The sequence below is a fragment of the Enterobacter sp. EC_64 genome, from assembly GCF_019584165.1.
Classification (GTDB): domain Bacteria; phylum Pseudomonadota; class Gammaproteobacteria; order Enterobacterales; family Enterobacteriaceae; genus Enterobacter; species Enterobacter roggenkampii.
Map to the genome: position 1 here is coordinate 114438 of NZ_VDAS01000005.1, position 57252 is coordinate 171689.

A 57252-nucleotide genomic window follows, 5' to 3' on the forward strand; every position below is an offset into this window, starting at 1 on the left:
ATACGGGCGGAACAGGGCCGGGCGGGTGACGGTGGTGCTGTAGCAGCCGGAGTGGGTAAAACGGGCGTAGGCGCGGGTTTTTGGCGTCGTGCTGGCGCTGCCGTCCCAGGTCACAGAGAGCGATGGATAAACAAAAAGGCCCTCGTTTCTGGCCTTTTGGTCGGGAAGTTTCCCTGTATCGATATATTCGCTGATGGCGCTGCGCAGCGCATTGACGGACTGTTCATACAGCGCGTCGAGTTTTTCCAGCGCCTGAGCCGGGGTCAGGCTGGAGCCCTTATTATTCATCTCTGTCTCCTTGTTCCACAGGTGTGCGACTCTACCCGATAGTATGTCACACGCCTGTGAAACAAAAGGGCGATCAGGTGTGGCGGGGCTCTTTCATCACCAGCGCCGTCGCAGCAGAGAGCAGGCAACCGGCCAGCAGATAAATCGCCACGCTGTGCCAGTTTCCGCCGGAGAAGGTCACCAGCGCGGCGGCAATAAATGGCGTAAACCCGCCGCCGACCACGCTTGCGACCTGGTAGCCCACGCCCGCGCCGCTGTAGCGGTAGCTGGCGCCGAACAGTTCGGTAAACATCGGCTGCTGGACGCAGACCACCATGTCGTGAGCGACGTTGGCGAGCATGATGGCGAAGAAGACAATCCAGAAGATCGACTGCGCCTCCAGCGCCATAAAGAATGGCCAGGCGCTGAGGGTGCCCACCAGCGCCCCGGTGATATAGACGCGACGGCGGCCAAAGCGGTCCGCCAGCCAGGCGAAGCAGGGGATGGTCAGGCAGCTGATCCCGCCAACCACCAGGCCGATATTCAGGAACAGTTCACGCGGCAGGCCGAGGTTCTGCGTCGAGTAGTTCAGGGCAAACGCCGTGACGATATACATCGTCAGCAGTTCACACAGGCGCAGGGCAATAATTTTCAGAAAAGCGCCAGGATGCCGGACGAGTGCCTCCATGACCGGCAGCCTTTTTTTGACGGCCGGTTTTTCCTGCTGCTTTTCGAACTCTGCCGACTCCTCCATGCCGTTACGGATCCACAGCGCGGCGATGACCAGCACGATGCTGAAGATGAACGGAATGCGCCAGCCCCAGCTCAGGAACTGCTCGTCGGTGGTGAGCTGGCTGATCAAGGAGACCAGCCCGGTAGAAAGGAGCAGACCCACGCCGTATCCGACCTGCACGCCGCTGCTGTAAAACGCTTTCTTATTTTTGGGCGCGCTCTCAACGGATAGCAGCGCCGCGCCGCCCCATTCACCGCCCACGGCGAAGCCCTGAATCGCCCGTAATGTCACCAGCAATGCCGGTGCCCACCAGCCAATCGCGGAAAACGACGGGAGAATGCCAATCAGCGCCGTGGCGATCCCCATCATCCAGACGGTAAGCATCAGCATGCGCTTGCGGCCGAGGCGGTCACCAAAGTGGCCGAAGATCACCCCGCCCAGCGGGCGAAACAGAAAACCGACGCCGAAGGTGGCAAACGCGGCGAGGGTGCCCATCGCGGGGCTGACCTGCGGAAAAAATTCGCGGTTAAACACCAGCGCGGCGGTAATGCCGTAGAGCAGAAAATCATACCAGTCGACGACGGCACCCGCGAAGCTGCCGAGTGCGGCGCGGCGGGCACGATTGAGCGAAGGTGTCTCCTCGTTGGGATGTGTGGAGGTGAGAGTGGAGTCCATAGTTGTCCTGTCTGCACTGATTTTTAATTATTGGTATAAGAAAAGGTCACTCACATAGCGGCCGTCATATAAACGGAACCTATGAGACTACCGCGACAGGGGGCCTGTGCAAACTGATTTTATTTCCTGATGGGTAATGCAAAACGGCTACGCTATGCTTACTAAAGAGCGAAGCGACTGAGGAAGGGAATATGTGTCGTAAAAAGGCGTTGGGCTGTCTTGCTGCGTTACTCATCAGCCAGAGCGTGCAGGCGGTGAGCTATCCTTTACCGCCGACGGGCAGTCGCCTGGTGGGGAGCTCGCAGGTCATTACCGTGCCGGATCATAATACGTTACCGCTTGAGGCGTTTGCCGCGCAGTACGGGCAGGGGTTGAGCAATATGCTGGAAGCGAACCCGGGCGTGGATCCTTTTTTGCCCAAATCCGGCACCCGGCTGGTCATTCCCCAGCAGCTGATTTTGCCCGACACCGTTCGCGAGGGGATTGTCGTTAACGTGGCGGAAATGCGTCTCTACTATTACCCGCCGGGCAGCAATACTGTTGAAGTGCTGCCCATCGGCATCGGTCAGGCCGGGCGCGAAACCCCGCGTAACTGGGTAACGGCGGTTGAACGTAAGCAGGTGGGACCTACCTGGTCTCCGACGCCCAATACGCGCCGTGCCTATGCGGCAGAGGGAAAAACGCTGCCTGCCTTCGTGCCCGCCGGGCCGGATAACCCGATGGGGCTGTATGCGATCTATATCGGCAGGCTGTATGCCATACACGGCACAAACTCCAATTTCGGCATCGGGCTGCGGGTGAGCCAGGGCTGTATTCGTCTGCGCAATAACGACATCAAATACCTTTTCGATAATGTTCCCGTCGGCACCCGCGTACAGCTTATCGATCGGCCCGTTAAAGTCACCACGGAACCGGACGGCAGCCGCTGGGTGGAGGTTCACGAGCCGTTATCACGTAACCGCGCGGAATTTGAATCGACCCGGAAAGTGCCGCTGCCGATATCGGCCGCGCTGCGGACAGAGTTGATCAACGAAGGTGCAGGTGCTGAGCTGGAACGGCGGTCGGGGATGCCGGTGAAGCTCGGCAATTGAGGACATTTTCGCCGGGTGGCGGCGTTGCCTTACCCGGCCTACGATTCGAGGTTTTTGTCGGTCGGGTAAGGCGCAGCCGCCACCCGAAATTTTACCCGACGCAGAAAAGCAAAAAGCCTGCTTTAAAAGCAGGCTTTTCAAATTTGGCTCCTCTGACTGGACTCGAACCAGTGACATACGGATTAACAGTCCGCCGTTCTACCGACTGAACTACAGAGGAATTGTGTGAACGGGGCGCATATTATCGACCTGCGTTCACCTTGTCAAAGGGTGGATCGCCGCCTTTTGATCGTTTGCTGACAAAATCGGCAAAGTGCTGTTTTTGACAGCGGAATGCACCGCTTTGGTGCGGATATACCTCTAATGGGGCAGATCATAAACTGCTGTTTCGGTAATGAAACCCCCCTCCATGATTAGGTTTCCTTATTTTCAGGCGCTTAGCGCCCAATTCAGACCGCCTGGTAAAAGTGGCATTCATATTGCAAAACCTGTTCAACAACGACAGCCGGTTCCGGCACAGCATTTCGAACAGGGGGCAAAATGAACTTAAGACGACTGAAATACTTCGTAAAAATCGTCGATATCGGCAGCCTGACTCAAGCGGCAGAAGTGCTGCATATCGCGCAGCCTGCGCTGAGCCAGCAGGTGGCTACTCTGGAAGGCGAGATGGATCAGCAGCTGTTGATCCGTACCAAACGCGGCGTCACGCCAACGGAAGCCGGAAAAATTCTCTATACCCATGCCCGTACGATTCTGCGCCAGTGCGAGCAGGCGCAGCTGGCGGTGAATAACGTGGGCCAGACCCTGAGCGGACACGTTTCTATTGGCCTGGCGCCGGGAACAGCCGCGTCCTCTATTACCATGCCGCTGCTGCAGGCCGTTCGCGCTGAGCTGCCTGAAGTGCTGGTGTACCTGCACGAAAACAGCGGGTCCGTACTGAATGACAAACTGCTCAACGGCCAGCTGGACATGGCGGTGCTTTACGATCGCTCCCCGGTGGCCGGGATCACCAGCCAGCCGCTGCTGAAAGAAGATCTCTACCTCGTGGGCACCCGCGACTGTCCGGGCCAGAGCGTAGACCTTACCGCCGTGGCAGAGATGAACCTCTATCTGCCGCGCGACTACAGCGCCGTGCGCGTGCGCGTGGACGAAGCGTTCTCCCTGCGCCGCCTGACGGCCAAAATCATCGGCGAAATTGACTCGATCTCCACGCTGACCGCAGCCATTGCCAGCGGCATGGGCGTCACCGTGCTGCCGGAATCCGCCGCGCGTTCGCTGTGCAGCGCGGCAAACGGCTGGATGGCGCGGATCACCACGCCTTCCATGAGCCTGCCGCTGTCGCTGAACATGTCCGCACGCGGTTCGCTGTCGCCACAGGCGCAGGCGGTAAAAGAGATTCTGATGTCGCTGGTCAGCAAGCCATCGCTTGAGAACCGTGAGCTCCAGCTCGTGAGCTGATATTCCATAAAAGCATAAGATGCTGGTTTTTATTATTTGTTCTGCAGCTCGGCTGACTCTAACAATAGAGCTATGTCAGATGTGCCGGAGTGAATCGTGAATTTCCAGCAGCTTAAAATTATCCGTGAGGCGGCCAGGCGGGACTACAACCTGACCGAGGTCGCCAATATGCTTTATACCTCCCAGTCCGGCGTCAGCCGCCATATCCGCGAGCTGGAAGAGGAACTGGGCATAGAGATCTTTATCCGTCGCGGCAAGCGGCTGCTCGGCATGACGGAGCCGGGTAAGGCATTGCTCACCATCGCTGAGCGGATCCTCAACGAGGCCAGCAACGTGCGTCGCCTGGCGGATCTCTTCACCAATGACGCCTCGGGCGTGCTCACCATCGCCACCACCCACACCCAGGCGCGCTACAGCCTGCCGCCGGTGATTAAGGCGTTCCGCGAACTTTTTTCGGAGGTGCGTCTGGAGCTTATCCAGGGCACGCCGCAGGAAATTGAAGTGCTGCTGCAAAACGGTGGGGCGGATATCGGTATCGCCAGCGAACGCCTGAGCAACGACCCGCTGCTGGTGGCGTTCCCCTGGTTCCGCTGGTATCACAGCTTACTGCTCCCGGTCGATCATCCTCTGAATCAGGTCTCTCCCCTGACGCTGGAAGACATTGCGAAATGGCCGCTCATTACTTATCGCCAGGGGATCACGGGACGCTCGCGTATAGATGAAGCCTTCAATCGTAAAGGGTTAACGCCCGACATCGTGCTGAGCGCGCAGGACTCTGACGTCATCAAAACCTACGTCGAGCTGGGTCTGGGTATTGGCCTGGTGGCGGAACAGTCCAGCGGAGAACGCGAGGACGGGAACCTGGTGCGTCTTGACACGCGTCATCTGTTTGACGCCAACACCGTATGGCTTGGCCTGAAGCGCGGGCAGCTGCAGCGTAACTATGTGTGGCGCTTTATCGAGCTCTGCAACGCCGGGCTGTCGGTGGATGAGATTAAACGGCAGGTGATGGAGCCAGAAGAAGTGGCGATTGATTATCAGATTTAGGTGCGGGTTTGCCCGGTGGTGCTGCGCTTACCGGGCTCGCCACTTAGCTGAATGGGTATTTTCTAAAGACCGCCTGTGATTCGAATGATTTGGCAAGCGACTGGATCGAGCTTAACTCCGCTGCACTAACGACGTGCTGGATCATCGGCTGCATAAACGTCCAGACAACCGTGCTGGTAATGGCACCTGATTGGGCACTGTGGTGACCGGACGCGCCTGCAGTAATCTATTTCTTCAGTATCTTACCGTAAGGGTCAGTATTACTGACATATGGTCAGGTTGCCGCTGTATATCCAGCGCAGATAAGGAAGTACTTTCATGTCGGATTTCCCACCCATTGTCAGTTTGCGAAGCTTTGAAGCCGTCGCCCGTCTTGGCTGCGTGATGCTGGCGATGGTGCCGTCATTTGGATGACACTGGTTATTACCGCAACTGGCTCGTTTACGGGCGAAATATCCGCTTATCACCCTGCGGATCCAGGCCAGCGCCTGCAGCAGGAAGGGATAGATATCGCGATATGGATGGGGCAGGGAAACTGGGAAGGGAGCGAAAGTCATTATCTTTTTTCCGATGAGCTCATTGTAGTGGCCGCACCGGGCTATAACGACGGCGTGCTGCCCGCTACGCCGTCTGACATTGCAAAAAGTGATCTTATTTTTTCCATGGAATCGTGGAAAACGTGGTGCATGAATGCGGGTCTTGAGAAAGAGATCGTGCCTGGCGGCGAGCGGTGAGTGCTGTGGAAAGTAACCAACCCTAATGAGCGAATCAGGGGCTGGGAGGGAGTGACTTATTATTGGAATTAGGGACATGCTGCTGCATCAATTCAACGATCCAATCAATAAAAACGCGCAGTCTGGCGTTGACGTGGCGGTTAGGCGGAAATGCCAGGTACAGGGGCATTGGCTTAATACGCCAATGTTCGAATAGCCGAATCAAGGAACCACAAGCCTGATGCGCTTCTGCCATATAGACCGGCAGCGCAATCACGCCTAACCCGGCTAACCCAGCTTCGAGGTAAGCATTGCCATCATCCACGGCAAGGACATAGCTGCCCGTGATGTCAATATGTTCACTCTCACTGCGCAGTACCAGAGGATCAATCTTACCGGTGCGCGAGGACAAGAACCCTACAATGCGATGGTCGGTGTTTTCCAGCTCTCGCGGGTGCGCAGGGGCGCCGAGGCGTTCCACATAGCTCGGTGCGACGTAAACGCCGATGTGCAAATCGCCGACATGGCGTGCGATCAGGGACTGGTCGTTGATTTCGCCACCGCGCAGGACGCAATCCACGTTGTCGCCGATCAGATCCACCACCCGGTCGCTCACGCCCATATCGAACTGGATATCCGGGTAGCGTGCATGTAAAGCCGGTAGCGCCGGCACCAGGATGAGGCGGGCCAGCGGACTGGGCACGTCTACCCGTAGCCGTCCCCTGGGCGTCATCGTCGCGCTGGACAGGCTGTTTTCAGCATCTTCCATGTCTGCCAGCAGGCGGATGACGCGTTCGTAGTAGACCGCGCCATCGGGGGTCACACCGAGCCTTCGGGTGGTGCGATGGAGCAATTTGACGCGCAGGCGCGCTTCCAGCTGCTGAATGAGCTGCGTCACCGTGGTTTTGCTCATATGAAGCGTTTGGGCAGCCTTTGTGAAGCTACCTGCCTCAACCACGCGAGCAAAGGCGCGCATCGCGTCGAAACGATCCATCCCTTATCCTCTCTTTTCACCGATTGTTTGGATATTACAAACAATGATGGACAAAGTCGCTTGTTTATCCGCCCGAACCTGCACCTGTAAAGTGTCTGTATGTTCACGGGCTGATTTTGCCCTATTGCAAAGGTACAAACATGACAGCACGCGAAGCAGTTTTCCCCTCCGGTCGGCAGGCGCTCTATGAGCGCAATCGCTATTCACCGGCCATCAAATCCAACGGTTTCTTGTTCGTTTCGGGGCAGGTGGGTAGTCGCGAGGATGGTTCGCCTGAACCCGATCTGAAAGCGCAGGTCAGGCTGGCCTTCGATAATCTTAATGCTGTCCTCGCGGCTGCGGGCTGCACGTTCGCTGACGTGGTTGACGTGACCCTCTTTGTCGTCGATCCCGAGTCAAACCTCGACGCTATCTGGAGTATCCTGCCAGAATATTGGGGGGATGCGCCTTATCCTACCTTGACCGGGATCGGCGTGACGTGGCTGTACGGATTTAAGTTTGAGATTAAGGTGATTGCCAGGCTGGATGCGATTCAGAGTTAACTTCAGAGATGCAGTCCCGTAGGTCGGGTAAGGCGAAGCCGCCACCCGACAATTTTACCCGACGCAGAAAAGCAAAAAGCCTGCTTCAAAAGCAGGCTTTTCAAATTTGGCTCCTCTGACTGGACTCGAACCAGTGACATACGGATTAACAGTCCGCCGTTCTACCGACTGAACTACAGAGGAATCGTTTGAACGAGGCGCATAGTAGCGACCTCAGTTCGCCTTGTCAAAGGGTGAAATCGCGCTTTTTGTTCGTTTGCCGACAATTTCAGCAAATCGCTGATTTTATAGTAAATTTGCTTCGAAATTACACAGCAAAATGCGCCGCCCGCAGGCGGCGCTGAGGATTAGAACAGTACGGAGTAGTTCAGACCAAACGTCCGTCCGCGGCCTTTATAGGTGTACAGGCCCGGTGCACCGTAGGTTGGGCTATACAGCCCCGGCGCGCGCTGGCCCCAGGCGGTGGTGTAGTCTTTGTCCAGGAGGTTCTCCACGCTGAAGCTGACTTTACCCACCGGCAGGGCGTAGCTGCCCAGGAAGTCGACCGTGTTATAGCCATCGATCTTCTTGCCGTCGGCGTCAGAGACGTCAAAGGTCTGCGTGCTCTGCACGCGCAGGGTCCAGTCGCCCGGCGCCCAGTTGACCCACGCGCTGGCTTTCGACGGGCTGGCGCTGTCTACCGTCAGCTTCTCCCATTTCCCGTTTTCGCGGGTTTCCGACTTAATGGCGTTAAAGTTCGCGCCCGTGCTCCAGTCGCTGTCGGTGAAGAAATAGTCCACCTGACCTTCCACCCCGAAGATACGACGCTTGTCGTCTTCCAGGTTGATGGTCATGTCCGTCTTGTTGATGGTGATGGTTTTATCCGAGAGCGAGTAATACGCCGCAACCTGGGTGCGCAGGTTATCCCCGGTGTAGCGCCAGCCCAGCTCATAAGCGTTGACCTTGATACCGTCCAGCTTCGAGTCGTTGACGTTGACGCTGTTCAGCAGGCGATAGTGACCGTTGCTGAGCTGATAGGTCCCGGAGCCGTAGTACTTCGCCAGGTCCGGGATTTCGAAGCCCTGGGAGAAGTTAAACCACACCTGCTGCTGTTCGGTCAGGCGACCGAGGATCCCGGCGTTAAACAGGAAGTTGTTGTAATCGGTTTTCCCACCCGGCACCGCGTCGGCGGAGGTGGCTTTCCCGGTAGCGATGGCCTGCTGCTGGGTGTAACCGACAAAGTCGTCCACCTTGTTCTCGGTGTACTGGTAGCGCACGCCGCCGCTCAGGGTGATGGCGTCAATATCATAGCTGGCCTGCAGGAACGGGGCGAGGTTGGTGATGCTATAACCCGGGTAGCGGCCCACGTTGTAGGCGTTATCCAGCTCCATGCCCCCGCTCGCCGCAGCTTTTTTCAGGTTGAAGAACTGCTGGTTGGCGTCGAAGGTTTCGTGGTCGGCATCCATACCCCAGGTCAGCGTCAAATCGTCCACCGGCTTGCTGTTCAGCGTCAGCTTGCCGCCGTAGAAATCGGTTTTCTGCTGCGACGCGCCGATGCTGGTGACCACACCTTTGGTCAGGGTCGGGAACGGATAGTAGGTCAGGCTCTCGTCGCGATAGTAAATCTGCGCGACCAGATCCTGGCCCCAGAAGTCGGTATTGGAGTACTGCAGGTTGATCAGATGGCGCTCGGTACCCGGCACGCGGTCAGAATCGAGGTTACCTTTGTTGTACGCGGTCGCATCCCCCGTGACCGCCGAGAAGTTCTTCCCGAGATAGAGACCATGCTTGCCGTCGGACTCGCTCTTGTAGTACTGGGTCGTCAGCTGCAGCTGCTGGTGATCGTCGATGTTGAGGGTGCCTGTGCCCATCACGTCGATACGGTCAGAATACTGTAAGCCGGTCTGGGTGTTATCAATGATCACCTCGTCGCCGTTGCCGTCATACCAGCCGCCGTAGCGCTGATACGACACCGACAGACGACCGGACGCGTTATCGTTGCCGCCGCTGACCGCTGCCGACACGTTCTCATCGTGGTCGTTGTGGCTGTTGAACCCGCTTTTAGCCCCGGTCTGGAATTCGACTTCGGTCTCAGGCTGGCCTTTTTTGGTGACGATGTTCACCAGACCGCCGGTGCTGCCGCCGCCGTAGAGTGACGTGGCGCCGGAGATAACCTCGATACGGTCAATGTTGAACGGATCGATAGAGTCCAGCTGGCGGCTGTCGCTGCGGGACGAGTTCAGGCGCACGCCGTCCACCATCACCATCATGGAGCGGCCGCGCAGGTTCATGCCGTAGTTGGTACGTCCCTGGCTGCTGACGTCCATGCCCGGAATCAGCTGCGCCAGCACTTCTTTAATCTCTTTCCCGCCCTGAACCTGCTGCTCAATTTCAGCCCGCTCAATGACCCAGGTGGTCTGCGCCATCTCCGCCACGCTGCGGTGCGCGCGGCTGGCGGAGACCACGATATTTTCTTCCTTTTGTTCTTCCGCCCACGCAGAGGTAGAAAGCATTGCAAGCAGGCAAGGATTTAAAACCCAAAGATGAGAACGTTTCATTGTTATGTTGACCCTGATTGTGTGTGTCAGTACTCGGTGGTTTTTGCTAATGATTTAAAAACCTGGCTGTTCTCCGGGCTGGTGGTGCTTCGCCAGTGGATAACGCCAGGGGTGGTAGCCAGCTCAAACGGCTCGTCGTCGTGCGCGCGATTCAGAATTCGTGCCGCGCGCCAGGCCATCAGGCTGAGCTGGGGTTCGGCAATGCCGAGACGGTGCATCCCGGCATTCACGGCAAACAGGCGGTTACTCTGCGGGCCGTCCCATTCGAGGGTGAAATCGTTGTTGATGCAGAAGGCTTCGTCCGTATCCAGATGCAGGCGGTGAGACAGCGGCGCGAGGAACGCAGGCTGCACGGCGCGATAGCCGGTGGCGAAGATCACAACGTCACTCTCCAGCTGCTCTCGGCCGCCGTCGAGGTGATGCTGTATGCTCAGACGCTGTCCGTTTTCCAGGCGCGTCAGGGCCGTCACCGAGCGGGACGGCATCAGGTGCGCCCAGGGTTTTTCACGCAGCACTTCAAAGCGGTGGTACATGGCGCGGTAAATCGCCAGCAGGGACTCGGTGGTGATGCCGTCGGAGGTCATCTTCTGCTCGTGCAGCATTTGACGACGCGCCTCTTCACCGAGCGTGGAGAAGCTGTCCACGTACTCCGGCGTGAAATACTCGTTAGCAAAGGCGGCTTCATCCAGCGCGTTGTAGTTGTTGCGGCGCGAGACCCAGTTCAGACTCAGCGGCTGGCCCCATTCGCCACGGAAAATATTCAGGAACAGGTCGGCACCGCTCTGGCCGCCGCCGACGACGGTAACGCGCTTGCCCGCGAGATCCGGCGTGCGCAGCATCATCTCGCTGGCGTGGAAGCAGCTATCGTCCTGCGTCGTGACGCAGTCCGGCAGGTTGATCTGCTTACCGATCCCCACGCAGACGTGGCGCGCCAGGAAGCGATCGCGCTGGGTCACTACCTCAAACAGGCCGCTTTTCTCATCAAAGCTCACCTGCTGTACCTGCTGGCTGAAGGCGAGGTTGGTGAGGTTGTCCGCCGCCCAGCACAGGTAGTCGGCAAACTCCTCCCGTGAAACGGTGCGCTGCTCGGTGGTCAGGAAGCGGTAGAATTTTTTACGCTGCACCAGGTAGTTCAGGAAGCTGTGGCGGTTGGTCGGCTCCACGGCGCTGACCAGATCCTTCAGGAAGCTGGTTTGCATGTGGCAGTCCGGCACCATCATCCCCGGGTGCCAGGAAAAGTGCGGTTTGCGCTCAAGAAACAGCGAGCTAAAGCCGTCCAGCCCTTCTGCGAGGGCGGCGATGCTAAGGTTAAACGGGCCGATACCAATGCCGATGAAATCATAGGTTTTCATTGCGCGGACTCCCGGGAGGCCAGAAAAAGAGGGTTATCAAGGTCGGTGACGTAGTTCGGCAGCATGCGGCTGCCGCCGTCGTGTTCGGAGAAGGTCAGTTTGACCGGGTTGAGGATCACCCGAATAATTTGCGGCTTAAACAGATCGAACTTCGCAAAGCGCTCCGCAAGCTCCGGATGCGCGGCCATGTAGCGGTGCAGCACCCCGGCGAGGATCTGATAGAAACGCGTTTCGCTGACGCCGCTTTGCAGCGTGAGGCGTGAAATAAAGCGCAGCACCGTCACGAAGTTGCCGGTTTGCAGGTCATGGATGATGTAATCCGCGCTCAGGCGCGCCGTGACGGCCTTCACCTGTTGCGGCAGGCTTTCCGCCTGCGGGAAATCTTCATCCACCAGGCGCATATCGCCCTGGAAATCCTTCAGCAGGATGCGCTGCGGGACGTAGTCCTTCATCACCAGCGTCACGTTCTGGCCGTGGGCAATCAGCGCCACGCCGTAGCGGCAGAGCAGGTGATAGAACGGGATCACCGTTGCTTCAAACAGCTTTTCCAGCCACGCGTCGGCGCTTAGCCCGGAACGGTTGATCCACGCGTCGATGAGCGGGCGCCCGGCGTTGTCGGTTTCCATTAGCGCCGCCAGCAGCACCGCCTGTTCGCCCTCCTGCAGATAGCAGGACGGGTTCTCGCGCCAGATCACCCCCAGCATCTCCTGATAGCGGTACGGCGCTTTCGGCAGCGCCGCATAGCCCGGATGCGACAGATATCCGGCGGCGGGTTCGCCAAGCACCTGTGCGCCAGAGCGTGCAAGCGTAGCGTCGGTGTCAAACTGCTGCTGCAGCCAGCGCGAGGCCTGCGGCCCGGCGGCAATGTATTTGCCCGGAATACCGCGATAGCAGGAGGTGTTGTAGATCGTCAGCGGAAGCTTGATGTCAAACGGCGCGCGACGGCTGGCGTTGGTGAGCGTGCGCAGGGACTGCTGCGCCAGGTACTCATCGCCAAACTCGCCCAGCTCAACCATCTCACCGCGTGCCAGCTGCGGCAGGAAATGAATGGCGATCTTCTGCTGCCACTGCCACGGGTGCAGCGGCACCGGCAGCCAGCTCTCGTCGAGGCCCAGCGCCTGCCAGCGGGCGTCAAAGCGGGCGCGCTCGGCGTTGTCCATGGCGCTCGCCAGCAGGGCGCTGATATCGCAATCGGCGTCGCTGCTCCAGACCAGATGCTCTCGCTGAACGGCAACCCAGTGCAGACGAAAACGTCCGCGGTACTCCGGTGCGTACTGGCGCAGCGCGTCCAGCCCCCAGCCGCGGCGACCTTTGTTGAAAATAAACTTCGGGTGACCGCGCATCAGGCACTGTAATTCGTCCGGATCGAGGTGGATCAGCGCGTCCGCATCCAGCGCGTCACGCGCCTGCAGCAGCTGCATGTCGCCGCGCAGCGTGGCGTAGAGGTCCTCCATGTGCTCTGCCGTTTGCGCGTCGCTCATCTCCAGCACCGTCGCCAGCTGCAGCAGCGCGCTTTCCGCTTCGACGGCATCGCCGCTGGCGGTGGTCAGGCTGTCCGGGTCGATATGCAGCCAGCCCCAGATCCCGCGCGTGGCGCAAAACTGCCAGGACGCGTTGCCCATGGCGATGCGCCAGCCGTCCGACGAAACCGGCTCGGCGCGCAGGGTGCGCTCGTATTCCAGCTCGGCGAGGATCTTCGCCACCATCTCGCGGTTCACTTTTTCCCAGAGCGCGTTCACAGGCCCACCTCGCTGAAGAAGCGGTGACGCTGGCTCATAATGAGGCGCGAGCGTTTATGCGGGAAGTCGAACTCTTTCACCGTGTCAAAACCGGCAGAGGAAAGGTGACGGAACAGGCGCTGGTTGTCGAAGCGCGGCTCGGCCACGATGCGCGTGGTGCGCGGTTCATCGAGATACAGGTAGTGGCTCAGACCGCGCAGCCAGCTGCGGATGTACTGCGCGCCGCGCCAGTTCTCTTCCCCCACCAGCATGTGTAGCCCGCGGTCAAACGGCTGCCAGCGGTAGTGGCGGCCAATGCGGTCTTCCGGTGCCCAGTAGAGTTCAAAATAGCCAAACGGTTGATCGTCGAAGCAGCCGATAACCGGGTAGCAGTAGGTCGAGTCGAGCTGACGGCGCAGGTAGTTTTCCTGCTCGGCCTGCGGGCCCGCCATCTCCCAGAAGGCGTTCACGCGCGGGTTGTTCATCCAGCGGGTAAAACGCTCGCCGTCCAGCGCCACGTCGGCCACGCGGAAGCTGAGGGTACGCTTAATTTGCGGATCGTAACGGCGATACACCTCACCCTGCGGGCGGCGAGGGCGCAGCGGGAAGTACAGTTGACGGCTCTCGTCAAACTGCATTCCGCCGCTCGCCTGCGGGCGTTCGCCCTTCAGCCACAGCGGCAATTGCCAGAAGGCGTCGCGCGCCAGATAATCACCGTGGGCCAGGCCAAACAGCGCCTGCGCCTGGGGTTCATCCTGCCAGTCCGCCCACGGCAACGTAATGCCGGTCAGCGCGGGGGCGGCCACAAACAGCTGATCCAGGGCTTCCACCAGCCAGCCGTCCGGGATCCCCTTCAGACGCTCCAGCACCGCGCTGCCGTCGAGACCCAACGCCAGCGGCAGGGCGCGATCCGTTGCGGTGCAGTGAAAGCCGTAGCCGGAATGGACGATATTCGCGATAGCCATCACGCCTTCTCCTTGTAGAACGGGTTGCTAAAGTCGAAATAGATCACCGCCGGATCGGCGATGGTGTTTTCATTGCGATCGTGCAGGTAGCAGAAGAAGTTGCCTTTGCAGTTCCAGGTCGGGCTGTCGAGCACGTAGTCGAGGCAGCGGGTCTGCTTCGCCGTGCGGCGCAGTTCTGCCAGCGCGTCGCGCACCCGGGACATCAGGCTCTCTTCGCTGTCGAAACCGGCGGCGGCGAGGGCGGCGGTGACGGCAAGGGTAGAGTTCAGCAGCAGGTAGTAAGGGAAGTAGCGCAGCAGCTGGCTCTCGCCGAAGCGGTTTTCCACCTCAGTTTCGCCAGCTTCTTTCAGCCACGCGTCGGCGCCTTCGGTCCACGCGCTACCCTGGCAGTCGCGATAGATCAGCCCGACCGGGAAATCCTGCTGCATCTCAACGAGGATATTTTGCTGGTGCGCCAGCAGGACCAGACCGTAGTCCGCCTCGGCGCTGAACAGCGGAAGTAACACGCGGTCGCAGTAGGCGTCCAGCCAGCAGCGGGCGGCCTGGGCGAGCGGGAGATCCAGACGCTGGCTCAGACGGCGCACCGCCGCGGCGAGCAGGCTGTCACCGCCGTCCGGCGCGGCCTGCGTCAGGCTCACCAGCACGTTGGTCTGGGTATCTGGCGTATCGAACAGCAGATTGACGCGCAGGGCCATAAGGCTCTCTTCCTGAATAGTGCCGCTTTCGTCACGCAGCCCCGCCCAGCCGTCTTCCTGCATCACGCGCATGGTCGGGTAGCGTGCCTGTAGTTCCTGCCAGCGTTCCGTTTTTGCCAGACGCGCCAGGCGCATGCCGCGCTTCACCTCTTTCACCGACAGCGTGCGCACGGAGTTGGTCAGGCGCACGCTGAGGGAGAACTTAATCATGTCGCTGTTGGTCTCGCTGTACAGCGAGCGGGAGGAGCTGGTGGGCAGCCACTGTGCGCCCGCTTCACCCAGGTCCTGCAACGAACCGTTTTCCGCCAGACGCTGGCACCAGTCCTGCTCCAGCAGATAGTCGGCCTGCCACGGGTGCATCGGCAGCAGCCAGCGGGTGTCGGTGAAGTGGCCGAGCAGCTCGGGCGCGCTCTGGGCCGCAAAGCGCAGCAGACGCTCACGCAGGGAGACGTTCAGGCTGTCGCCGGCAACGAGCGTGCTCTCAACGGCAAACCAGCGCAGCGGGAAGCGGGAGGCGAAATCGGGCAAATAGCGGCGCGCCTCGGCTTCGTTGAACGGCTCGTGGGACTTCGGTGCCGGGTGAAACGCATGGCCGACCAGCAGCGCCTGTTCCGCTTCGGCAAACGTCAGCGGCTTATCGCGCAGGGTTGCCCAACTGTGGCGTAAATCAATCGCCTGCCAGGTGTGGGCATGGCTTTCGAGAACGCGCTGCTTAAAACGCGCCAGCGTATCGGCATCCAGCGAGCCTTTTACGGACGGTTTTTCAAGAATTAAATCAACCAGTTGAGGGAAAGTGACGGCGTCACCCCTGTCGCTGTTGCTCTGAATCAGCGTTGCCGGGAAACGGTACTGATGATGCTGGGTGGGTGAGAAATAGCGTACCGGCACCCGAAGCGCCTGGGTTTGGGAAAGCGGGATATGGATCTCAGATAGCGCATCCGCATCGGTAGCGGGGAGATAGCGCCAGTCCTTCGTTTCACGCACCAGGGCGTTTAAAAAGCACTGGGCTGCAACGTCTGTACCGGCGGCGCGGAGCAGAGCACGCATAGATGTACCTCATTCCATGATTGATAATAATTCTCGTTATGATATTCATTCTGTTTACACTCGCAACCATTTTTGCAATATTTGTTTTCATAAACTTCATAATTTCCACACATTTATTGACACTATGTTCACATTCTCATGCGCGCTGACTCTGAAACCTTGACGGAAAACGTCACTTCAAAAGCTAACTGGCCCCTGGCGCTATCTGCGGGGTTACTCGGCATCGGGCAAAACGGTTTGCTGGTGATGCTCCCGCAGCTGGTCACCCTGACCGGGCTGTCACTCTCGGTCTGGGCCGGGCTGTTGATGTTTGGATCCATGCTCTTTTTACCGGCCTCGCCCTGGTGGGGGCGTCAGAGCGAGCGGAAGGGGTGTAAGTCCGTCATGCTGGCCTCGCTAAGCGGCTATCTGGCGAGTTTCGTCGTGATGGCGCTGGTGGTCTGGGCGATGGCGGCCGGAAGGCTGGATGCAGTCTGGGGGCTGGCGGGGCTTATTTTCTCGCGCCTGCTCTACGGACTGACGGTCTCGGGGCTGGTGCCTGCGGCCCAGACGTGGGCGATTCAGCGTGCGGGGCTGGAGAAAAGAATGGCGGCGCTGGCGACGATAAGCTCCGGCCTCAGCTGCGGGCGTTTGCTCGGCCCGCCGCTGGCGGCGCTGATGCTCAGCGTTAATCCGGTGGCACCGCTCTGGCTGATGGCGGTTGCGCCGCTTATCGCCCTGCTGCTGGTGCTTCGCGAAGTCGCTGACCCGCCGCTGCCGCCGGTAGCCCACCAGGCAACCCGCCTGCAGGCCTCCATGCTGCCGTTCCTGCTGCTGGCGCTGCTGCTGGCGGCGCTGGTGAGCCTGATGCAGATTGGCCTGTCACCGCATCTTAGCCCGTTGCTGGACGGTAACGCCCGGGAGATCAGCCATCATGTCGCGCTCCTGCTGAGCCTGGCCGCGCTGGCCACGCTCGCGGCACAGTTTCTGGTGGTCCGCCCGCAGCATTTCAGCCCGGTGACATTGCTTTGCATCGCGGCGGTGCTGATGGTGGCCGGGCTTGGGCTGATGGCTGTCGCCGGTTTAGCGCTGTTCTACGTGGGGATTGTTACCACGTCACTCGGGGCGGCGATGGCCACGCCGGGCTACCAGCTGCTGCTGAACGATCGGCTAACCACGGGGAAAGGGGCGGGCGTCATCGCCACCAGCCACACGTTAGGCTACGGCGTCAGCGCGCTGATGGTGCCGGTCGTGACGCGCTTTTACGGGGAGCAGTCTTTAACGGTGGCCGCGTGGGGAATGGCATTGCTGTTTTTAGCCCTGAGCATAGGGGTATGGTCAACCGAGCGTACCCCTGCTGAAAAAGCTTAATGGACCTGGCGGGACGAATGCCCGCCGGACGCTTCATTCTGCCGCAGGCGCTGTAGCGGATCCTGCTGATAAAACTGGCAGAAACGTTGCCAGAGGGCCGGGAAACGGGGCGCGAAGAGCTCGGGCGCGCTGAAGAAGTACTCGGAGAGCACCGCAAAGCACTCAGCCGGGTCGGTTGCCGCATAGGCGTCAATGCTGGCCGCGCTTTCGCCCACCAGGTCTATTTCATCCTGGATGTTATCCATCGCCGCGTGCAGGTCGTGCTCCCAGCCCGCCACTTCGCGAAGCGGGATCCGCGGGACGCCGCTGGCGCGATCGCCGTTGCGGGTATCCAGCTTGTGCGCCACTTCATGGATAATCAGATTAAAACCGGAGGCGTCGAACGAGTCCTGAATATCGAGCCAGTTGAGGATAATCGGCCCTTGCTGCCAGCTTTGTCCGGACTGCACCACGCGCTGGTTATGCACCAGCCCAATATCGTCCTGCCATTCGTCATCCACCACGAACGGCGCAGGATAGATAAGCACTTCGTGGAAACCGTCCAGCCACTCAATGCCGAGTTCAAGCACCGGCAGACAGAAAAGCAGCGCGATGCGGGCGTTTTTCAGGGGATCGAGTTCAAACCCCTGCAGCGGCACCAGGCGCTTTTGCTGTAAAAAACGATCCGCCAGCTGAACCAGTTTCGATTGTTCATCCGGGTTTAGATTAGCCAGAACAGGGATCGTCAGGGCGTCATCCCATGGCAGCGCCACATCCCGGCCAGCCTCATTCGTTTTCCAGGGCCACTTTATCATCGCTTTGCTCGCAAACTCGTCACTTGAACAAAAATGGGAAAGTCAGATTCGGTTAAGATGCCAGAATATCGCCTGCTGCGACAAATCCAGCCTGAATAAACTATCATTTCGTACGTAGCGGTGGGTAGCGGTTTGCGGGCATCACCTTCATTTTGTGAAGTCTGTCGTAGCCTTTATCCGCAGGTGGCGTGAATAAATCAGTACGGTATTGAAAAGATGAGCGATTTCAAAGGTAACAAGCAGGACCTGCCCAGTCGACTGTGCGTGCACTGCCAGCGGCCCATGACGTGGCGCAAGAAATGGGCGAAATGCTGGAATGAGGTTAAATACTGTTCTGAGCGCTGTCGCAGGAGCCACCATTGACCGAGCTACGTCTGATCCTGGGCGATCAGCTTAATCCGCATCACAGCTGGTTTGATACCTGCAGTCCGAACATCATTTACGTGATGCTGGAACTCCGGGCAGAAACCGCCTATGTGCTTCATCACGCCCAGAAAGTTATCGCTATCTTCGCCGCCATGCGCGCGTTTGCCTCTGCATTAAAGGAGAAGGGGCATCGGGTGAGGTATGTCCGGCTCTCTGATGACTCAAACCGCGGCGCGCTGGAAGACAATCTCAACGCGCTTGTCGCGCATTACGGCGCGGGCAGGGTGATATGGCAGGAGCCCGACGAATGGCGTCTTGATGCGCAGCTGCAGGCGTGGGCGAAGACGGTCTCCGTTGAAACGGCCTGCGTCAGCAGCGAGCATTTCTTCACCACTCGGGAACAGGTCAGCGCGTTTTTTGCGTCGCGCAAAAGCTGGCGAATGGAATACTTTTACCGGGAAATGCGCCGTCGGCACGGCGTCCTGTTGACGTCAGCAGGCGAGCCGGAAGGGGGGAAATGGAATTTCGATGCTGAAAACCGCAAGCGCTGGTCCGGCGAGCCTCCCGCGCCGGGGGACGCGCGTCCTTGCCACGATCGTTCCGCCTTATGGGCGGAGATCCAGCGCTGCGGCGTAACGACCTTCGGCGAACCGCAGGCCGACAATTTTCGCTGGCCGCTCAACCGTTCTGAAGCCAAAGCCAGGCTGGATGAATTTATCACGCACGTACTCCCGCAGTTTGGAAACTGGCAGGACGCGATGCACACAGAGGAACCTTTTCTTTTCCATTCGTTAATTTCGTTTGCGCTGAATACAAAGATGCTTAATCCGCGGGAAGTGGTTGCCGCCGCCCAGCAGGCGTGGCGTTTGGGCCACGCGCCGCTGCCTGCCGTCGAAGGGTTTATCCGGCAAATTCTCGGCTGGCGGGAGTATGTGCGCGGGATCTACTGGTCGCAGATGCCCGGCTATCGGGAACTGAATGCCTTAGACCAGCACGCCCCGCTGCCGGACTGGTTCTGGACGGGCAAGACGCAGATGCGCTGCCTGGCGTATGCCGTTGGGCAGTCGCTCACCGAGGCTTACGCCCACCATATCCAGCGCCTGATGGTCATCGGCAACTTTAGCCTGCTCAGCGGCCTGTCGCCGCAGGCGGTCCATGAATGGTATCTGGGCGTCTATATTGACGCCTTTGAGTGGGTGGAGCTGCCCAACACCCTCGGCATGAGCCAGTTTGGCGATGGCGGGTTACTGGCCAGTAAACCCTACGTCTCGAGCGCGTCATACATTCATAAGATGAGTAATTACTGTCAGGGGTGCCGGTATCAGCACAACCAGCGTACCGGCGAACAGGCGTGCCCCTTCAATGCCCTTTACTGGGACTTCTTTGCGCGCAATAAGGCGCGTCTCGGTAACAATCCCCGCCTGGGCATTGTCTTTAAACAGCTTGCGGACATGACGGAAGAGGATCGGCAGGCCATTGCCGACCGCGCCGGGTACGTCCGCCTGCATCTCAACGACCTCTGATCGGTATTTCAACGCCTGGCCGGTTGCGGCAGGTCAATAAGACGCTATTATTTTTGACTTTGTTGCGTATTCCCTGACAGGACATCCAGACGCCATGCCCGTGAATTTTGACCTTAACGATCTTTATGCTTTCAGAGCGTTAGTGGAATACGGTAACTTCCGTGTCGCTGCTGAATCTATCTGCTTATCCCAGTCGGCGCTGAGCCGCAGGATAGAAAAGCTGGAAGCCGCGCTGGGAAACAGGCTGTTCGATCGCACCACCCGCCGCGTGGCGCTGACGCTCTACGGGCAAAACTTTGCCGAGCGCTCCGCGCAGCTGCTCGACAGCGTGGAGTCAATGCTGGCGGATGTCGATAAGGCCAGTGAGGAGCGGACGGGGCTGATCGCGGTTGCCGCGGTCCCTTCCGCAGCCTGTTACTTTATGCCCGACGTGATCCGGCGTTTTCAGTCTCGCTATCCGCGCGTTCGCATCAAGCTCATCGACAGCAGCGCGGGGAATGTGATTGACGCCGTGGCCCGCAGCCAGGCGGATTTCGGCATCTGCTTCGCAGGAAACCTGCCGTCTGAAATCGAGTTTTTCCCGCTGGTGGAGGATGTCTACGTCGCGGCGTGCCGAAAGGATCACCCCGTGGCGCAGAAGAGTCACCTGACGTGGCAGGCGTTTTATCAGCAGGATTATATCTCCCTCGATAAAACGTCAGGTAACCGTAACCTGCTCGATCGGATGCTGGGGGATATTATTCCCGGGCGCCCCAGCGTCTGCGAAACGCGTCACGTCACCACGATGCTCGGTATGGTTGAGGCGGGGATTGGCATCGCTGCCGTTCCCGCCATGTCAATGCCGACCTCTGAGCACACGCTGTTGACGCATCTGCCGCTGGTGGCGCCGGAAGTGAAACGCACCGTTGGGCTTATCCGGCGCCGGGGGCGCATCCAGTCTTACATTGCGGCTGAACTGGAAAAGCAGATCACCGAGCAGTATCGCCGGACGTAACGGGGATCATCCCCGTCTTCTCGATGACGGCGCGTGAGGGCGGTGAGGCGAGATAGGTCAACAGCGCTTTCCCCTCGTCAGGGTGTTCAGCGTGACGAGTGACCGCACCCGCGAAGCGCGTGATGTATTGCACATTGTCAGGGATTTTCCCGACAAAGGTGACGCCCTGAACCGGCAACAGCTCGCTAACCTGCTGGAAACCCACGGCGTATTTTCCTTTTGCCACTTCTGAGGCGACCGGAATGCGCTCGACCATTGTCGCTTTATCGGCGACCTCCTTTTCAATGCCCAGCTTTTTGAACAGCCCCTGGCTGACGTACCTGCCGCTGGCGCTGTCAGAGTAGGCGATGGAGCTGGCCTGCAGCAGCGTTTCACGCAGTTTCGCGTCGCTGCTGATATCCGGTATATCCGCTCCTTTTTTTACCACCATGCCAACGGGAGAGTCCGCAAGTTCCGTTCGCGAACCCGGCCGGGTCTGGCTGGCCTTTTCGAGCTTCTCCAGCGCATCGCCCACCATAATCACCACGTCGGCCTTCTCGCCGCGCGCGAGTCGGTTTGGGATCGCCTGCGGCGTATTGCCCATTGAGGGGCCGGGGATGACCACAATTTTATCCCCGGTCTGGCGTTCATACTCCGGCGCCAGCTTTTCAAGGGCGGCTTTAAAACCGCCTGAGATCATCACCTTCACGTCCTGGGCAAAGGCATTGACGCTCAGGAACGTCAGCACCAGCGCGCTGGTGGTATAGCGATAAGTGCGTTTCATATTGCCCCCTCTGACTTGACGGTGTTTTGCAGCGATACCGCGCGGCGGCGGTAGAGGTAGAGCGTCGCCAGCAGGGCACATACCGCGGCGAAGCTCATCCAGTAGCCCGGCGAGGCTTTGTCGCCGGTGTATTCAATAAGCGCGGTGGACATGACCGGGGTAAAGCCGCCAAAGACCGCCGTTGCCAGGCTGTAAGCCAGCGAGAAGCCCGCCACGCGCACTTCAGCCGGCATAATTTCCGTCAGAGCCGGGATCATTGCGCCGTTATAGAGGCCGTAGAGGAAGGAGAGCCACAGCAGCACGCTCAGCATCATCGAGAAGCTGGGCGCGCTCGCCAGCAGCGTCAGGGCCGGGTAGCTGGTCGCCAGCGCCAGCAGGGTCATGGCAATCAGCACCGGCTTGCGCCCGAAGCGATCCGACAGGGCACCGCCCACCGGCAGCCAGATGAAGTTAGAGATCGCCACCAGCAGCGTGACCAGCAGGCTGTCTGACGCGCTCAGCATCAGCACCTTTTTACCAAAGGTGGGCGCATAAACGGTGATCAGATAAAAGGCCGTGGTGGTCATCGCCACCATCAGCATGCCCGCGACCACTACCTGCCAGTTCGCGAGCAGCGTTTTAAAGACCTGGCGCATCTCCAGGTGATGGCGGCGCGCGCTGAACTCTTCCGTCTCCTCCAGCTTGCGGCGCAGGAAAAAGATAAACGGCACGATTAAACAGCCGAACAGGAACGGGATGCGCCAGCCCCATTCGCGGATGGCGCTCTCTTCCAGCACCGCGTTCAGCGCAAAGCCCATTGCGGCGGCGACCATAATGGCGACCTGCTGGCTACCGGACTGCCAACTGGTGTAAAAGCCCTTGCGGCCCGGTGTGGCGATTTCCGCGAGATAGACCGACACGCCCCCAAGCTCCGCGCCGGCGGAAAAGCCCTGCAGCAGACGGCCCGTCAGCACCAGCAGCGGCGCCCAAAGCCCAATACTTTGATAAGACGGGATCAGCACGATCAGGAAGGTGCCTGCCGCCATAATGGAAAGCGTCACTATTAGCCCTTTGCGGCGGCCAACCTTGTCAATATAAGCCCCCAGCACAATGGCGCCGATTGGACGCATCAAAAAGCCCGCGCCGAAGACGGCGAAGGTCATCATCAGCGACGCAAATTCACTGCTCGCCGGGAAGAACGTGTGGGCGATGTAGGTGGCATAGAAGCCGAACAGAAAGAAATCGAATTGCTCAAGAAAGTTGCCGGACGTGACGCGAAGTATCGCGCCCGCCTTCGACCGTACGGTTGCAGGTGAGGTTGAGGAAAACATGGTTATCTCCAGTTTATTGTTGACGTTTTACGCGTCTGTTTCTGAAAACTGGATCAGGATGAGGAATTAGATAAGCGCAAATGCCGCATCGACTGATGCATTTCTTGCATGAATATAATCCGGCGAATAAATACAATTAATGGCAACAATAACTTAACAAAATGTTGGCTTTTTATTCACCAATATTCTGTAAGTCTCTGATATTGCGATTTTGTGATGTGGCGCAGAGGCGCGTTTCAGAATGAGCCGGGTAACCGCGTCATTACCCGGCGGAGGCCATTTAGCGCAGCGCCCTGGCAATCGCGCTAAACATCAGAGAGGCTTCCAGCGGCTGGGCGCTGAAGGACGGTTCCGCCTGCGGCCAGGTAGACCACTGGACGATGACCAGATTTTCCTTCGGGTTCACCACGATCATCTGTCCGAAAATGCCCAGCGCCCAGAGCGAACCTTTCAGCGAATCCTGTGCCGTCGGCTCTACGCCCGCGGCGTTGGCGGGCACTTCATTGTTCCACCACTGGTAGCCGTACAGCCCCTCGGGATGGCCGTCTGAGACCGAGCCTTTGGCCTTCGTCCAGTCTGACGACTGCCGGATCCAGTTTTCCGGCAGGATGGTCTTACCGTTCGGTAACGTACCGTTGTTCAGGATAAATTGCCCGAAGCGTCCCCAGTCCTCCAGCGTGGCGTTAAAGCCGTGCGCGCCGACGTCGTGCTGGCCTTTGCTGTAGGCATGCCACACGCCGTCGCTCGCCATGCCGTAAGGCTGCCAGATGCTTTTCTCCAGATAGGCTGCGAGCGTCATGCCGGTGGCCCGCTCCAGCACGTCACCCAGCAGCCAGGCGCCGCCCGAAGAGTAAGACCAGCTCTCTCCGGCCGGGTGCGCCCTGCGTAACCCCTTCACCAGCTTGCGCACGCAGTCATAGGTACCCGGCTTCGCCTCGCACTCGGTGAGCTGCACAAAGTCGGATTTAGGGTTGGTGTAATCCTCGTTCCAGGCCACGCCGGAGGTATGGGTGATAAGCTGCTTAAGCGTCACGCCGTCCCACGCGGTGCCTTTCAGGTCGGGTTCATACCGCGTGATCCGATCGTCGAGCGAGTGAATTTTTCCCTCTTTGAGGGCCACGCCCACCAGCGCCGATACCACCGATTTCCCAACCGAGCGCGAGGTCCAGAGCGTCGAGTCGGTATTGCCCTCTCCAAGATACTTCCAGGCGATTTTGCCGTCCTTCAGCACCAGCATGCCGCTGACGTTCTGCCGCTGGAGGTAGTCCTTAAGGCCGAAGCGCCTGCCGTTGACCTGATAGTGTGCGTCCGTGAGCGGCTTGTCCGACATTTCCAGCGGCACAGCGTTACCGTGGTGGAAAACATCCCCGGTGTAGTTGCGGTAGTCATTGCGAAAGCCCACCACCCGATCGGCCTGACTCCAGGTGAGCATCTTATGGGTGTCAGGCAGCGTGGTGTCGAAGGGGGCAGGGCAGGCGCTGAGGTCGGTGCCTTTACAGGCCGCCACTGCCGCAGGGGAGATCAGGGTGCTGAAGACAAGGCCCGCCAGCAGGGCATGGTTTACTTTTCTGTTTTTCATATCCGTCTCTTACAGGTTAAGAACGGCTTCAGTTTAAAAACCCAGGGGCTATAATAAAAAACGCGTAGTGGGGGAAAATCCCCCTAAAAAACAGAGGGAGCGTAGCGTGGCGGGACTGATTTACTCTTTTGCACAGCTCGAGGCATTTACCGCCGTGGCCGAGAATGGGAGCCTCAGTAAAGCCGCGGTGGCGCTGAAGAAGGACCGCACGACGCTTCGCGATCTGGTTGATTTTCTTGAGGATGGGTTGGGCTACGCGCTGTTTATTCGCGACGGCCGCACCCTGCGGCTCACGCCCGAAGGGGAACAGCTTCAGCGCCAGGCGCACCTCCTGATGCGGCAGGTAAAAGCCTTTGAGGCGTTTGCCAGAGAGGTGCCGCACGGTGCCACGCAGGACCTGACGCTGGTCTACGATCCTTTTACGCCCAGAGCCTTTCTGCACGGGGTGATTGCTGACATGGCGGTGCGAAAAATCCGCCTGAGCCTTATCTGCGCCTCGCGGGATGAATCGGAACGGCTGCTGGCGAATAACGACGCGGATCTGGCCATCTGCCAGGCGCGCAACCGCAGCGTGGGCAACGACATGGAGTGGCGTGCCCTGGGGGCCATCGAGATGGATTTTTATGCCGCCAGCGGGCTGTTTGCGGACAGTGCTTCCCCTCTGTCGCTGCTCGATCTCTCCCTGGTACCTCAGCTCGTCATGCACCCCGCCTCGGACGAGCCGGTGGCGCGCCGCCTGCAGATTTCCGGGCATACCCTCTTTACCAATGAGCCGGAGATGCTGCGCGGTCTGCTGGAGCGCGGCTGCGGCTGGGGATTCTTACCGACGCATTTTCACGCCGGGCAGTGGCAAAACGTAAAAAGGCTGCACACCGAAGTGGGCAGCCAGGGGATTGGTCAGACGATGGTCACCATCTGGAAGCCGGGGAGCGACAAGCGCAGCACAATCGCTGAAACGCTGTCGCTCTTGCCGGACGTATGGAAGCACTCAGCGCTGTGAACAGCCTTTACACTGCTGGTTCTGGATCTGCTGGAAGAAATCGTTGCCTTTGTCATCCACCAGGATAAACGCCGGGAAGTTCTCGACCTCGATCTTCCAGATAGCTTCCATGCCCAGCTCAGGATACGCCACGCACTCCAGGCTCTTGATGCTGTTTTGCGCCAGCACCGCCGCCGGGCCGCCGATGCTGCCCAGGTAGAAGCCGCCGTGCTTATGGCAGGCGTCCGTCACCTGCTGGCTGCGGTTGCCTTTCGCCAGCATGATCATGCTCGCGCCGTGGGACTGCAGTAAGTCCACATACGAATCCATGCGCCCTGCCGTGGTTGGGCCGAGTGAGCCAGACGCGTAGCCTTCCGGCGTTTTGGCCGGGCCCGCGTAGTAGATCGGGTGATCTTTGACGTACTGCGGCAGTTCCTCACCGTTGTCGATTAGCTCTTTCAGCTTCGCGTGGGCGATGTCGCGCGCCACGATGATGGTCCCGTTCAGCGACAGGCGGGTAGAGACCGGGTGCGCGGAAAGCTGCGCCAGGATCTCATTCATCGGCTTGTTCAGATCGATGCTGACCACGTCGCCTTCACCCTGCTGGCGCAGTGATTCAGGAATGTACTGGCCCGGGTTGTGCTCCAGCTTCTCAATCCAGATCCCGTCGCGGTTGATTTTCGCTTTGATGTTGCGGTCCGCGGAGCAGGAGACCCCCATGCCGATAGGGCAGGAGGCGCCGTGGCGCGGCAGGCGGATCACGCGGATGTCGTGGGCGAAGTATTTACCGCCAAACTGCGCGCCGAGGCCGAGGTTCTGGGCTTCCTGGAGCAGCTCCTGTTCGAGCTGAACGTCGCGGAACGCCTGGCCGTGTTCGTTACCTTCCGTCGGCAGGGCGTCGTAGTAGCGCGTAGAGGCCAGCTTCACGGTTTTCAACGTCGCTTCCGCGGAGGTACCGCCGATCACGAACGCGATATGGTACGGCGGGCAGGCCGCGGTACCGAGAGTGCGCATCTTCTCAACCAGATAGTTTTTCAGCTTCGCCGGGGTGATCAGCGCTTTGGTCTCCTGATACAGATAGGTTTTGTTGGCAGAGCCGCCGCCTTTTGCCATGCACAGGAATTTGTACTCATCGCCGTCAACGCTGTAGAGGTCAATCTGCGCCGGCAGGTTGGTGCCGGTGTTCACCTCTTTATACATATCCAGCGCCGCGTTCTGGGAGTAGCGCAGGTTGTCTTCAATGTAGGTGTTGTACACGCCCTGGCTCAGTGCCGCTTCGTCACCGCCGCCGGTCCAGACGCGCTGGCCTTTTTTACCCATGATGATCGCCGTGCCGGTATCCTGGCAGGTTGGCAGCACGCCTTTAGCGGCGATTTCAGAGTTACGCAGGAACTGCAGGGCAACGTACTTATCGTTCTGGCTCGCTTCCGGGTCGTCAAGAATGGCGGCAACCTGCTTCTGGTGGGAAGGACGCAGCATAAATGCGGCGTCGTGGAAGGCCTGCTGCGCCAGCAGGGTCAGCGCTTCCGGCTCCACTTTCAGCACTTCCTGGCCTTCGAACTCGGCAACGGAAACGTGCTCTTTGGTCAGCAGATAGTATTCGGTGTCGTCGTGCGCCAGTGGGAAGGGGTTTTGATAAATAAACGGTTTGTTTGACATAGCTTGCTCCAAAAAAATAAAACCGCCGGAGGAGAAGTCCGGCGGTCAGGAATCAGAACATCATGGACATCCACGGATAGCCAATCAGCAGCAGGGCCGCCAGGAAGATGGCACCGAAGATGGTGCCGAGGCGCCAGTAGTCTTTGGTTGGCAGGTAGCCGCTACCGTAGTAGATCGGGCTTGGGCCAGTGCCGTACGGGGTGATGATCCCCATCACGCCCAGCGAGGTCACCATCAGCAGAACGAACACTTCCATATTCATGCCCGGGATGGTGGAGGCGATGGTCAGCATCGCTGGCAGCAGCGCCGTGGTGTGCGCGGTGGTGCTGGCAAACAGGTAATGCAGCAGGTAGAACGCCAGCAGCAGCACGATGGTCGCTACGCCCGGAGAGATACCGCTCATCAGCAGACCGCCTTCTTTACCTAACCAACTGATAAAGCCGGTAGAGGAGAGGCCATCCGCCAGCGCCACCAGGGTGGCGAACCAGACGAAGGTATTCCACGCGGCTTTATTACCGGTGATGTCGTTCCACTCCAGCACGCCGGTCCACAGCATCAGGCCGACGATAAGCAGGGCAGCCATAGCCGGTTCAATCCACGCGGCGGCAAAGATCCACATCAGCAGCGCACAGCACACGAACACCAGCAGCAGGATTTCATTGCGGGACAGTTTGCCCAGTTTTTCCAGTTCACGGGTCGCCCACAGCGGCACTTCGTTGTTTACCTTCACTTCAGGCGGGTAGAACCAGTAGGCCAGCAGCGGCATGGCCAGAATCAGCAGGATACCCAGCGGCAGGAAGGCGAGGAACCAGGTCCCCCAGGAGATATCGATTCCAACCGTACTTTTCACCAGCGCCAGGGCCAGCAGGTTCGGCGCAAGTGCGGAGAGGAACATTGAGCTGGTGATACAGGCCGCGGTGATCGCCACCCACATCAGATACGAACCAATCTTACGCGCGCTTGGGTCGTTCGGTTTTGAACCGTACAGCGGCGGCAGGTTAGCGATGATCGGGTAGATGGTCCCGCCGCTGCGCGCGGTGTTGGACGGGGTGAACGGTGCCAGCAGCAGGTCAGCAAACGTAATCGCGTAACCGAGCGTCAGGCTGCGACGGCCGAGGTATTTCACCAGAATCAGCGCCAGACGGCGGCCGAAGCGGGTTTTGTCATAGCCTGCGGCGAACATAAAGGCACCGAAAATTAGCCAGACGGTAGAGTTACCAAACCCGCTCACCGCCCATTTAAAGGAGGCGCCCGCCAGCTTGAATTTCGGATCAGCCAGCTGTTCAGGGCTAAACAGCACCCACTGGCTGCACAGCGCAATGGCGACCACGCCGGTGAGACCGATCACCGCGCCCGGCAGCGGTTCGAAGATCAAACCGACGATCACGCCAACGAAGATAGCGAAATAGTGCCACGCGTAAGGAGGCAGGCCTTCCGGTACCGGAACAAACAGCAGCAGTACGGCGACGATGACGGGCAGTGCCATCATCAGCAGACGTTTTGCGTTTCCATTTGATGCCTGGTTCGCCACAGGGGGCGTTACAGCAGTTTTTGTATTCATAGTTTCACGTCTTAAGTTGTCAAAGATTCGGTCGTACTGAAAAACAAAATCACTTTCTTAAGTTTCTTTGCTTTTTTTAGTTATTAAAGGTGCGATTTTTTATTTTCAGTAATAGCAATTTAACGCTTTTATGGAGGCGCTAAATTAAAAATTGATGATGTTTTTATATTGCGCTTTTGGATGCCATAACTATTGATCGCGATCAAAAAAATAGAATTGCAGCGTTATTTTTATGCTTTTATTAATAACCACTCTGGCGTATGTGGGTATTCCCTTTTTTATTGGTTTATTTTATCATTTCTGTAACATTTTTATTTTCTGTGATTTTGTACATGTTTGTTTTATTTGGTGTTTTTAGTGTTTTGGAAAAGTGGTTTTACCAATCATTCTTTAACGAATTTTAAATTATTGTGAATGGCTAAACGACATTTGCTAACACCAATGTGTTAATTGTGTTATTGCAGGGATTAAATAGTTTTTTAACTAACGTAATAACTTTAGAAAGTAAAAAAATCATTATATTAATATCATGACATCGGCAAATAACGACGAACTAAAAAATTAATCCGATAACGAATTCTTAATTTTAAAAAGTTTGGAGTTTCAATTATGAGCACTAACGAACGTATTCTTAGCCCCTTCACATTACCGAATGGCACTGAACTGAAAAACCGTTTGTTAATGGCCCCTATGACCACCTGCACCGGCTATTACGACGGCACCGTCACCAGCGAACTGGTGGAGTACTATCGTGCCCGTTCCGGAAGCATCGGCACCATCATTGTGGAGTGCTGCTTCGTCGACGATCTCGGTCTCGCCTTCCCGGGCGCGATCGGGATTGATAATGACGAGAAAATTGCCGGGCTGGCGAAAATCGCGGAGGCGATCAAATCCAAAGGATCTAAAGCCCTGCTGCAGATCTACCACGGCGGCCGCATGGTCGACCCGAAACTGATCGGTGGCCGTACGCCGGTTGGCCCAAGCGCTGTTGCCGCGCCGCGTGAGGGCGCAGCAACGCCAGTGGCACTGACTGGCGAAGAAGTCGAAGGCATGATCGGCAAGTTTGGTGAAGCGGTGCGCCGCGCCATCCAGGCCGGCTTCGACGGCGTGGAAATCCACGGGGCAAACACCTATCTGATTCAGCAGTTCTATTCGCCAAACTCTAACCAGCGCGATGACGAGTGGGGCGGCAGCCGCGACAACCGCGCGAAGTTCCCGCTGGCAGTACTGGATATCACCCACAAAATGGTGCGCCAGTACGCGGACGACGCCTTTATTATTGGCTACCGCTTCTCTCCTGAAGAGCTTGAAGTGCCGGGCATCCGCTTTGAAGACACCATGTACCTGCTGGAAAAACTGGCGGCTCGCGGCGTGGACTACCTCCACTTCTCCGTCGGCGCGACCCTGCGTCCTTCCATTGTTGACACCCAGGACCCGACGCCGCTGATCGAAAAATACTGCGCGATGCGTTCTGAAACGCTGGCTCAGGTACCGGTGATGGGCGTGGGCGGCGTGGTGAATGCCGCCGATGCCAATGAAGCGCTGGACCACGGTTACGACCTGATTGCCGTTGGCCGTGCCACCATCGCTTACCCGGACTGGACCGACCGCATCGCGGCCGGGGAAAACCTGGAGCTGTTTATGGACAGCACCCAGCGCGAGGCGCTGAACATTCCTGAGCCGCTGTGGCGCTTCTCGCTGGTGGAAGCGATGATCCGCGACATGAGCATGGGCGAATCGAAATTCAAACCGGGCATGTTTACTGAGAAGGTGCAGGACGACGCGAACGAGCTGGTGATTAACGTCAGTCTGGAAACTGACCGCATTGCAGACATCGAGCTGGCCTCTGGCCCGAGCGAAGACGTTGAGTTTGTCACCAGCTTTGAAGAGATCCGTACCCGCATTCTGGATGCCAACACCCCGCACGTGGATGCCATCACCGGCGCCACCAGCCAGAGCGAGGCGGTGAAGAAGGCGGTCTCTAAAGCGATGCTGAAATCCAGCAAAGCGCTGGCAGCGGAAGAGGGCGTTGACCCGAACGAAACCCGCAGCGTGGACGTGGTGGTTGTCGGCAGCGGCGGCGCCGGTCTGGCGGCGGCGATTCAGGCGCACGACGAAGGCGCGAGCGTGCTGATTGTTGAGAAAATGCCAACCATCGGTGGCAACACCATTAAAGCCTCTGCCGGGATGAACGCCGCAGAAACCCGCTTCCAGCGCGTGAAGGGCATTCAGGACAGCAAAGAGCTGTTCTACCAGGAAAGCCTGAAAGGTGGCGGCAACAAGAACAACCCGGAACTGCTGCACCGCTTCGTTGAGAACGCGCCGCAGGCGATTGAATGGCTGGCAACCCGCGGCATCATGCTGAACGACATCACCACCACCGGCGGGATGAGCATTGACCGTACCCACCGTCCAAAAGACGGCTCAGCGGTCGGCGGCTACCTGATCAGCGGCCTGGTGCGTAACGTCAACAAACGCAACATCGAGGTGATGCTGGATACCTCCGTCAGCGACATCCTCTTCGAAAACGGCGAAGTGACCGGCGTGCGCCTGACCACCGAAGAGAACGAAACCCTCACCGTGGCAGCGAAAAGCGTGATTGTCGCTACCGGTGGCTTCAGCGCTAACAGCCAGATGGTGGTGAAATACCGCCCTGACCTGGAAGGGTTCGTTACCACCAACCACAAAGGGGCGACCGGCGGCGGCATCGCGCTGCTAGAGCGTATCGGGGCAGGTACGGTTGATATGGGCGAGATCCAGATCCACCCAACCGTTGAGCAGAAAACCTCGTACCTGATTTCCGAATCCATCCGCGGCGGCGGGGCGATTCTGGTCAATCAGAAAGGGGAACGCTTCTACAACGAAATGTCGACCCGCGATAAAGTCTCGGCGTCAATCATCGCCCTGCCGGAGAAATACGCGTACATCGTCTTTGACGAGCATGTTCGCGCCAAAAACAAAGCCGCGGATGAGTACATCGCTAAAGGCTTCGTGACCAGCGCCAGCTCGCCAAAAGCGCTGGCGGAAGCGCTCGGCATGGATTACCACGCTTTCCTGGCGACCCTGGAACGTTACAACGGTTTCGTTGAAAAACAGCACGATGACGACTTTGGACGTACCACCGCGCTGCGTGCGCCAATCAATGAAGGGCCATTCTACGCCATTCAGATTGCACCGGGGGTGCACCACACCATGGGCGGCGTGACCATCAACACCGAAACCTGCGTGCTGGACAGCAACCACAACGTGCTGCCAGGTGCGTTTGCGGCCGGTGAAGTGGTCGGCGGGATCCACGGCGGCAACCGTATCGGCGGTAACGCAGTGGCAGATATCATCATTTTTGGTACCCTTGCAGGACATCAGGCGGCTCTGCGTTCGAAAAAGATGTAAGGCACCTGCTTCCCAGGCCGGATACGCGCAGCGCTATCCGGCATTTTCCCCGGCGGCGCGGAGCTTGCCGGGGCTACTTCTGAGGACTCCTGCCATGCCTGATAGCCATCGCGTTTACAGCTACTCCGCCGTTCTGATGGGCTCGCCCATCCTCCTGAAACTCTTCTCCCATGACGAAGCCCTCGCGTCCCGCGTGTTTCGTCTGATCAAACAGTACGAAGATCTGCTCACCGTTAACCGCGCGCACTCGCAGGTGATGGACATTAACCATGCGGCGGGCCAGCATCCGGTCACCGTCAGTCGGCCGGTGTTTGATCTGATCCGCTGTGCAAAAGCGGCAAGCCTGCTCAAGGACAGCGCCTTTAATCTGGCGATCGGTCCGCTGGTGAAGCGCTGGAAGATTGGCTTTCAGGGGGACAGCGTTCCGCCTGCCGATGAAATCGCGTCGCTGCTGGCGATAACCCGGCCCGAGGATGTTCTCCTTGATGAGGCCAGCAGCAGCGTGTTTCTGACCAGAGCGGGGATGGAGATCGATCTGGGGGCGATTGCCAAAGGCTATATCGCCGACCGGGTGCGGGATTACCTGCATAAAGAGGGCGCGGAGCTGGGGCTGATTAACCTCGGCGGCAACATTCAGACGTTAGGCTCTCCGGAAGGGGGCTGGAGCGTCGGGCTGAAAAAACCGTTCGCCGGAGATGCGCTGATCGGCACGATGATCGTTGAGAACGTGTCCGTCGTCACGTCGGGAACGTACGAGCGCTATTTTGAACAAGACGGCAAACGCTATCACCACATTCTTGATCCGCGCACCGGTTACCCGCTCGATAACGAACTGGACAGCGTCACCATCATTTCGAAAGATTCCATCGACGGCGATATCTGGACCACGCTGATGTACGGCATGGGCGTGGAGAAGGGCTGTGCCGCGCTGCGTGCGCGCCCCGACATTGAGGCCATCTTTGTGACCAAAACAAAAGAAGTGGTGTTCTCTTCAGCACACCACTTCCGCTTTACCCTGCTGGATGATACCTACCGCGTTACTGACAGTATTGCTTGAGCAGGCCCGTTTGCTCCGGCTGGAGACGGTAGCGATACACCGGACGCCCGGTGGCGCCGTAGTGAATGCTGGTGAACAGAATATTGATTTGCGCCAGCCAGATCAGGTATTTGCGGCAGGACACGCGGGAAATATTGACCGCGTTTGCCAGATCGTCGGTGGAAAACTCCGTCTCCGGGTGAGCGTCAATCCACTGGCAAATCGTGCGCAGCGTTTGCGGCGTTAACCCTTTCGGCAGCTTTTTGCTGTCCGCCAGTTCCGGCGCCCCGCCGTGGATCAGGCGGTCGACGTCCGCCTGCTCGTAATACTGGTGCGACCCCATCAGGCTGTGCTTTGCCTTCCAGCCGTTCAGCGCCTCTTCAAAGCGCGGGAACTGGAACGGTTTAATCAGATAATCCACCACGCCGTAATGGATGGAGGTCTGGATCGTCGCGGCGTCGGCGGCCGAGGAGATCATGATCACGTCGATTGGGCGGCCGGATGCGCGAATCACGGGCAGCAGATCCAGCCCGTTATCCTGCTGCATATAGACATCCAGCAGCACCAGATCGACGGGCTGGCTGGGGTCATTAATGATGGCCTCGGCCTGGCTTAGCGTGGAGGCGACGCCGCAGCAGCTAAAGCCTTCAACACGGTTGACATACAGACGGTTGAGGTCGGCTACCATGGCGTCATCATCGACAATTAACACATTTATCACGCGATTTTCCTCTCGCTATCCCAGGGGATGTGAACAAAAAATTGGGTAAATACGCCGGGCTCAGACTCGACGGAGATATCGCCGCCAAGGTTCTGAATCTGCTGGCGAGCAAGGAACAGCCCAACGCCGCGGTTTTCACCTTTTGTTGAGAAGCCCTTTGTAAAAATAGACTCCAGCTGAGTGGGATCAATGCCGGGGCCATCGTCGCTGACTTCACAGCTGAGCCAGCCATTCTGATAATGCAGCAGCAGGCCGATCTCGCCCTCCTGCTGTCCTTCCATCGCGTCGAGCGCGTTTTCAATGAGGTTGCCCAGCGCGGTGATCAGCACCGCGACCTGCTCTTCACTTGCGGTATCCGGTATCTGGCTTTCATCCGCCAGCGTCAGGGTGACGCCCGCTTCTTTCGCCCGGTTGATTTTACCCAGCAGGAACCCGGCAACCACCGGGGATTTTACCTTGCTCTGTATCGTACCGATATCCGTCTGGTAATGATGTGCCGTCTGGAGAATGTACTCTTCCAGCTTGTCGTAGCGCTTAATATTCAGCAGACCGAGTATCACATGCAGTTTATTCATAAACTCGTGGGTGTGGGCGCGCAGGGCATCGACGTAGTTAACCATGCCGTCCAGACGCTGCATCAGCTGGCTGACTTCCGTTTTATCACGGAAGGTGGTGATGGCGCCGATCACCCGATCCTGACTTTTCACGGGGACCATGTTGCACAGCAATAGCCGACCGTTGCAGCTGATCTCCTGATCCTGGCGTGCGACGCCCGTCTTCGAAACGTCACGCAGGCTGGCCAGCAGGGGCGCGCTGGTGTTTTCGGTCTGCTTGCCGGAGGGGAGAAGCAATATTTCTCTGGCGGTCTGATTAATCATCGTCACGCGCCCGTGTATATCAACGGCCAGAACACCCTCGCGAAGCGACTGCAGCATCGCCTGGCGCTGTTCGAACAGGGCGGAGATTTCGTAGGGTTCGAGCCCGAACAGAATGCGCTTCAGAACCCGCACCAGACCCCAAATCGCCATAGAACTCATAAAAATACTGAACAAAATGGTCCAGACGGCGTTGAGCCGCCCGCGAGCGATCTGCTCTTCAACCTTATTCAGGGAGATTCCGACGACCACCACGCCAATCTGCTCGTGCTGGGCGTCGTAGACGGGCGTAAAAACGCGCAGCGCTTCGGCGAGCGCGCCCCGGTTAACCGAAACGTTCTCTTTGCCTTCCAGCGCGGGGGTTAAATCGTCACCGATAAAATGCAGCCCGAGCAGCGCCTCATTCGGATGAGAGTAGCGGATCCCGCGCATATCAGTGACCACGGTGAACAGCAGATCGTTTCGCTTCGTCACCGCCTGGGCGATGGGCTGAATAATGTTCTCCTGCGGTGCCTGCATCAGGCCGCGCTGGATCTCGGGGCTGTCGGCGAGGGTGCGGGCAATGCCGAGCGCGGTGTCTTTGACATCATCGCGCGTTGCGCGGGTGATCTGCACCGAATAGAGCGCAAAAACCACCAGCAGAACTGAACCGATAATCGCGCACACCATCAGCGTGACCAGCGTATTGAGTTTCATGGGGCGCTTGCGCGTCGGTAGGAAAGGCTGCAAATCGCTCATCAATACTCCGCGATGATTAAGTAAGGGGGTAATTATCGCCGATGACGCACTTTTCTTAAAGCCATGTAAAAGCGTGGATTTGGTCCTCTTTTCGTGACCCTCCTCGCAGGTCATCTATATAAAACACTTTATAGTGTGTGGGTACTCATAATAAGGAGGCTGTTTATGAGCATTATGCTTACCGGTTCGGTCAAGGAAAGACGGCACGCCAGCACGATGAATATCGATAGATTGTCCACGCTGGACATGCTGAAAGTCATTCACCAGGATGATGCACTCATTTCTGCTGCTATCACCCCTTGTTTACAGACGATTGCCCGTGCGGTGGATAACGCCGCCGCGACCCTCAATCACGGTGGTCGCCTGGTCATTGTCGGGGCGGGGCCGTCTGGCCGCGTCGCGCAACAGGTTGCCGATGACTATGCGCCGGGCAAAACCCCTGTGATGGCCGTAACGGCACAAGAGGGGGAAGGGAGCTACGAGCGCGGCGTTTCCGACCTGCAGGCCATTAAATTTGGTGAAGACGATATGATGCTGGCCGTGACCGTCAGCGGAAAAACGCCGTGGGTCTGGGGAGCGATGCGGCATGCATGGTCGCTGGGTTCGCCGGTCGCCGTGATTACCGGTGATGCGCAAAGTGAAGCCGCGCAGCTGGCGAGTATGGTTATAGCCCCCGAACTGGGTGCCGATGTGGTGGCCGGCTACCTCAACACCAAAGCGGGGATCGCGCAAAAAATGATCCTCTCGATGATCGCTACCGGGCTGGCCGTTCGAACCGGGTGCGTATACAGCAACCTGCGGGTGGATCTTGAGGCAAGCAACACCAAATGGGCCGAACGTCAAATCGCCATTGTAATGGAAGCGGGGGGATGCTCCCGGGCGGAGGCAAAAGCGGCGCTGGAGAGCTGTAACCATCACTGTAAAACAGCGGTATTGATGGTGCTGACAGGGCTGGATGCGTGGAAAGCTCATGAGTTGCTGGCGCAGAATAACGGGTTTATCCGCGTGGCGCTGCAGGAAGCGCCGTAATACGTACCGTTAAGAAATAAAAAAGGCCGCAGATGCGGCCTTTGGTATTTTTAGAGGTTAGAACTGGTAGGTCATGCCCACACCAACGATGTCGTCGGTGGAAATACCGTATGCGTCATACAGCGCTTCATCGTTGTCCAGCATGTTGATTTTGTAATCAACATAAGTGGAGAAGTTTTTGTTGAAGCTGTAGGTCATGCCCAGGTCGATGTAGTTAACCAGATCCTGATTGAATCCTTTACCGTCCAGATCTTTACCTTTTGAGTAAACCCATGCCAGGGAAGGACGCAGACCGAAGTCGAACTGGTACTGTGCAACCGCTTCAAAGTTCTGAGTCTGGTTGGCGATACCAACGTTGCCGATTGGCGTCATGTTGCGGGTTTCCGCATACATCATCGCCAGGTAAACGCTGTTTGCGTCGTATTTCGCGCCAACGGTCCAGGCTTCAGCTTTTTCGCCACCCGCAAAACCGATGCTTTCTGCGGCTTTGCCGTAGGCAACCTGATCGTTGGTACGGTCAGAAGAAGAGTACGCTGCACCCAGGCTCAGGCCGGACAGATCGCCAGAGAAGTCATAGGAGGTGGACATACCGAAGCCGTCGCCGTTCTGGAAGCGTACGTCTTTATGACCGTTTTTAGTGCCTTCCTGATCTTCGTTAGCGTTAGCACCTTCGTTAGCACCCTGATACTGCAGCGCAAAGTTCAGGCCATCAACCAGACCAAAGAAATCATTATTACGATAGGTCGCAACACCGTTGGTACGGCCAACCATAAAGTTATCAGTCCAGGTGTAGGAATCACCGCCAAATACAGGCAGCATATCGGTCCACGCTTCAACGTCGTACACGACGCCGTAATTACGGCCATAATCAAATGAACCGTATTCGCCAAATTTCAGGCCAGCGTATGCCAGACGGTTAAAGGATTTATCACCCGCGCCTTCGGTATCGTTAGCGTAGGTTTTATATTCCCACTGGCCGTAACCGGTCAGGTCGTTAGTGATCTGGGTTTCGCCTTTGAAACCAATCTGTACATAGGTTTCATCGCCGTCGTCGCCAGGGTTGTCAGAGAAGGTATGACGCGCATCAACCTTACCGTACAGGTCAACTTTATTGCCGTCTTTGTTGTACATTTCAGCCGCATTTGCTGCGCCTGCCATTAATAACGCGGGTACAAGAATTGCCAGAACTTTTCTTTTCATTATATATTCTCTTTAAAAGATAATTTATATGAATATATGTAATTACCCTCCGTAATTACAGGGTTGATACTATTCCAGGAGATGTGATTTAGTTTCAAAAATAAATGTAATAAAATTCGATGAAATATTTCAAATTATTTCTATAAATCTCTTTATTTTTCCAGTGAATTAATTAATTGAATTTATAAGGTGTAATTATTATTAAATATTTCGCATTTCTATTTTTTAATTTATTTAATTTGGCTATGTTATAATTCATCCTCTTTTTAACAACAGGACATGACGATGGAACTGGCCCGGTGGCAGCATGGCTTTGAGCGCTGGCTCAAGGAAAATCATCAGAACGACGATACCGCACATGATATTTCGCATTTTCGACGGGTCTGGATGACGGCGCAAAAAATCATGGTTCACCACGCGGTCGAGCCGCGGGTGATTCTGGCCGCATGCTATTTTCACGATATTGTCAGCCTGCCGAAAAATCATCCCGAACGCAGTCAGTCGTCAAGGCTCGCCGCGCGTAAGACGAGCGACATTCTGCGCCGCGACTTTCCGGACTTTCCGCCAGAGCATATTGCCGCCGTCGCGCACGCGATTGAGGCGCACAGCTTTAGCGCCGAAATCGCGCCGCAGAGTATGGAAGCCAAAATAGTGCAGGACGCTGACCGGCTGGAAGCGTTAGGTGCTATCGGCCTGGCGCGCGTTTTTGCCGTCTCGGGCGCGCTGGGCGTGCCGCTATTTGACGCGGACGATCCCTTTGCCGATGCGCGCCCTCTCGACGATAGGGCATTTGCCCTCGACCATTTTCAGACCAAGCTGCTGCGTTTGCCTGATACAATGCAGACGGAAATGGGCCGCGAACTGGCACGTCACAATGCCGATTTTCTGATCCAGTTTATGGCGAAACTCAGCGCCGAATTACACGGCGACTGCCTCGGGCTGGATAGCCAGGTGCTGAGCCGCTTCCGTCGCAGTTTGCGCAACTGAACTGTGGTAATCTGTTCCCAGTCTTTACTCTCCGGTTAAAAGAATGCAGGAAAATCGAGCAGTGAAAGAGCCCGCGCCCGCGCAGGCTGAGAAATCAACGGCAACGGTGCAGGCCTTACTTCGCCAGCTGTTGGATATCTATGATGCTAAAACGCTGGCCAGTCTGCTGGTGGCGCACGGCGAAAGCCACTGGAGCCCGGCGATCCTTAAACGTCTGCTGACCAGCGAGCGAGCAGGGCGTCGCCTGAGTGAAGGCGAGTTTCGTTATCTGCAAAACCTGCTTCCGCGACCTTCTGCCGCGCACCCGAACTATGCCTTCCGGTTTATCGATCTGTTTGCCGGTATCGGCGGTATTCGGCACGGTTTTGAAGCTATCGGCGGACAGTGCGTATTTACCAGCGAGTGGAACAAGCACGCCGTGCGTACCTATAAGGCCAACTGGTACTGCGACCCGCACGAGCATCATTTCAACGCCGATATTCGCGATGTCACCCTGAGCCATAAAAGCGGCGTGAGCGATGAGCAGGCCGCCGAGCATATTCGTCAGACGATCCCCGCGCATGACGTGCTGCTGGCCGGCTTCCCGTGCCAGCCTTTTTCGCTGGCCGGCGTCTCCAAGAAGAATGCCCTCGGACGCGCCCACGGTTTCGCCTGCGATACGCAGGGAACGCTGTTTTTTGACGTGGCGCGCATTATTGACGCCCGTCGTCCAGCCATTTTTGTACTGGAAAACGTCAAAAACTTAAAAAGCCACGACGGCGGGAAGACCTTCCGCATTATCATGCAAACGCTGGATGAGCTGGGTTATGACGTGGCCGATTCAGAGGACATGGGCGCGGACGATCCTAAAATCATTGATGGGAAACATTTCCTGCCCCAGCATCGCGAACGTATCGTGCTGGTGGGCTTCCGCCGCGATCTCAATCTTAAAGGGGATTTCACCCTGCGGGATATTCCTTCTCTGTATCCCGAGCGCCGTCCTACCGTGGCCGACCTGCTGGAACCGGTCGTCGACGCGAAATTTATCCTGACCCCGGTGCTGTGGAAATACCTTTACCGCTATGCCAAGAAGCATCAGGCGAAAGGCAACGGCTTCGGTTTTGGGATGGTCAACCCGAACGATCCGCACAGCGTCACCCGCACGCTGTCTGCTCGCTACTATAAAGACGGCGCGGAAATCCTGATCGACAGAGGCTGGGACAAGGCGCTGGGTGAAAAAGATTTCGACGATCCGCACAACCAGCGTCATCGCCCACGGCGATTAACGCCGCGGGAATGCGCCCGGTTGATGGGCTTTGAAACGCCGCAAGGCTACGGTTTCCGCATTCCGGTTTCAGACACCCAGGCGTACCGCCAGTTTGGTAACTCGGTCGTCGTTCCCGCGTTTGCGGCTGTCGCAAAACTGCTGGCTCCGCGCATCAGACAGGCGGTGGCGCTACGCCAGAGTGAGGCCGTCAATGACGGACGTTCACGATAAGGCTACGCGCAGTAAAAACATGCGTGCCATCGGCACGCGTGACACCGCCATTGAAAAGCGCCTGGCCGCGCTGCTGACGCAGGCAGGGTTTGACTTTCGCGTGCAGGATCCCGCCCTGGCGGGTCGTCCCGATTTCGTCATCGACGCCTGGCAGTGCATCATATTTACTCACGGCTGCTTCTGGCACCATCACGACTGCTATCTGTTTAAAGTCCCCGCGACGCGCACCGATTTCTGGCTGGATAAGATTGGTAAAAACGTCGAGCGCGACAAACGGGATCTCTCAATGCTTATTGCGCAGGGCTGGCGGGTGCTGATTGTCTGGGAGTGTGCGCTGAGAGGCAGACTAAAGCTGAACGATACCGATCTGCGCGAACGGCTGGAAGAGTGGATCTGCGGCGGCGGTCAGACCGCGCAGATCGACACGCAGGGTATTCACCTGCTTACGGTTTCTCCACCTCACAAGGCGTGACCACCGGTTTTGCCGGCAGCAAATATTTGCCCAGCGTGACCAGTACGACGGCAAACACGATGATCCCTAAAGCAATCCATTCCACAGGCGAGAGCGTTTCTCCTCCCAGTCCTGTCCCGAGCAGCACGGCCACGACCGGGTTAACGTAGGCGTAGCTGGTGGCGACCGCCGGTGAGACGTTGCGGATCAGGAACATATAGGCGTTAATGGCGATGATAGAGCCAAACAGCGCCAGGTAGCCTACCGCGAGAAAGCCCGACAGGTCCGGCAGCGCGGTCAGCTTTTCTCCCGTCAGGGTGGAGGCCAGAAGCAGGACAATCCCCGCGGCGAGCATCTCAATCGCACCGGCCATCATGCCGGTCGGCAGTTCGATACGCGACCCGTAGACGGAGCCGAACGCCCAGCTCATCGAGCCGATCAGGATAATCACCGCGCCCCACGGATTTCCGCTCAGGTTGCCGCCGCTGTTGAGCAGAACAATGCCGGCCAGCCCAATCCCAATCCCCAGCCATTCCAGCTTGCGGGTGCGGATGCCGAAAAGACGGCTGAAGCAGAGGGTAAACAGCGGTACGGTGGCAACGACCACGGCGGCGATCCCGGACGGGACGTTCTGGTGCTCGGCAATCGTCACAAACCCGTTCCCCACTGCCAGCAGCAGCAGGCCGATCAGGGCGGCATTCAGCATCGGGCGCAGCGGGGGAAGTTTATGCCCGCGCAGCATCAGGAAGGCCAGCAGCAGGATACCCGCCGAAAGGAAGCGGATGCCCGCCATCATCAGCGGCGGCCAGCTTTCCACGCCGATGCGAATGACAAAGTAGGTTGAGCCCCAGATGATGTACAGCGAAAAGAGTGCCCCGATGAGCGGTAGCAATTGCCGGAAACGCATAATCCCTCACGTCGAAATAAAAAGGTCGCTGATAGTAAACGCGAAAACTATCGCGCTGGCGAGCCCTTTAATTGTGTAGCTGATGTGAATTTTTTGTTGACGTAAGGTGCCTGTTTCCGGGTTTGCGCTTTTGCTCCATACTATTCACTTAATTACCAAAAAATGAAGGATTAAGATTTTGGCAGGAAGTAGCTTATTAACATTGCTGGATGATATAGCCACCCTACTGGACGACATTTCAGTGATGGGGAAACTGGCGGCGAAGAAAACCGCAGGCGTGCTGGGCGATGATTTATCGCTTAACGCGCAGCAGGTGAGTGGGGTGAGGGCAAACCGTGAACTGCCGGTGGTGTGGGGCGTGGCGAAAGGCTCCTTCCTGAACAAGGTGATTCTGGTGCCGCTGGCGCTGCTGATCAGCGCCTTTATCCCCTGGGCCATCACGCCGTTACTGATGATCGGTGGGGCATTTCTCTGCTTCGAGGGCGTGGAGAAAGTGCTGCATTCCTTTAGCGCGCGCAAGCAGAGCGATACGCCGGAGGTGCGCCAGCAGCGTCTTGAAGCGCTGGCCGCGCAGGATCCAAAAACCTTCGAGCGCGATAAGGTCAAAGGCGCTATTCGGACCGACTTTATCCTGTCTGCAGAAATCGTCGCGATTACGCTGGGCATTGTCTCTGACGCGCCGCTCCTGAATCAGGTCCTGATCCTCTCCGGCATCGCGATTCTGGTTACCGTGGGCGTGTACGGTCTGGTGGGACTGATCGTCAAGCTGGACGATATTGGCTACTGGCTGGAAGAAAAGTCGAGCGCGGTGGCAAGAGGCATCGGCAAAAGCCTGCTGGTGCTGGCGCCCTGGCTGATGAAGAGCTTGTCGGTGGTGGGCACGCTGGCGATGTTCCTCGTAGGCGGCGGAATTGTGGTTCACGGCATTGCGCCGCTGCACCATGCCATCGAACATTTCTCCTCCACGCAGGGGGCCGTTATCGCGGCGATTCTGCCTACGCTGCTGAACCTGGTGCTGGGCTTTATCATTGGCGCTATCGTCGTTGCGGCGGTGAAGCTGGTTGAGAAAATTCGCGGCACGTCGCACTAATTGTTACCGTCGGCAGGATGCAAAAAGACCATTCCTCGTCTAAATTGAAACAGTTTCACCCTGATACAGGAGGCAGGTATGGTCTTTTTGGTCAGTGATGAAGTTAAGCCTAAAAAGGGCGGCCCACGTATGATCGTCACCGGGTATTCCAGCGGAATGGTGGAATGCCGGTGGCACGATGGCTATAGCATCAAGCGGGAAGCATTCCGTGAAGATGAGCTTCAGCCGGGGGACGGGCAGCACAAACGGGACAAGGCTTAATCACATAACGCCCGGCTTTGCCGGGCGTTTTTATCTCAGGTTTCGGGTATAGAGCAGTAATCAGGGAGTGTGTGTGCAGCGCGATACCTTTGTTGTAAGACAAACTTTTTTGCAATGGCTGCATAAGCGTAGCAATCCGGGGCGGATTGTTAATCTCTGTTTTCTGATCGTTCTGGTGTTTTCCACGCTCCTGACCTGGCGTGAGGTGGTGGTGCTGGAAGAGGCGTACATCTCCAGCCAGCGCAACCATCTGGATACGGTGGCCAGTTCGCTGGACAGGCAGTTACAGAACAGCGTCGACAGGATGCTGTTATTTCGCCAGGGTATGCATGATGCAATCGAGACGCCGCTGGCCTTTGATGTCCTACAGGATGCGGTGTCACGCTTTAACACCGTCCGCATGCTCCCCACCTGGCAGCTCGCTGTTGATAAAAAGCGCACCCTTCCCATCAACGGGGTCTCGGATGCGTTCGTGGATAAAACCACGCTTCTGAACCGGGACGCTGAGCGCATCAGTCATGAAATTTCTGCCGCGCTCGAAGTGGGGTATCTGCTCAGGCTGGCGTCATCAAGAGCGCAAACGGAAGCGCGGGTGATCTACGTCTCCCGCGCCGGATTTTTCCTTTCCACGGATACGCCGGATCGGGCGGGTGATATTACCGCCCGCTATTATAATCTGGTCACGCAGTCCTGGTTTACCCAGCAGTCAGAGCGTAACAACCGCGCCCGCGCCGTGCGCTGGTTTATCTCCACGCCTTCATCCTGGACCGGGGATGAACGCACGATCACCGCCAGCGTCCCCATCTATTTCGATCATTACTGGTACGGCGTCGTGGCGATGGATTTTACATTAGACACGATGCAGCGTTTGCTGACCGACGCGACGGAAGACCGGACGGAGGGGGAGTATCAGCTGTACGATACCCGGCTTAATATGATTGCTACCTCAGCCCACGCGGGAAGCCCGGTTAACCAGTTTGACGAACGCGAAACGGCGCAGATTGCCCAGGCGATTGAACATGATACCGGCGGCGGTATCCGCCTCGGGAGCCGGTTTATCACCTGGGAGCGGCTCGATCATTTCGATGGCGTCGTCCTGCGGATCCACACCCTGCACGAAGGGGTACAGGACGACTTCGGCAGTATCAGCATTGTGCTGGCGCTGCTGTGGGCGCTCTTTACCGCCATGCTGTTGATCTCGTGGCTGGTGATCCGTCGGATGGTGAGTAACATGTATACGCTTCAGCACTCGCTCCAGTGGCAGGCCTGGCACGATCCGCTGACCCGATTGAATAATCGCGGCGCGCTGTTCGACCGCGCAAAATTGCTGGCGGAAACCTGTCGTCAGCAGTCGCTGCCGTTCTCGGTGATTCAGATCGATCTCGACTATTTTAAAAACATCAACGACCGTTTCGGCCATCAGGCCGGTGATAAGGTGCTTTCCCATACGGCAGGCGTGATTGCCAGCGCGTTACGCAAGAATGACGTGGCCGGACGCGTCGGTGGCGAAGAGTTTTGTGTGGTCCTTCCCGGTCTTGGTCTGGAGGAGGCGAGAGGCGTCGCCGAACGCATTCGTTGCCGAATCAACAGTAAGGAGATCCTGGTGAAGAAGAGCACAACCCTGCGCATCAGCGCGTCACTGGGCGTCAGCAGCGCGGATGAAACGGGCAATTACGATTTTGAACAGCTGCAGTCCGTGGCGGACGCCCGGCTGTATCAGGCCAAGCAGAGCGGGCGTAACCGGGTCGTGTGGCGGGATCAGGACAGGAAATGATCCAGCCCCTCCTGCCAGCCCGCAGGCCCGGGCTGTTGGGTGTGATAGACCCGCGCGGGGTTATCGTCCCGTAGCGTGATGCCCTGGCGGTTAATCCCCTTGATCACCACCGCGAAGTCCATGCTGTCGAGCAGCGGCGCATCGTTGGGACCGTCGCCGAGCCCCAGCGTGGTGGGTTCAATGTCTTCCTGCTCGCGATACCGTTCAATCAGCCAGTTAACCGCCACGTCTTTACCGCAGCGGGCGTCCAGAATATGCCAGAAGCGCGCCCCCTGCAGACATTGCAGGCCGCTGTGCGCCAGTTCCTCTTCAAACTGAAGCAAGTTCTCGTCGGTATCGCGCCAGATCAGCGTGATGGAGGCTTCGTGCTTGCGGGCAAGCGTCGAACGGTAGCGCGTCAGTCCGGTCCACTCGCTAATAACGTGCTCATCCACATCGTCAAAGGTGGTGAATTTAAAGCCCGTCTGCAGGCGAATCTGCTCGATCCGCGGACGAATATCCCGGTGCGTCATCCCTCTAATCTGACGCTGGATATTGTCCCAGCGCACGTCAGGCTGAATCACCGCGCCGTTCTCGGCAATAAACGGCAGGCCTTCCAGCCCCAGATCCTGCTGAATATCCAGCATCTCTGCCGCGGTTTTGCTGCTGCAGAGAATGATCGGAATCTGGTTATCCTGCAGCCTGTCCAGCCAGGGCATGGCGGGTTGCCAGTCATAGGTATGAATATCCAGCAACGAGCCATCCAGGTCGGAAAAAATCAGCAAGGTATCCCGCAGTGAAGGCATAGTGACTCCCGGTGACGGATGCGTTTCTCTCTAAGAAAATTCCTAAAAAATATCCGAATTGTTAACCGGAGAAATGAGAGTATTCCCTGGCAAACCCGCATTCGGCGTATGTTATTGCTCATAACCAAAAGCATTATGTTAAAAATATTATATTCACCCTAAGAATATATGCTTGTCAGACAAATTCGTTGGGGATAGTGTGGCATGTACATCAGATTTCCTGGTGTAACGAATTTTCAAGTGCTTCTTGCATAAGCAAGTTTTGATCCCGGTCATCCCCATGACCGGGATTTTTTTTGCCCTAACGATTGGCTTCCGACACGCTAAAGTCGTGAATATCGAGCTCGAAGGCCTCCGCCAGCTCGCGATAGGTGTGATAATCCCTTCCGTTGACAATGACGCGGTCCGAATTGTCGTCCGTGCGGCGGACTTCTGACTCGCTGATCTCATTGATGGCGGCCAGCAGGGCATCGACATCCACCTCGACTTCGCGCTTGATGGTATCGCTGTACTCTTTATCGGTCTTCATTGCGGGACTCCTCTATCAACCTGCAAACGTGTCCAGGGTTAAGTATAGCCTGTGCATAAAAACGCCATTCACGCCGGGCGGCGATGTGCGTTTTTGCGTTTTGTTCTACACTGGCTCAAAACCAGAGGAGGAATGTATGAAGGTCAACGATCGGGTAACCGTTAAAACGGACGGTGGGCCGCGCCGCCCGGGTGTGGTGCTGGCAATTGAAGAGTTTAGCGAAGGTACAATGTACCTGGTTTCACTGGAAGACTACCCGCTCGGCATTTGGTTTTTTAACGAACTGGGGCATCCGGACGGGATTTTTGTAGAGAAAGCAGACTAGCACGGCGTCGGGTAGCACATTGCGTGCCCGACACCCGCTGTAAAAGCAAAAATCTCTGGCCAGGCCAGAGATCAAAGGTAGGGTGCACAGGGTCTTTTCTTAAGCGACTAACGCATGTTGACGAAAATCCCGTTCGTCACATTATCGGTCAGGCGTACCACGTGGTAGATCACTTGCTTATTATGCGTTTTAATTTTCCGTTTAATATTTCCTTTGTGTGATGAAACGGTTTTCGCTTTAATATTCATCTGGTCGGAGATCTGAATAGTTCCTTGTCCCGCCATCCACATTCGCAGCATACTTGATTCAGTCCTGCTTAATGATAGGGTGGGTAAGTTAACCGCTCCTACATTTTTAACTTCTTTATTCAAATAATCACCCAAAATGTCATCCAGCGACTCGGGTTTAATCGATTTAGAACTGATCAATAAATTTTTACGGACCAACAAATACTCATCGAAATGGATATTCGCGATCGCCATAAAAACAATAAACAGGGTTTTTGGATGCTGATTAATGATTTGCTTAATGTGCTGACTGTTGGCTGGATCGTGAATGAAACAGTCCTCATTAATAAACACCACGCCTGGTTTTAGTTCGTCACAAGCGGCTGCGAGTTCGTCAACGGTGTGTGCATCGTTGATGTCTCTCTTTCTTACCCCTCTGCTTGCCAGGTACCCGGTTAACCCTAGCCGGGTGTAGCTGCATAAATCCATAATGATCGTTGACATGGCATACCCTCACTCAATGCGTAACGATAATTCACCATCTGCCTGAGAGCTCAAAACAGCCATACGGGATGGAAAAAAATAATAAACCTGTGAGCATGACAAAGACTTTCAGGCGGACTCACTATCCCGTAAAGTTACGTATAATTTGCCAGGAATCTTCTTAAAGTAAAGTAAATATTAAGTATTGTGAGGTGGTTAGAAACAATTAAACCGCGTCAGATATATCCTGGAAGATGTTTTTCGCGTTTTATTTTAGGAATATCCTCAGAAAGACAGTAACAACAGTGCGGGCTATTATTTACGTGGCAGTTCGCTGACAATATCCGCTAACAGGTTGAATATCTCGCCGAATAAATGTTCACAGAAGGGAGCGATAAGTGGCATCAGTAATGACATTAATAAAATTCCGACCGTCAGCGTCAGCGGAAAACCAATGACAAACACCGAAAGCTGCGGTGCCATTCGGTTGAGTAAACCTAACGCCAGGTTGACGGTCAGCAGCAGGGTGATGATCGGCAGCGCCAGCATCAGCCCGTTGAGGAAGATCAGCCCCGCCGCGCGGGTGAGCGCCAGAAACGCATTGCTGTTCACCGGATTTTCGCCAATCGGCAGCGTATGGAACGTGTCCACCAGCATGGAGATAAGCCACAGATGGCCGTTGAACGACAGGAACAGCAGCATGGCGAGCAGATCGATAATGCGCGCCAGCACGGGCATGTTGAGATGACTGCCAGGGTCAACAAACGTGGCGAACGATAGCCCCATCTGCAGGCCAATCAGTTCCCCCGCGGTACGCACCGCGGCAAAGGCGAGCTGCATGGTAAAGCCAACGGCGACGCCAATCATCACCTGCTGCAGGGCCACCCATACCGCATTCGCCGAGAAGATCGGAATATCCACCGGCGGAAGAGACGGGGCGACGATAATGGAGATGGTGATGCCCAGCCCCACTTTGACACGCTTAGGGATCGATTTCTCGCTGAGAATGGGGGCGGTGGAGATCAGCGCCATGATGCGAAGCATCGGCCAGAAATAGACGCCGAGCCACTGAACCCACTGGTCGCTGGTGAAGTGCAGCATCGTCAGGTCAGCCGATGATGTACGGCAGGTTGGTAAACAGGTTGCGCATATAGTCCAGCAGCAGGTTCAGCATCCACGGCCCGGCCACGATAATCGCCACGAACACGGCGATGATTTTCGGGATGAATGACAGCGTCATTTCGTTAATCTGCGTGGCGGCCTGGAGAATACTGATAATCAGACCGGTAACCAGCGCGACAAGCAGCAGCGGCGCGGCAACGGCAATCGCGATTTTCATCGCCTCCGTGCCCATCATCATGACCGATTCGGGTGTCATTGCCGTTCCTTAACTGTAGAAACTCTGCGCCAGCGAGCTGACCAGCAGCTGCCAGCCGTCGACCAGCACAAAGAGCATGATCTTAAAGGGCAGGGCGATGGTCGCGGGCGGCACCATCATCATCCCGAGCGCCATCAGGACGCTGGCGATCACCAGGTCGATAATCAGGAACGGAATAAAGATGGTAAAGCCAATCTGGAATGCGGTTTTCAGCTCGCTGGTCACATAGGCGGGCAGCAGAATACGCATGGGCACCGCTTCCGGTCCCTGCAGTTCGCCGGTGTTGGACAGGCGGGCAAAGAGGGCCAGATCCGCTTCGCGCGTCTGACGCAACATAAATTCCCGCAGCGGCTGCGCGCCTTTATCCAGCGCTTCCTGCATGGAGATTTTATCTTCGCTGAACGGCTGGTAGGCGTCGGTGTAAATCTTATCGATCACCGGAGACATAATGAAAAAGGTCAAAAACAGCGCCAGCCCGAGCAGAACCTGGTTTGGCGGAGCGGAAGGGGTGCCGAGCGCGTTTCGCAGCAGACCAAAAACGATGATGATGCGGGTGAAGCTGGTCATCATCAGCAGAATAGCCGGAATAAACGTCAGCGAGGTGATGAACACCAGCGTCTGAACCGGAAGCGACCAGCTTTGGCCGCCGCCCGCGAGCGGGGTAGAAACCAGACCGGGCAGTTGCGCATAGACCGCGGGAGCAAACAGGCCAACGCCCGCAAGCGTCAGGGATAACAAACGGCGCATCAGGATCTCCCGGAACGCTTAAGCAAACTCTTCATCACGGACTGGAAATCCGCAGGGGCCTCTGCACGCTCGTCCACCACAACAGGGGCGGGCGGCAGTTTATGTAACACGCTGATGTTTGACGCCGTGACGCCCAGGACCAGGCGCGCATCGTCCACCTCGACGATGACCACGCGTTCACGCGGCCCCAGCGTAGTGCTGGCGCTGACCTTCAGCCCGCGGGCACCGGCGGTTTTCCCCGCCAGGCCAAAGCGCTTCGCCAGCCAGGCGGCGATAAGAATAAAGGCAATAATACCGAACAACGCCCCGCTCACCTGGAGCAGAGGCGAGCCGGGAACGGCAGAAGGTTGCGATACTGTTGCCTGGGTTTTCATGCTTAACGGCTCAGACGACGCATACGTTCAGATGGGGTAATGATGTCGGTGATGCGTACGCCGTATTTATCGGCCACCACCACCACTTCACCCTGAGCAATCAGATAGCCGTTGATCAGGATATCCAGCGGCTCGCCGGCCAGACCGTCAAGGGCTACTACGGAGCCCTGCGTCAGGCGCAGCAGCTCTTTAATGGTCATGCGGGTGCGTCCCAGCTCAACGGTCAGCTTAACCGGGATATCCATAATCAGGTCGATATCCTGCAGCGTGCCGCTGACGTCACCGCCGCCGAGCTGCTGGAATACGGCATCCGCTGCGCTTTTGGCCGGGGTCGCTTTTTGCTCGTTTAACGCGTCAGCCCACAGATCGTCCAGTGCTCCGCTGTTTTCATCGGACGGATTGTTCATGTCACTCATTTGGGCTGTTCCTCATTCAGCGAATTCAAAATCGGGTTGATCAAGTGCTCAACGCGTAACGCATACTGACCGTTAATCGTGCCGTACTGGCTTGTCAGCACGGGGACACCATCCACATGGGCAATAATGCGGTCGGGTTTTTCTATCGGCAAAACATCACCGGGTTGTAATTTCAGGATCTGAGATAACCGCAGCGGGATATCGGCGAAGCTCGCCACCAGCTCAAGCTGCGAATGCTGGACCTGGCGGACCAGGTTTTCACGCCAGTTCTGGTCTTCGTTGCGCGAGTTCTCCAGCGGCGGGTTAACCAGCAGCTCGCGCAGCGGTTCGATCATGCTGAACGGCAGGCAGATGTTGAACTCGCCGGTCAGGTTACCGATCTCCACGTGGAACGGCGTATTCACGACGATATCGTTCGGGGAGGTGGTGATATTGGTAAATTTCACCTGCATCTCAGAACGGACGTACTCCACTTCCAGCGGGTTAATCGCTTTCCACGCGTCGCTGTAGGACTCCAGCGCCAGCTTCAGCATGCGGTTAATGACGCGCTGTTCGGTGTGGGTGAATTCGCGACCTTCTACTTTGGTCGGGAAACGCCCGTCGCCGCCGAACAGGTTATCCACCGCGATGAACACCAGGCTTGGGGAAAACACCACCAGACCGGTGCCGCGCAGCGGCTTCAGATGAATCAGGTTAAGGTTGGTTGGCACCGGCAGGTTGCGGGCAAACTCGTGATACGGCTGAATGCGGATCGCACCGACCGTAATATCCGGGCTACGACGCAGCAGGTTAAACAGCCCCATACGGAACTGACGTGCAAAACGTTCGTTAATGATCTCCAGCGCCTGCAGACGTTCACGTACCACGCGACGCTGGGTATTCGGGTCATAGGGACGAATATCGCTATCGCCGCCAATACCCGGTTGCGGATCATCACTTTTATCGCTGTCGCCGTTGAGCAGCGCATCGATTTCTGCCTGAGAAAGAATACTGTCGCCCATGTCGTTACCGCAGAATGAAGGCTGTATACAGAACGTCAGTGACTTCCTGCTTAGGTTGGCCGTTTACCAGCGGGGTCGCCAGCGTTTGTTTAATGGCGTCGACCAGCTTTTGCTTACCCACATCGGTGGCCAGCGCCGAAGCGTCCTGACGAGAGAACAGCAGCAGAAGGCGGCTACGCACCTCCGGAAGATAATCATTCAGACGCGCGCGCGTGGCTTCATCCTTCAGGCGCAGCGTAATACCGACATACAGCACACGATCCGCGTCACCGAGGTTCACGGTGAAGGTGTCCAGAGGGAAAAATACCGGCGCCGGCGGTGGTGCAGGTTCGGCTTTGGCCGCAGCGGTCGAAGGTTCCTGCTGCATACGCCAGTAACTATAGCCCGCGGTAGCGCAGGCGGCGAGCGTGATCAACACCAGCAGCGGGATCCAGATGGAACGCTTACTTTTTTTGGTGATAGCGGAGTCAGTCATCTGATACGAGCTTCCTGTTTCGGTACAGCTTAATAAGGTGATTATCCCGTGTCCTGCTGTCGTCAAAGCGTGGAAAAGACGGGGATAATCACGCTACCTCTGGCGTTTAGGCGAAGATGTCTACGGCACTGTTACCGCGCGCGGCGGATTGCAGAGCGGCAGGGACAGGCAGTAACTCATCGCTCTCGTCATTAAAGCCGCCGGTGTTGCCGGAACGCGAAGCCTGGTGCTGCTGCTGGGATGAGGACTGCTGCTGCCCGGCAAAGCTCTCGCTGCTGACGCTGCTTTGCGCAAGCTGAATGCCGTTCTCCGCCAGTGAGGTTCGCAGGACCGGCAGCGCGGCTTCCAGCGCCGCACGGACATGGCTGTGCGCAGAAACCATCTGCAGCTGCGCCTGGTTATCATCCAGCTTAAGCGAAATTTGCACCTGACCCAGATCTTCCGGGTGCAGACGCAGCTCGGCTGTCTGCTGGCCCTGTTTAGTGAACAGGGTGATGTGCTGGCTCAGGGACTGCTGCCATTCATGCGTACCCAGAGGCTGGCTTAACACCGGCGCGGTGGCGACGGTGGCGGCCGTCTGACTGGTCGCATGGCTGGACATAATCGGTGCCAGGGTCGCCGTCGGTGAGGCTGAGGAGGAGGAACTGGCAAGCTCCTGCTTCTCTGCCGTTGCGGCCACGGCCGGCGTGGCCGGCGCGTTACCCGACAGGGCGGGGTCGCTGTTTTTCGCCTGGCTCTGATAAGGCGCAGCACTCTGGGCTTTATCATGGCTTCCCGGAAGCGCGTTCAGGGACGGCTGGCCCGCGCCGTTTTGCGTCAGCGCCGCTGAACTCAGCGTTGCGGTGGCGGACACACCGTCACTGCCTGCCGCACGTGAGGTGCTGGTCTGCTGGTGCGGCAGCATGGCCATCAGCGCGCTTAACCCGGCCAGCTCCTCTTCGCTCAGCTCGCTTTTGCCGTCATCTTTGCTGTTGACCGCATTAAGCGTTTTCAGGGCATCACCCTTTGACAGCGGCACCAGCCCGGATACCAGCGTATCAAGCGACGTGACGGGCGACGTTTCATCGCCATTCAGCGCAGTTTGACGCGAGAGCAGGTCGGCAATTTTGGCCTGCAGGGTGGTATCCCCTTTGGCGTCCTGAGCAACGTGGGACAGCTTGCTGCCGGCGGCTTTCAGGTCAGCCAGCGTCAGGGGCGCATCGTTGCCCTTGCCCGTCGCGTCCGACAGGGCGCCCGCGAGCAGCGCGAGAAAGTCCTGTGCACCGTCGGTGCCTTTTCCTGTCTGCGTACCGCCTGACAGGTCGCTGTCGCTCATCAGCAGTTGTTGCAGTGTGATCATTCCGGTTTCCTCATTGATGCGCGCTGGGCAAACTCATCCATTTTTTTCTGATCCAGGCGGTTTTCCGCCAGGGTCGTTGCCGCAATCTGTCGGTCCTGTAAGGTCTGCCAGGCCTGCAGTCGCTGCTTCTTCTCGCGCCAGAAATTCAGCGCGGTATCGACTTTCTGGGTCCACTGGTGAAGCTGCTGGCGATGCTGATCTATCGCCTTCTCCAGCGTCTGGATAAACTGCTGATAGTTAATCCAGCGCTGGCTTCCAATGCCCTGTGTCATATCGGTATTGAGGTTGGTGCGATATTCATGCTGATAGTCGATTAACATCTTCAACTGTTCTTCAGCCTGCTGGCACCCGCGTCGCATTGCGCCAAGCTGCAATGCGGCATCATCAACTTCTTTTTCAGCCAGATCTTTCAGCGTTGATAACGCGCTGTTTTGCGCCATGACCTTCGCCCTCCACCTGTGTTACACCTGCGGGAAAATCAGCTCCAGAGCCTGAATTGAATCTTCCCAGTCGGCACGTTCAAAAATGCCTTGTTGCAAAAATGCCTCCAGCTGCGGCCACAGGGTAATCGCTTTGTCGAGCATCGGGTCGCTGCCTTTGGCATACGCCCCCACGCTGACCAGATCGCGGTTGCGCTGGAAGCTGGAGAGGAGTTGTTTAAAGTTACGCACGCGGGCGTAGTGTTTCTCGGTTATCAGCGCGGTCATCGCGCGGCTGATAGAGGCTTCAATATCTATCGCCGGATAGTGTCCGGCTTCGGCCAGACGACGAGACAGCACGATATGACCGTCAAGGATCGCGCGCGCGGAGTCGGCAATCGGATCCTGCTGGTCATCGCCTTCGGTCAGCACGGTATAGAACGCGGTGATGGAGCCGCCGCCGCTGATGCCGTTCCCCGCACGTTCCACCAGGGCAGGGAGTTTGGCGAAGACCGAAGGCGGGTAGCCTTTGGTCGCCGGTGGCTCACCGATAGCCAGCGCGATTTCACGCTGCGCCATCGCGTAGCGGGTCAGCGAATCCATGATCAGCAGCACGTGCTTGCCGCGGTCACGAAAATCTTCGGCGATGCGGGTGGCATAGGCTGCCCCCTGCATACGCAGTAACGGCGACACGTCCGCCGGTGCGGCAATGACCACCGAGCGGGCACGGCCTTCCGCACCCAGAATGTTTTCAATAAAGTCTTTTACTTCACGACCGCGCTCGCCGATCAGGCCCACGACGATAACGTCCGCCTGGGTGTAGCGCGCCATCATGCCAAGCAGGACGGATTTACCCACGCCTGACCCGGCGAAGAGGCCCATACGTTGCCCGCGTCCCACGGTCAGTAGGGCGTTGATCGGGCGCACGCCGGTGTCGAGCACATGCTCGATAGGGGTTCGCTGCAGGGGGTTAAACGGCTGGGTAATTAATGCGCCGGTTTCGGTGGTGTCCGGGGAGGGCAGCCCGTCGAGAGGCTTCCCGCTGCCGTCCAGCACGCGACCCAGCAGGGCAGGACCAAGCGGCAGCTGTTTCCCGCTTTGCAGCCCATCGCCGGACGTGTTTTTGGCATACACGCGCGCGCCGGGCAGAATACCTTCCACCTCTTCAAGCGGCATCAGGAACAGGCGCTGGCCGTTGAACCCGACCACTTCGCTTTCTACTTCACGCGTTTCCAGACCGTCCTGACGCTCAATCACGCAGGTCGCGCCCAGCGGAAGCTGCAGGCCGGTGGCCTCCAGGACCAGACCGGTGGCGCGCGTCAGCCGCCCATAACGACGAACAGAGGGCAGTTGCGCCATCTTCGTCTCAAAGTTGTCGAGCGTGGTGAGCCAGCGGGTGAGGCGTGCGGTCATCAGACGACTCCCGGTGCCGCCAGGCGACACAGTTCCTGCCAGCGGGTGGCGACGCTGGCATCCAGATCGCCTTCATCGGCAGAAACTTTGCAGCCGCCGTGATGTAACGACGGGTCGCCGCGCAGACGCCAGCCGTGCAGGTTTAGCGTCGCGCCCAGGCTCTCTTCCACGCGCTGCAGGTCGTCCGGGTGGACGCGCAGCTGCGGCTTCCCGCTGAACAGCGGCTCCTGCTGCAGCAGACCCTGAATTTGTTTGATTAGCGCGGTGTTATCCACCACGGGCGTCTGGCCGATCACCTGACGCGCGGCTTCCAGCGCCATCTGCATCAGTCGCGAGGCAATCACGCTGTCCAGCGCGTCCAGCGTGTGCTGAAACTCGCTGACCAGCTGCTGCATGCGGGCATGGATCGGCGCCTGCTGCTGGCGCGCCTGATCGATACCGTGCTCTAACCCTTTCGCCAGGCCTTCCTGATACCCCAGCTCGTGGCCTTTCTGCCGGCCTTCGTTCAGACCGGCATTGTAGCCCTGCTCGTGCGCCTGCATTTGCAGCTGAGCCAGCATTTGCGCCTGCTGCTCCTCTTCGCTCAGCTCGGGCTGCTCGACGTCCGGGTCAAGCGCCTCGGTCGGGATCGCGGCTGGCGTGAACTCGGAGAGGGGAGGGGCCAGATCGTCCGGCGTCCAGCGCTTCCACGGCAGCTCATTAGACATAGGTGTCGTCTCCGCTGCCAATCACCATCTCGCCGGTTTCCGCCAGACGACGAACGATAAGCAGAATGGCTTTCTGTTCGTTTTCCACCTGAGACAGACGAACCGGGCCACGGTTGGCAAGGTCGTCGCGCAGGATATCGGCCGCACGCTGAGACATGTTGCGCAGGAACTTCTCGCGCAGCGGCTGCTCGGCGCCTTTGAGGGCGATAAGCAGCGACTCGGAATCCACTTCCTGGAGCAGGCGCTGGATGCTGCGGTCGTCCACTTCGACGAGGTTTTCGAACAGGAACATCTCGTCGATGATTTTCTGTGCCAGCTCGCCGTCGAATTCGCGAACCGCCGTAATGACGGCCTCTTCCTGCTGCGTTTTCATCAGGTTGATGATTTCTGCCGCCGTTCTCACGCCGCCCATTTTGCTGCGCTTGAGGTTCTGGCCGTCGAGCAGGTTGTTCAGCACCTCGGTCAGCTCCGCCAGCGCGGCAGGCTGAACGCCGCCGAAGGTGGCGATACGCAGCATCACATCGTGACGCAGACGCTCTTCGAACAGCGCCAGAATATCGGCCGCCTGACCACGTTTGAGGTGGACAAGGATGGTGGCGATAATCTGCGGGTGCTCGTCGCGAATAAGGTCGGCGGCACTCTGCGGTTCCATAAAGTTAAGCGTTTCGATACCGCTGGCGGTATCGCGCGTTTCCAGAATGTCTTCCAGCAGGCTGGCGGCACGCTCTTCGCCCAGCGCCTTGACCAGCACGGAACGCAGGTAGTCGTTGGCGTTGACGTTCAGCGCGGCAAACTGTTCGGCTTCCTGCTCAAACTCCGACAGCACTTCGGTCAGCTGCTTGTTGGAGATTTGACGCACGTTGGCCATCGCCGCACTGAGAATTTGCACTTCCCGCTGGGAGAGGTGTTTAAACACCTCTGCCGCGCGATCTTCGCCAATGGTCATCAGCAGGATGACGCTTTTATCGGTGCCCGTAAGCGTATTACTCATGTTCGTTACCCATCCACTGACGGATGACCAGCGCCACGACGCGCGGATCGTTATCTGACATTTCGCGAATGCGCTGGCTCATCACCTCGGCACCCATGCGCTGGTTAGCGCGGCGCTGCTGCATCTGTTCATCTTTGCTGAGGCGCACTTCAACCGCTTCTTCCGTTTCCTGACGCGCATTCATCTGCTCGCGAGCCGCTTTTTCGGCTTCAGCACGGCGCTGGAGCTGAGGACGAACGCCCTTGCGCCACAGCAGCCACGCGACAATCAGCACCAGCAGCCAGCGTCCTGCGGACATCAGCTGGTCGATAAACGCCTGCTGTTGCCAGAACGGCAGTTCACCGCCGGTCTCTTCCACCGAGTTGAACGGTGAGTTCACCACGTTGAGGGTATCGCCGCGCTTCTCGGAGTAACCCATCGCTTCACGGGTCAGGTTTTCAATCTGCTTCATCTGTTCGGCGGTCAACGGCAACGGTTTGCCATCCGCCAGCGTTTTGTAGTTCACCACTACCGCAACGGAGAGACGCTGAATATCGCCCACGTTCAGTTTAGTGTGGCGAATCGTCCTATCCACTTCGTAGTTCGTGGTTTCGTTACGGCTGCTGTTTCGTGGACCGCTGTTCGTCGCCGTTGAGGTGGTCTGCTGGTTATTCTGCTGGCCGTTCTGCTGATTGGCCGGCGGCGTAGAGATCGGCGCCGCGTTAGCCGGGGCAGGCTGGTTAGACAGCGCGCCCGGCACGCCGCCCGGGTTTGCGCCGCCAATCTGCTCGCTGGTGTTGATCTGGCGCGAACGCATAACCGCCTGCGCCGCATCGCCGTTCGGGCTGTACTGCTCTTCGGTTTGTTCTTTATTCGAGAAGTCGATCTGCGCGGTGACCTGCGCGTGCACGTTGCTGTTGCCCACCACCGGACCCAGGATCGCTTCGATACGGCGCTGGAGACGGCTTTCCACATCGGCGGCATATTTCAGCTGCGCGTCATTCAGATCGCGACCG

52 protein-coding genes, 2 tRNA genes and 2 pseudogenes (2 of these 56 running past the window's edge) are annotated in these 57252 nt (G+C 57.7%); 20 read left to right on the forward strand and 36 right to left on the reverse strand.

From position 1 onward, the window contains the following. Both FHC52_RS05675 and shiA read right to left on the reverse strand, forming a co-directional pair. A protein-coding gene (locus tag FHC52_RS05675; protein WP_044596678.1) for an AMP nucleosidase crosses the window boundary here: on the reverse strand, positions 1-288 show its beginning. 1167 nt of this gene lie to the left of the window's left edge; 288 of the gene's 1455 nt are visible here — the first part of the coding sequence; the start codon lies at positions 286-288; the stop codon falls past the left edge of the window. Between the two features lie 73 nt (positions 289-361). Then, positions 362-1675, reverse strand: a complete 1314-nt coding sequence (gene shiA / locus FHC52_RS05680) for a shikimate transporter (protein WP_044596677.1) — start codon at positions 1673-1675, stop codon at positions 362-364. A gap of 191 nt (positions 1676-1866) precedes the next feature. Between shiA and ldtA the strand changes: the two genes are divergently transcribed. Then, positions 1867-2766 (forward strand): L,D-transpeptidase, encoded by a 900-nt coding sequence (ldtA, locus tag FHC52_RS05685; RefSeq protein WP_126289742.1) that lies wholly within the window; start codon positions 1867-1869, stop codon positions 2764-2766. 144 nt (positions 2767-2910) lie between these two features. Here ldtA and FHC52_RS05690 read toward each other — a convergent pair. Then, positions 2911-2986: transfer RNA gene (locus FHC52_RS05690), tRNA-Asn, on the reverse strand. A 320-nt stretch (positions 2987-3306) separates the two neighbouring features. Between FHC52_RS05690 and nac the strand changes: the two genes are divergently transcribed. The 3 genes and pseudogenes from nac to FHC52_RS05705 all read left to right on the forward strand — a co-directional run. Continuing rightward, on the forward strand, positions 3307-4224 hold the full coding sequence (gene nac, locus FHC52_RS05695; protein ID WP_008499475.1) for a nitrogen assimilation transcriptional regulator NAC: 918 nt from the start codon (positions 3307-3309) through the stop codon (positions 4222-4224). Between the two features lie 96 nt (positions 4225-4320). Further along, positions 4321-5271 carry an HTH-type transcriptional regulator Cbl gene (gene cbl, locus FHC52_RS05700; protein WP_032675146.1) on the forward strand — a complete coding sequence of 317 codons (951 nt, stop codon included), beginning with the start codon at positions 4321-4323 and terminating at the stop codon, positions 5269-5271. Between the two features lie 318 nt (positions 5272-5589). Continuing rightward, positions 5590-5996: pseudogene (locus tag FHC52_RS05705) on the forward strand (LysR substrate-binding domain-containing protein); the annotation flags it as partial. Positions 5997-6039: 43 nt separating this feature from the next. On the opposite strand, the gene FHC52_RS05710 reads toward FHC52_RS05705, so the two are convergent. Further along, complete coding sequence (locus FHC52_RS05710; protein WP_126288262.1) at positions 6040-6978, reverse strand: LysR family transcriptional regulator; 939 nt, start codon at positions 6976-6978, stop codon at positions 6040-6042. Positions 6979-7118: 140 nt separating this feature from the next. Between FHC52_RS05710 and FHC52_RS05715 the strand changes: the two genes are divergently transcribed. After that, positions 7119-7520: a RidA family protein gene (locus tag FHC52_RS05715; protein WP_039266693.1), complete on the forward strand. Its 402-nt coding sequence runs from the start codon at positions 7119-7121 to the stop codon at positions 7518-7520. A gap of 107 nt (positions 7521-7627) precedes the next feature. Here FHC52_RS05715 and FHC52_RS05720 read toward each other — a convergent pair. From FHC52_RS05720 to FHC52_RS05745, 6 genes are all read right to left on the reverse strand, one after another. Beyond that, positions 7628-7703, reverse strand: a tRNA-Asn gene (locus FHC52_RS05720). Between the two features lie 164 nt (positions 7704-7867). Then, on the reverse strand, positions 7868-10057 hold the full coding sequence (locus FHC52_RS05725; RefSeq protein ID WP_128299307.1) for a TonB-dependent siderophore receptor: 2190 nt from the start codon (positions 10055-10057) through the stop codon (positions 7868-7870). 26 nt (positions 10058-10083) lie between these two features. Further along, positions 10084-11409: a lysine N(6)-hydroxylase/L-ornithine N(5)-oxygenase family protein gene (locus tag FHC52_RS05730; protein WP_126288266.1), complete on the reverse strand. Its 1326-nt coding sequence runs from the start codon at positions 11407-11409 to the stop codon at positions 10084-10086. Next, positions 11406-13148: an IucA/IucC family siderophore biosynthesis protein gene (gene iucC, locus FHC52_RS05735; protein ID WP_126288268.1), complete on the reverse strand. Its 1743-nt coding sequence runs from the start codon at positions 13146-13148 to the stop codon at positions 11406-11408. The genes FHC52_RS05730 and iucC overlap by 4 nt, the downstream gene beginning before the upstream one ends. Next, complete coding sequence (locus FHC52_RS05740) at positions 13145-14092, reverse strand: GNAT family N-acetyltransferase (protein ID WP_044596671.1); 948 nt, start codon at positions 14090-14092, stop codon at positions 13145-13147. The genes iucC and FHC52_RS05740 overlap by 4 nt, the downstream gene beginning before the upstream one ends. After that, positions 14092-15834 (reverse strand): IucA/IucC family siderophore biosynthesis protein, encoded by a 1743-nt coding sequence (locus FHC52_RS05745; protein ID WP_220419964.1) that lies wholly within the window; start codon positions 15832-15834, stop codon positions 14092-14094. Before FHC52_RS05745 ends, FHC52_RS05740 begins: the two co-directional genes overlap by 1 nt. A 138-nt stretch (positions 15835-15972) precedes the next feature. On the opposite strand from FHC52_RS05745, the gene FHC52_RS05750 reads away from it, so the two are divergent. Further along, positions 15973-17184, forward strand: coding sequence for an MFS transporter (locus tag FHC52_RS05750; RefSeq protein WP_023325587.1), 1212 nt, complete (start codon positions 15973-15975; stop codon positions 17182-17184). Here FHC52_RS05750 and mtfA read toward each other — a convergent pair. Beyond that, positions 17181-17978 carry a DgsA anti-repressor MtfA gene (gene mtfA / locus FHC52_RS05755; protein ID WP_023325586.1) on the reverse strand — a complete coding sequence of 266 codons (798 nt, stop codon included), beginning with the start codon at positions 17976-17978 and terminating at the stop codon, positions 17181-17183. The genes FHC52_RS05750 and mtfA overlap by 4 nt on opposite strands. A 216-nt stretch (positions 17979-18194) precedes the next feature. Here mtfA and FHC52_RS05760 point away from each other — a divergent pair, with 216 nt between their 5' ends. The 3 genes from FHC52_RS05760 (at position 18195) to FHC52_RS05770 (ending at position 20861) form a co-directional block, all read left to right on the forward strand. Next, on the forward strand, positions 18195-18341 hold the full coding sequence (locus FHC52_RS05760; protein WP_071789110.1) for a DUF2256 domain-containing protein: 147 nt from the start codon (positions 18195-18197) through the stop codon (positions 18339-18341). Continuing rightward, the gene (locus FHC52_RS05765; protein ID WP_126288272.1) at positions 18338-19867 is read left to right on the forward strand and encodes a cryptochrome/photolyase family protein; all 1530 of its coding nucleotides are present in this window, start codon (positions 18338-18340) and stop codon (positions 19865-19867) included. Before FHC52_RS05760 ends, FHC52_RS05765 begins: the two co-directional genes overlap by 4 nt. 94 nt (positions 19868-19961) lie before the next feature. Then, the gene (locus FHC52_RS05770; protein ID WP_021241403.1) at positions 19962-20861 is read left to right on the forward strand and encodes a LysR family transcriptional regulator; all 900 of its coding nucleotides are present in this window, start codon (positions 19962-19964) and stop codon (positions 20859-20861) included. Here FHC52_RS05770 and FHC52_RS05775 read toward each other — a convergent pair. The 3 genes from FHC52_RS05775 to FHC52_RS05785 form a co-directional block, all read right to left on the reverse strand. After that, a complete protein-coding gene (locus FHC52_RS05775) occupies positions 20836-21624 on the reverse strand; it encodes a substrate-binding domain-containing protein (RefSeq protein ID WP_126288274.1) in 789 nt (262 codons plus the stop codon). The two genes, FHC52_RS05770 and FHC52_RS05775, sit on opposite strands and share 26 nt — an antisense overlap. Beyond that, positions 21621-22934, reverse strand: a complete 1314-nt coding sequence (locus FHC52_RS05780; RefSeq protein ID WP_220419965.1) for an MFS transporter — start codon at positions 22932-22934, stop codon at positions 21621-21623. Before FHC52_RS05780 ends, FHC52_RS05775 begins: the two co-directional genes overlap by 4 nt. Before the next feature lie 280 nt (positions 22935-23214). Continuing rightward, on the reverse strand, positions 23215-24513 hold the full coding sequence (locus FHC52_RS05785; RefSeq protein WP_220419966.1) for a serine hydrolase: 1299 nt from the start codon (positions 24511-24513) through the stop codon (positions 23215-23217). 106 nt (positions 24514-24619) lie between these two features. On the opposite strand from FHC52_RS05785, the gene FHC52_RS05790 reads away from it, so the two are divergent. After that, a complete protein-coding gene (locus FHC52_RS05790) occupies positions 24620-25513 on the forward strand; it encodes a LysR family transcriptional regulator (protein ID WP_220419967.1) in 894 nt (297 codons plus the stop codon). Here FHC52_RS05790 and fumA read toward each other — a convergent pair. Together fumA and FHC52_RS05800 are read right to left on the reverse strand one after the other, a co-directional pair. Beyond that, on the reverse strand, positions 25502-27151 hold the full coding sequence (gene fumA, locus FHC52_RS05795) for a class I fumarate hydratase FumA (protein WP_023325581.1): 1650 nt from the start codon (positions 27149-27151) through the stop codon (positions 25502-25504). The two genes, FHC52_RS05790 and fumA, sit on opposite strands and share 12 nt — an antisense overlap. A 52-nt stretch (positions 27152-27203) precedes the next feature. After that, positions 27204-28712 carry an anion permease gene (locus FHC52_RS05800; protein WP_008500292.1) on the reverse strand — a complete coding sequence of 503 codons (1509 nt, stop codon included), beginning with the start codon at positions 28710-28712 and terminating at the stop codon, positions 27204-27206. Positions 28713-29321: 609 nt separating this feature from the next. Here FHC52_RS05800 and FHC52_RS05805 point away from each other — a divergent pair. Together FHC52_RS05805 and FHC52_RS05810 are read left to right on the forward strand one after the other, a co-directional pair. After that, positions 29322-32102, forward strand: coding sequence for a flavocytochrome c (locus FHC52_RS05805; protein WP_023325579.1), 2781 nt, complete (start codon positions 29322-29324; stop codon positions 32100-32102). A gap of 94 nt (positions 32103-32196) precedes the next feature. Next, entirely contained in the window at positions 32197-33159 is a 963-nt protein-coding gene (locus FHC52_RS05810; protein ID WP_008500295.1) for an FAD:protein FMN transferase, read from the forward strand. On the opposite strand, the gene dcuR is transcribed toward FHC52_RS05810, so the two are convergent. Together dcuR and FHC52_RS05820 are read right to left on the reverse strand one after the other, a co-directional pair. After that, positions 33140-33859, reverse strand: a complete 720-nt coding sequence (gene dcuR, locus FHC52_RS05815; RefSeq protein WP_023325577.1) for a two-component system response regulator DcuR — start codon at positions 33857-33859, stop codon at positions 33140-33142. The two genes, FHC52_RS05810 and dcuR, sit on opposite strands and share 20 nt — an antisense overlap. Next, positions 33856-35472 (reverse strand): sensor histidine kinase, encoded by a 1617-nt coding sequence (locus tag FHC52_RS05820; protein ID WP_023293867.1) that lies wholly within the window; start codon positions 35470-35472, stop codon positions 33856-33858. Before FHC52_RS05820 ends, dcuR begins: the two co-directional genes overlap by 4 nt. A gap of 165 nt (positions 35473-35637) precedes the next feature. Between FHC52_RS05820 and FHC52_RS05825 the strand changes: the two genes are divergently transcribed. Then, positions 35638-36501: an N-acetylmuramic acid 6-phosphate etherase gene (locus FHC52_RS05825; protein ID WP_126288284.1), complete on the forward strand. Its 864-nt coding sequence runs from the start codon at positions 35638-35640 to the stop codon at positions 36499-36501. Between the two features lie 57 nt (positions 36502-36558). Here FHC52_RS05825 and ompC read toward each other — a convergent pair whose 3' ends face one another. After that, entirely contained in the window at positions 36559-37701 is a 1143-nt protein-coding gene (gene ompC, locus FHC52_RS05830; protein ID WP_023325575.1) for a porin OmpC, read from the reverse strand. Positions 37702-37986: 285 nt separating this feature from the next. Here ompC and FHC52_RS05835 point away from each other — a divergent pair, with 285 nt between their 5' ends. From FHC52_RS05835 to FHC52_RS05845, 3 genes are all read left to right on the forward strand, one after another. Beyond that, positions 37987-38688: a phosphohydrolase gene (locus FHC52_RS05835; protein ID WP_021241395.1), complete on the forward strand. Its 702-nt coding sequence runs from the start codon at positions 37987-37989 to the stop codon at positions 38686-38688. Positions 38689-38749: 61 nt separating this feature from the next. Then, positions 38750-40165: a DNA cytosine methyltransferase gene (locus tag FHC52_RS05840; RefSeq protein ID WP_023293871.1), complete on the forward strand. Its 1416-nt coding sequence runs from the start codon at positions 38750-38752 to the stop codon at positions 40163-40165. Further along, positions 40146-40637, forward strand: a complete 492-nt coding sequence (locus FHC52_RS05845; protein WP_045418757.1) for a very short patch repair endonuclease — start codon at positions 40146-40148, stop codon at positions 40635-40637. The genes FHC52_RS05840 and FHC52_RS05845 overlap by 20 nt, the downstream gene beginning before the upstream one ends. Here the strand turns inward: FHC52_RS05845 and yedA are convergent. Beyond that, positions 40609-41523 carry a drug/metabolite exporter YedA gene (yedA, locus tag FHC52_RS05850; protein ID WP_021241392.1) on the reverse strand — a complete coding sequence of 305 codons (915 nt, stop codon included), beginning with the start codon at positions 41521-41523 and terminating at the stop codon, positions 40609-40611. The genes FHC52_RS05845 and yedA overlap by 29 nt on opposite strands. A gap of 178 nt (positions 41524-41701) precedes the next feature. Between yedA and FHC52_RS05855 the strand changes: the two genes are divergently transcribed. From FHC52_RS05855 to dgcQ, 3 genes are all read left to right on the forward strand, one after another. Next, the gene (locus tag FHC52_RS05855; protein WP_008500306.1) at positions 41702-42613 is read left to right on the forward strand and encodes a DUF808 domain-containing protein; all 912 of its coding nucleotides are present in this window, start codon (positions 41702-41704) and stop codon (positions 42611-42613) included. Between the two features lie 78 nt (positions 42614-42691). Beyond that, the gene (locus tag FHC52_RS05860) at positions 42692-42874 is read left to right on the forward strand and encodes a YodC family protein (RefSeq protein WP_008500307.1); all 183 of its coding nucleotides are present in this window, start codon (positions 42692-42694) and stop codon (positions 42872-42874) included. Between the two features lie 73 nt (positions 42875-42947). Then, positions 42948-44648: a cellulose biosynthesis regulator diguanylate cyclase DgcQ gene (dgcQ, locus tag FHC52_RS05865; protein WP_021241391.1), complete on the forward strand. Its 1701-nt coding sequence runs from the start codon at positions 42948-42950 to the stop codon at positions 44646-44648. Here the strand turns inward: dgcQ and FHC52_RS05870 are convergent. Continuing rightward, a complete protein-coding gene (locus FHC52_RS05870; protein ID WP_046092835.1) occupies positions 44633-45433 on the reverse strand; it encodes a mannosyl-3-phosphoglycerate phosphatase-related protein in 801 nt (266 codons plus the stop codon). The two genes, dgcQ and FHC52_RS05870, sit on opposite strands and share 16 nt — an antisense overlap. Positions 45434-45734: 301 nt before the next feature. Continuing rightward, the gene (yodD, locus tag FHC52_RS05875) at positions 45735-45962 is read right to left on the reverse strand and encodes a YodD family peroxide/acid resistance protein (RefSeq protein WP_013097742.1); all 228 of its coding nucleotides are present in this window, start codon (positions 45960-45962) and stop codon (positions 45735-45737) included. 136 nt (positions 45963-46098) lie between these two features. Here yodD and dsrB point away from each other — a divergent pair, with 136 nt between their 5' ends. Further along, positions 46099-46287 carry a protein DsrB gene (gene dsrB, locus FHC52_RS05880; protein ID WP_008500312.1) on the forward strand — a complete coding sequence of 63 codons (189 nt, stop codon included), beginning with the start codon at positions 46099-46101 and terminating at the stop codon, positions 46285-46287. A 107-nt stretch (positions 46288-46394) separates the two neighbouring features. Here dsrB and rcsA read toward each other — a convergent pair whose 3' ends face one another. The 14 genes and pseudogenes from rcsA to fliF all read right to left on the reverse strand — a co-directional run. Then, positions 46395-47018 carry a transcriptional regulator RcsA gene (rcsA, locus tag FHC52_RS05885; protein ID WP_008500313.1) on the reverse strand — a complete coding sequence of 208 codons (624 nt, stop codon included), beginning with the start codon at positions 47016-47018 and terminating at the stop codon, positions 46395-46397. 287 nt (positions 47019-47305) lie between these two features. After that, a pseudogene (gene fliR / locus FHC52_RS05890) lies at positions 47306-48098 on the reverse strand (flagellar biosynthetic protein FliR); the annotation flags it as partial. Between the two features lie 7 nt (positions 48099-48105). Beyond that, entirely contained in the window at positions 48106-48375 is a 270-nt protein-coding gene (gene fliQ / locus FHC52_RS05895; protein WP_008500315.1) for a flagellar biosynthesis protein FliQ, read from the reverse strand. A 9-nt stretch (positions 48376-48384) separates the two neighbouring features. Continuing rightward, positions 48385-49122 (reverse strand): flagellar type III secretion system pore protein FliP, encoded by a 738-nt coding sequence (gene fliP / locus FHC52_RS05900; RefSeq protein ID WP_008500316.1) that lies wholly within the window; start codon positions 49120-49122, stop codon positions 48385-48387. Continuing rightward, positions 49122-49496 carry a flagellar biosynthetic protein FliO gene (gene fliO, locus FHC52_RS05905; protein ID WP_032663259.1) on the reverse strand — a complete coding sequence of 125 codons (375 nt, stop codon included), beginning with the start codon at positions 49494-49496 and terminating at the stop codon, positions 49122-49124. The genes fliP and fliO overlap by 1 nt, the downstream gene beginning before the upstream one ends. A gap of 2 nt (positions 49497-49498) precedes the next feature. After that, the gene (fliN, locus tag FHC52_RS05910) at positions 49499-49912 is read right to left on the reverse strand and encodes a flagellar motor switch protein FliN (RefSeq protein ID WP_008500318.1); all 414 of its coding nucleotides are present in this window, start codon (positions 49910-49912) and stop codon (positions 49499-49501) included. Next, positions 49909-50913, reverse strand: coding sequence for a flagellar motor switch protein FliM (fliM, locus tag FHC52_RS05915; RefSeq protein WP_008500320.1), 1005 nt, complete (start codon positions 50911-50913; stop codon positions 49909-49911). The genes fliN and fliM overlap by 4 nt, the downstream gene beginning before the upstream one ends. Positions 50914-50917: 4 nt before the next feature. Then, complete coding sequence (gene fliL, locus FHC52_RS05920; protein ID WP_021241388.1) at positions 50918-51388, reverse strand: flagellar basal body-associated protein FliL; 471 nt, start codon at positions 51386-51388, stop codon at positions 50918-50920. 106 nt (positions 51389-51494) lie between these two features. Continuing rightward, a complete protein-coding gene (fliK, locus tag FHC52_RS05925) occupies positions 51495-52727 on the reverse strand; it encodes a flagellar hook length control protein FliK (protein WP_126288289.1) in 1233 nt (410 codons plus the stop codon). Further along, entirely contained in the window at positions 52724-53167 is a 444-nt protein-coding gene (gene fliJ / locus FHC52_RS05930) for a flagellar export protein FliJ (RefSeq protein WP_021241386.1), read from the reverse strand. Before fliJ ends, fliK begins: the two co-directional genes overlap by 4 nt. A gap of 21 nt (positions 53168-53188) precedes the next feature. Then, positions 53189-54559 (reverse strand): flagellar protein export ATPase FliI, encoded by a 1371-nt coding sequence (gene fliI / locus FHC52_RS05935; protein ID WP_008500325.1) that lies wholly within the window; start codon positions 54557-54559, stop codon positions 53189-53191. Next, positions 54559-55266: a flagellar assembly protein FliH gene (gene fliH, locus FHC52_RS05940; protein ID WP_008500326.1), complete on the reverse strand. Its 708-nt coding sequence runs from the start codon at positions 55264-55266 to the stop codon at positions 54559-54561. Before fliH ends, fliI begins: the two co-directional genes overlap by 1 nt. Next, on the reverse strand, positions 55259-56257 hold the full coding sequence (gene fliG, locus FHC52_RS05945; RefSeq protein WP_008500327.1) for a flagellar motor switch protein FliG: 999 nt from the start codon (positions 56255-56257) through the stop codon (positions 55259-55261). The genes fliH and fliG overlap by 8 nt, the downstream gene beginning before the upstream one ends. Next, positions 56250-57252, reverse strand: the 3' portion of a protein-coding gene (gene fliF / locus FHC52_RS05950; protein WP_021241384.1) for a flagellar basal-body MS-ring/collar protein FliF. The gene runs 677 nt beyond the window's last position; 1003 of the gene's 1680 nt are visible here — the last part of the coding sequence; the start codon falls outside the window, past its right edge; its stop codon occupies positions 56250-56252. The genes fliG and fliF overlap by 8 nt, the downstream gene beginning before the upstream one ends.

Coding starts and splice junctions, on each gene's coding strand:
- shiA (WP_044596677.1), bottom strand. CDS start 1,675: ATGGACTCCACTCTCACCTCCACACATCCCAACGAGGAGACACCTTCG.
- ldtA (WP_126289742.1), top strand. CDS start 1,867: ATGTGTCGTAAAAAGGCGTTGGGCTGTCTTGCTGCGTTACTCATCAGC.
- nac (WP_008499475.1), top strand. CDS start 3,307: ATGAACTTAAGACGACTGAAATACTTCGTAAAAATCGTCGATATCGGC.
- FHC52_RS05710 (WP_126288262.1), bottom strand. CDS start 6,978: ATGGATCGTTTCGACGCGATGCGCGCCTTTGCTCGCGTGGTTGAGGCA.
- FHC52_RS05715 (WP_039266693.1), top strand. CDS start 7,119: ATGACAGCACGCGAAGCAGTTTTCCCCTCCGGTCGGCAGGCGCTCTAT.
- FHC52_RS05725 (WP_128299307.1), bottom strand. CDS start 10,057: ATGAAACGTTCTCATCTTTGGGTTTTAAATCCTTGCCTGCTTGCAATG.
- FHC52_RS05730 (WP_126288266.1), bottom strand. CDS start 11,409: ATGAAAACCTATGATTTCATCGGCATTGGTATCGGCCCGTTTAACCTT.
- FHC52_RS05740 (WP_044596671.1), bottom strand. CDS start 14,092: ATGGCTATCGCGAATATCGTCCATTCCGGCTACGGCTTTCACTGCACC.
- FHC52_RS05745 (WP_220419964.1), bottom strand. CDS start 15,834: ATGCGTGCTCTGCTCCGCGCCGCCGGTACAGACGTTGCAGCCCAGTGC.
- FHC52_RS05750 (WP_023325587.1), top strand. CDS start 15,973: ATGCGCGCTGACTCTGAAACCTTGACGGAAAACGTCACTTCAAAAGCT.
- mtfA (WP_023325586.1), bottom strand. CDS start 17,978: ATGATAAAGTGGCCCTGGAAAACGAATGAGGCTGGCCGGGATGTGGCG.
- FHC52_RS05760 (WP_071789110.1), top strand. CDS start 18,195: ATGAGCGATTTCAAAGGTAACAAGCAGGACCTGCCCAGTCGACTGTGC.
- FHC52_RS05770 (WP_021241403.1), top strand. CDS start 19,962: ATGCCCGTGAATTTTGACCTTAACGATCTTTATGCTTTCAGAGCGTTA.
- FHC52_RS05775 (WP_126288274.1), bottom strand. CDS start 21,624: ATGAAACGCACTTATCGCTATACCACCAGCGCGCTGGTGCTGACGTTC.
- FHC52_RS05780 (WP_220419965.1), bottom strand. CDS start 22,934: ATGTTTTCCTCAACCTCACCTGCAACCGTACGGTCGAAGGCGGGCGCG.
- FHC52_RS05785 (WP_220419966.1), bottom strand. CDS start 24,513: ATGAAAAACAGAAAAGTAAACCATGCCCTGCTGGCGGGCCTTGTCTTC.
- fumA (WP_023325581.1), bottom strand. CDS start 27,151: ATGTCAAACAAACCGTTTATTTATCAAAACCCCTTCCCACTGGCGCAC.
- FHC52_RS05800 (WP_008500292.1), bottom strand. CDS start 28,712: ATGAATACAAAAACTGCTGTAACGCCCCCTGTGGCGAACCAGGCATCA.
- FHC52_RS05805 (WP_023325579.1), top strand. CDS start 29,322: ATGAGCACTAACGAACGTATTCTTAGCCCCTTCACATTACCGAATGGC.
- FHC52_RS05810 (WP_008500295.1), top strand. CDS start 32,197: ATGCCTGATAGCCATCGCGTTTACAGCTACTCCGCCGTTCTGATGGGC.
- FHC52_RS05820 (WP_023293867.1), bottom strand. CDS start 35,472: ATGAGCGATTTGCAGCCTTTCCTACCGACGCGCAAGCGCCCCATGAAA.
- FHC52_RS05825 (WP_126288284.1), top strand. CDS start 35,638: ATGAGCATTATGCTTACCGGTTCGGTCAAGGAAAGACGGCACGCCAGC.
- ompC (WP_023325575.1), bottom strand. CDS start 37,701: ATGAAAAGAAAAGTTCTGGCAATTCTTGTACCCGCGTTATTAATGGCA.
- FHC52_RS05835 (WP_021241395.1), top strand. CDS start 37,987: ATGGAACTGGCCCGGTGGCAGCATGGCTTTGAGCGCTGGCTCAAGGAA.
- FHC52_RS05845 (WP_045418757.1), top strand. CDS start 40,146: ATGACGGACGTTCACGATAAGGCTACGCGCAGTAAAAACATGCGTGCC.
- yedA (WP_021241392.1), bottom strand. CDS start 41,523: ATGCGTTTCCGGCAATTGCTACCGCTCATCGGGGCACTCTTTTCGCTG.
- FHC52_RS05860 (WP_008500307.1), top strand. CDS start 42,692: ATGGTCTTTTTGGTCAGTGATGAAGTTAAGCCTAAAAAGGGCGGCCCA.
- FHC52_RS05870 (WP_046092835.1), bottom strand. CDS start 45,433: ATGCCTTCACTGCGGGATACCTTGCTGATTTTTTCCGACCTGGATGGC.
- yodD (WP_013097742.1), bottom strand. CDS start 45,962: ATGAAGACCGATAAAGAGTACAGCGATACCATCAAGCGCGAAGTCGAG.
- dsrB (WP_008500312.1), top strand. CDS start 46,099: ATGAAGGTCAACGATCGGGTAACCGTTAAAACGGACGGTGGGCCGCGC.
- rcsA (WP_008500313.1), bottom strand. CDS start 47,018: ATGTCAACGATCATTATGGATTTATGCAGCTACACCCGGCTAGGGTTA.
- fliQ (WP_008500315.1), bottom strand. CDS start 48,375: ATGACACCCGAATCGGTCATGATGATGGGCACGGAGGCGATGAAAATC.
- fliP (WP_008500316.1), bottom strand. CDS start 49,122: ATGCGCCGTTTGTTATCCCTGACGCTTGCGGGCGTTGGCCTGTTTGCT.
- fliO (WP_032663259.1), bottom strand. CDS start 49,496: ATGAAAACCCAGGCAACAGTATCGCAACCTTCTGCCGTTCCCGGCTCG.
- fliN (WP_008500318.1), bottom strand. CDS start 49,912: ATGAGTGACATGAACAATCCGTCCGATGAAAACAGCGGAGCACTGGAC.
- fliM (WP_008500320.1), bottom strand. CDS start 50,913: ATGGGCGACAGTATTCTTTCTCAGGCAGAAATCGATGCGCTGCTCAAC.
- fliL (WP_021241388.1), bottom strand. CDS start 51,388: ATGACTGACTCCGCTATCACCAAAAAAAGTAAGCGTTCCATCTGGATC.
- fliK (WP_126288289.1), bottom strand. CDS start 52,727: ATGATCACACTGCAACAACTGCTGATGAGCGACAGCGACCTGTCAGGC.
- fliJ (WP_021241386.1), bottom strand. CDS start 53,167: ATGGCGCAAAACAGCGCGTTATCAACGCTGAAAGATCTGGCTGAAAAA.
- fliI (WP_008500325.1), bottom strand. CDS start 54,559: ATGACCGCACGCCTCACCCGCTGGCTCACCACGCTCGACAACTTTGAG.
- fliH (WP_008500326.1), bottom strand. CDS start 55,266: ATGTCTAATGAGCTGCCGTGGAAGCGCTGGACGCCGGACGATCTGGCC.
- fliG (WP_008500327.1), bottom strand. CDS start 56,257: ATGAGTAATACGCTTACGGGCACCGATAAAAGCGTCATCCTGCTGATG.